Origin of the sequence: Micromonospora zingiberis, from assembly GCF_004331455.1 — a bacterium.
In the GTDB taxonomy this organism is placed as follows: Bacteria; Actinomycetota; Actinomycetes; order Mycobacteriales; family Micromonosporaceae; genus Micromonospora; species Micromonospora zingiberis.
This window is the reverse complement of sequence record NZ_SJJR01000022.1, coordinates 1-55,787: the sequence shown is the minus strand read 5'-3', so window position 1 is coordinate 55,787 and position 55,787 is coordinate 1. Positions and strand designations below refer to the sequence as shown.

General features: G+C 70.3%; 53 protein-coding genes, 1 tRNA gene and 2 pseudogenes (1 of these 56 running past the window's edge). 26 read left to right on the top strand and 30 right to left on the bottom strand.

Going from position 1 to position 55,787, the window contains the following annotated elements:
• On the top strand, positions 1-377 hold the 3' portion of the coding sequence (locus E0H26_RS24510) for a response regulator (RefSeq protein ID WP_131307681.1). The gene continues 262 nt to the left of window position 1, outside the view; only the last 377 of its 639 coding nucleotides appear in the window; the start codon falls outside the window, past its left edge; the stop codon is at positions 375-377.
• A 251-nt stretch (positions 378-628) separates the two neighbouring features.
• On the opposite strand, the gene E0H26_RS24505 is transcribed toward E0H26_RS24510, so the two are convergent.
• Positions 629-2,302, bottom strand: coding sequence for a GAF domain-containing sensor histidine kinase (locus tag E0H26_RS24505; RefSeq protein WP_131307763.1), 1,674 nt, complete (start codon positions 2,300-2,302; stop codon positions 629-631).
• 100 nt (positions 2,303-2,402) lie between these two features.
• The gene (locus tag E0H26_RS24500) at positions 2,403-3,404 is read right to left on the bottom strand and encodes an Acg family FMN-binding oxidoreductase (RefSeq protein WP_131307679.1); all 1,002 of its coding nucleotides are present in this window, start codon (positions 3,402-3,404) and stop codon (positions 2,403-2,405) included.
• Between the two features lie 240 nt (positions 3,405-3,644).
• Here E0H26_RS24500 and E0H26_RS24495 point away from each other — a divergent pair, with 240 nt between their 5' ends.
• Positions 3,645-5,573 carry a heavy metal translocating P-type ATPase gene (locus tag E0H26_RS24495; protein ID WP_131307677.1) on the top strand — a complete coding sequence of 643 codons (1,929 nt, stop codon included), beginning with the start codon at positions 3,645-3,647 and terminating at the stop codon, positions 5,571-5,573.
• Positions 5,574-5,595: 22 nt separating this feature from the next.
• On the opposite strand, the gene E0H26_RS24490 is transcribed toward E0H26_RS24495, so the two are convergent.
• From E0H26_RS24490 to E0H26_RS24480, 3 genes are all read right to left on the bottom strand, one after another.
• Entirely contained in the window at positions 5,596-6,471 is an 876-nt protein-coding gene (locus E0H26_RS24490; RefSeq protein WP_131307675.1) for a universal stress protein, read from the bottom strand.
• A gap of 172 nt (positions 6,472-6,643) precedes the next feature.
• Entirely contained in the window at positions 6,644-9,037 is a 2,394-nt protein-coding gene (locus tag E0H26_RS24485) for a phosphoketolase family protein (RefSeq protein ID WP_131307673.1), read from the bottom strand.
• Between the two features lie 115 nt (positions 9,038-9,152).
• Positions 9,153-9,983: a universal stress protein gene (locus E0H26_RS24480; protein ID WP_131307671.1), complete on the bottom strand. Its 831-nt coding sequence runs from the start codon at positions 9,981-9,983 to the stop codon at positions 9,153-9,155.
• Positions 9,984-10,174: 191 nt separating this feature from the next.
• Between E0H26_RS24480 and E0H26_RS24475 the strand changes: the two genes are divergently transcribed.
• The 5 genes from E0H26_RS24475 to E0H26_RS24455 all read left to right on the top strand — a co-directional run bounded on the left by E0H26_RS24475 (position 10,175) and on the right by E0H26_RS24455 (position 15,663).
• A complete protein-coding gene (locus tag E0H26_RS24475) occupies positions 10,175-11,188 on the top strand; it encodes a diacylglycerol/lipid kinase family protein (protein ID WP_131307761.1) in 1,014 nt (337 codons plus the stop codon).
• A gap of 150 nt (positions 11,189-11,338) precedes the next feature.
• On the top strand, positions 11,339-12,355 hold the full coding sequence (locus E0H26_RS24470; protein WP_131307669.1) for a YihY/virulence factor BrkB family protein: 1,017 nt from the start codon (positions 11,339-11,341) through the stop codon (positions 12,353-12,355).
• Between the two features lie 67 nt (positions 12,356-12,422).
• Positions 12,423-13,913, top strand: coding sequence for a phosphatase PAP2 family protein (locus E0H26_RS24465; RefSeq protein WP_131307667.1), 1,491 nt, complete (start codon positions 12,423-12,425; stop codon positions 13,911-13,913).
• 6 nt (positions 13,914-13,919) lie between these two features.
• Positions 13,920-14,753 carry an endonuclease/exonuclease/phosphatase family protein gene (locus E0H26_RS24460; RefSeq protein WP_131307665.1) on the top strand — a complete coding sequence of 278 codons (834 nt, stop codon included), beginning with the start codon at positions 13,920-13,922 and terminating at the stop codon, positions 14,751-14,753.
• Between the two features lie 109 nt (positions 14,754-14,862).
• Positions 14,863-15,663 carry a hypothetical protein gene (locus E0H26_RS24455; protein ID WP_131307663.1) on the top strand — a complete coding sequence of 267 codons (801 nt, stop codon included), beginning with the start codon at positions 14,863-14,865 and terminating at the stop codon, positions 15,661-15,663.
• 168 nt (positions 15,664-15,831) lie between these two features.
• Here the strand turns inward: E0H26_RS24455 and E0H26_RS24450 are convergent, their stop codons facing one another.
• On the bottom strand, positions 15,832-16,794 hold the full coding sequence (locus tag E0H26_RS24450) for a TIGR03557 family F420-dependent LLM class oxidoreductase (RefSeq protein WP_131307661.1): 963 nt from the start codon (positions 16,792-16,794) through the stop codon (positions 15,832-15,834).
• 369 nt (positions 16,795-17,163) lie between these two features.
• Between E0H26_RS24450 and E0H26_RS24445 the strand changes: the two genes are divergently transcribed.
• The gene (locus tag E0H26_RS24445; protein ID WP_131307659.1) at positions 17,164-18,525 is read left to right on the top strand and encodes a cellulase family glycosylhydrolase; all 1,362 of its coding nucleotides are present in this window, start codon (positions 17,164-17,166) and stop codon (positions 18,523-18,525) included.
• 402 nt (positions 18,526-18,927) lie between these two features.
• Here E0H26_RS24445 and E0H26_RS24440 read toward each other — a convergent pair whose 3' ends face one another.
• The 5 genes and pseudogenes from E0H26_RS24440 to E0H26_RS24420 form a co-directional block, all read right to left on the bottom strand.
• The gene (locus E0H26_RS24440; RefSeq protein WP_131307657.1) at positions 18,928-20,169 is read right to left on the bottom strand and encodes an RNA polymerase sigma factor; all 1,242 of its coding nucleotides are present in this window, start codon (positions 20,167-20,169) and stop codon (positions 18,928-18,930) included.
• Positions 20,166-20,558, bottom strand: a complete 393-nt coding sequence (locus E0H26_RS24435; protein ID WP_240742348.1) for a YciI family protein — start codon at positions 20,556-20,558, stop codon at positions 20,166-20,168. The genes E0H26_RS24440 and E0H26_RS24435 overlap by 4 nt, the downstream gene beginning before the upstream one ends.
• Positions 20,559-20,670: 112 nt before the next feature.
• Positions 20,671-21,093, bottom strand: coding sequence for a type II toxin-antitoxin system VapC family toxin (locus E0H26_RS24430; RefSeq protein WP_131307759.1), 423 nt, complete (start codon positions 21,091-21,093; stop codon positions 20,671-20,673).
• 157 nt (positions 21,094-21,250) lie between these two features.
• Positions 21,251-21,481, bottom strand: a pseudogene (locus E0H26_RS30510) (hypothetical protein); the annotation flags it as partial.
• 11 nt (positions 21,482-21,492) lie between these two features.
• Positions 21,493-21,747, bottom strand: a complete 255-nt coding sequence (locus E0H26_RS24420) for a DivIVA domain-containing protein (protein ID WP_131307653.1) — start codon at positions 21,745-21,747, stop codon at positions 21,493-21,495.
• A 425-nt stretch (positions 21,748-22,172) separates the two neighbouring features.
• On the opposite strand from E0H26_RS24420, the gene E0H26_RS24415 reads away from it, so the two are divergent.
• The 3 genes from E0H26_RS24415 (at position 22,173) to E0H26_RS24405 (ending at position 24,717) form a co-directional block, all read left to right on the top strand.
• The gene (locus E0H26_RS24415) at positions 22,173-23,030 is read left to right on the top strand and encodes a helix-turn-helix domain-containing protein (protein ID WP_131307651.1); all 858 of its coding nucleotides are present in this window, start codon (positions 22,173-22,175) and stop codon (positions 23,028-23,030) included.
• Positions 23,027-23,248 (top strand): DUF397 domain-containing protein, encoded by a 222-nt coding sequence (locus tag E0H26_RS24410; RefSeq protein WP_131307649.1) that lies wholly within the window; start codon positions 23,027-23,029, stop codon positions 23,246-23,248. Before E0H26_RS24415 ends, E0H26_RS24410 begins: the two co-directional genes overlap by 4 nt.
• 233 nt (positions 23,249-23,481) lie before the next feature.
• The gene (locus E0H26_RS24405) at positions 23,482-24,717 is read left to right on the top strand and encodes a sporulation protein (RefSeq protein WP_131307647.1); all 1,236 of its coding nucleotides are present in this window, start codon (positions 23,482-23,484) and stop codon (positions 24,715-24,717) included.
• A gap of 70 nt (positions 24,718-24,787) precedes the next feature.
• On the opposite strand, the gene E0H26_RS24400 is transcribed toward E0H26_RS24405, so the two are convergent.
• Entirely contained in the window at positions 24,788-25,162 is a 375-nt protein-coding gene (locus E0H26_RS24400; protein WP_131307645.1) for a hypothetical protein, read from the bottom strand.
• Between the two features lie 333 nt (positions 25,163-25,495).
• Between E0H26_RS24400 and E0H26_RS24395 the strand changes: the two genes are divergently transcribed.
• Positions 25,496-25,897: a hypothetical protein gene (locus E0H26_RS24395; RefSeq protein WP_131307643.1), complete on the top strand. Its 402-nt coding sequence runs from the start codon at positions 25,496-25,498 to the stop codon at positions 25,895-25,897.
• Positions 25,898-25,947: 50 nt separating this feature from the next.
• Here E0H26_RS24395 and E0H26_RS24390 read toward each other — a convergent pair whose 3' ends face one another.
• From E0H26_RS24390 to E0H26_RS24380, 3 genes are all read right to left on the bottom strand, one after another.
• Positions 25,948-28,170, bottom strand: coding sequence for a HelD family protein (locus E0H26_RS24390; protein ID WP_206025352.1), 2,223 nt, complete (start codon positions 28,168-28,170; stop codon positions 25,948-25,950).
• 220 nt (positions 28,171-28,390) lie between these two features.
• Positions 28,391-30,316 carry a tetratricopeptide repeat protein gene (locus tag E0H26_RS24385; protein WP_131307639.1) on the bottom strand — a complete coding sequence of 642 codons (1,926 nt, stop codon included), beginning with the start codon at positions 30,314-30,316 and terminating at the stop codon, positions 28,391-28,393.
• Between the two features lie 68 nt (positions 30,317-30,384).
• Positions 30,385-30,846, bottom strand: a complete 462-nt coding sequence (locus E0H26_RS24380) for a MarR family winged helix-turn-helix transcriptional regulator (RefSeq protein WP_131307637.1) — start codon at positions 30,844-30,846, stop codon at positions 30,385-30,387.
• Positions 30,847-30,896: 50 nt separating this feature from the next.
• On the opposite strand from E0H26_RS24380, the gene E0H26_RS24375 reads away from it, so the two are divergent.
• Positions 30,897-31,418: a VOC family protein gene (locus E0H26_RS24375; protein ID WP_131307635.1), complete on the top strand. Its 522-nt coding sequence runs from the start codon at positions 30,897-30,899 to the stop codon at positions 31,416-31,418.
• A 156-nt stretch (positions 31,419-31,574) separates the two neighbouring features.
• Positions 31,575-32,438: a hypothetical protein gene (locus E0H26_RS24370; RefSeq protein ID WP_131307633.1), complete on the top strand. Its 864-nt coding sequence runs from the start codon at positions 31,575-31,577 to the stop codon at positions 32,436-32,438.
• Here the strand turns inward: E0H26_RS24370 and E0H26_RS24365 are convergent.
• Complete coding sequence (locus E0H26_RS24365) at positions 32,413-32,916, bottom strand: potassium channel family protein (protein ID WP_131307631.1); 504 nt, start codon at positions 32,914-32,916, stop codon at positions 32,413-32,415. The genes E0H26_RS24370 and E0H26_RS24365 overlap by 26 nt on opposite strands.
• Positions 32,917-33,066: 150 nt before the next feature.
• Complete coding sequence (locus E0H26_RS24360) at positions 33,067-33,246, bottom strand: DUF4236 domain-containing protein (RefSeq protein ID WP_131056659.1); 180 nt, start codon at positions 33,244-33,246, stop codon at positions 33,067-33,069.
• Positions 33,247-33,493: 247 nt separating this feature from the next.
• Between E0H26_RS24360 and E0H26_RS24355 the strand changes: the two genes are divergently transcribed.
• Positions 33,494-34,120 (top strand): flavin reductase family protein, encoded by a 627-nt coding sequence (locus E0H26_RS24355; RefSeq protein WP_131307629.1) that lies wholly within the window; start codon positions 33,494-33,496, stop codon positions 34,118-34,120.
• Positions 34,121-34,147: 27 nt separating this feature from the next.
• Here the strand turns inward: E0H26_RS24355 and E0H26_RS24350 are convergent, their stop codons facing one another.
• Positions 34,148-34,603, bottom strand: coding sequence for an RrF2 family transcriptional regulator (locus E0H26_RS24350; RefSeq protein WP_131307628.1), 456 nt, complete (start codon positions 34,601-34,603; stop codon positions 34,148-34,150).
• A 107-nt stretch (positions 34,604-34,710) separates the two neighbouring features.
• Entirely contained in the window at positions 34,711-35,610 is a 900-nt protein-coding gene (locus E0H26_RS24345) for a helix-turn-helix transcriptional regulator (RefSeq protein ID WP_131307626.1), read from the bottom strand.
• A 217-nt stretch (positions 35,611-35,827) separates the two neighbouring features.
• Between E0H26_RS24345 and E0H26_RS24340 the strand changes: the two genes are divergently transcribed.
• Positions 35,828-36,604, top strand: a complete 777-nt coding sequence (locus E0H26_RS24340; protein WP_131307624.1) for an SDR family oxidoreductase — start codon at positions 35,828-35,830, stop codon at positions 36,602-36,604.
• Positions 36,605-36,716: 112 nt separating this feature from the next.
• Here E0H26_RS24340 and E0H26_RS24335 read toward each other — a convergent pair whose 3' ends face one another.
• The gene (locus tag E0H26_RS24335) at positions 36,717-37,148 is read right to left on the bottom strand and encodes an SsgA family sporulation/cell division regulator (protein ID WP_007457244.1); all 432 of its coding nucleotides are present in this window, start codon (positions 37,146-37,148) and stop codon (positions 36,717-36,719) included.
• Positions 37,149-37,648: 500 nt separating this feature from the next.
• Here E0H26_RS24335 and E0H26_RS24330 point away from each other — a divergent pair, with 500 nt between their 5' ends.
• Positions 37,649-38,125 (top strand): TIGR02611 family protein, encoded by a 477-nt coding sequence (locus tag E0H26_RS24330; RefSeq protein ID WP_240742342.1) that lies wholly within the window; start codon positions 37,649-37,651, stop codon positions 38,123-38,125.
• 50 nt (positions 38,126-38,175) lie between these two features.
• Positions 38,176-38,247 (top strand) — tRNA-Val (locus E0H26_RS24325).
• A 62-nt stretch (positions 38,248-38,309) separates the two neighbouring features.
• On the opposite strand, the gene E0H26_RS24320 is transcribed toward E0H26_RS24325, so the two are convergent.
• From E0H26_RS24320 to E0H26_RS24310, 3 genes are read right to left on the bottom strand one after another with little or no spacing between them, the layout of a single operon-like run.
• On the bottom strand, positions 38,310-39,530 hold the full coding sequence (locus tag E0H26_RS24320) for a tyrosine-type recombinase/integrase (RefSeq protein WP_131307622.1): 1,221 nt from the start codon (positions 39,528-39,530) through the stop codon (positions 38,310-38,312).
• Positions 39,530-39,727, bottom strand: coding sequence for an excisionase family DNA-binding protein (locus E0H26_RS30130; RefSeq protein ID WP_233220221.1), 198 nt, complete (start codon positions 39,725-39,727; stop codon positions 39,530-39,532). Before E0H26_RS30130 ends, E0H26_RS24320 begins: the two co-directional genes overlap by 1 nt.
• Positions 39,724-41,268, bottom strand: coding sequence for a replication initiator (locus E0H26_RS24310; protein ID WP_131307618.1), 1,545 nt, complete (start codon positions 41,266-41,268; stop codon positions 39,724-39,726). Before E0H26_RS24310 ends, E0H26_RS30130 begins: the two co-directional genes overlap by 4 nt.
• A gap of 1,090 nt (positions 41,269-42,358) precedes the next feature.
• Here E0H26_RS24310 and E0H26_RS24305 point away from each other — a divergent pair.
• Entirely contained in the window at positions 42,359-43,015 is a 657-nt protein-coding gene (locus tag E0H26_RS24305) for a hypothetical protein (protein WP_131307616.1), read from the top strand.
• Positions 43,016-43,437: 422 nt separating this feature from the next.
• On the opposite strand, the gene E0H26_RS24300 is transcribed toward E0H26_RS24305, so the two are convergent.
• The gene (locus E0H26_RS24300) at positions 43,438-44,349 is read right to left on the bottom strand and encodes a DUF4231 domain-containing protein (protein ID WP_131307614.1); all 912 of its coding nucleotides are present in this window, start codon (positions 44,347-44,349) and stop codon (positions 43,438-43,440) included.
• Between the two features lie 353 nt (positions 44,350-44,702).
• Positions 44,703-44,942, bottom strand: a complete 240-nt coding sequence (locus tag E0H26_RS24295) for a winged helix-turn-helix domain-containing protein (protein ID WP_131307612.1) — start codon at positions 44,940-44,942, stop codon at positions 44,703-44,705.
• Positions 44,943-45,472: 530 nt separating this feature from the next.
• Here E0H26_RS24295 and E0H26_RS24285 point away from each other — a divergent pair.
• Entirely contained in the window at positions 45,473-45,769 is a 297-nt protein-coding gene (locus tag E0H26_RS24285; RefSeq protein ID WP_131307607.1) for a hypothetical protein, read from the top strand.
• Between the two features lie 139 nt (positions 45,770-45,908).
• On the opposite strand, the gene E0H26_RS24280 is transcribed toward E0H26_RS24285, so the two are convergent.
• A complete protein-coding gene (locus E0H26_RS24280; protein WP_165521972.1) occupies positions 45,909-47,150 on the bottom strand; it encodes a tyrosine-type recombinase/integrase in 1,242 nt (413 codons plus the stop codon).
• Between the two features lie 1,135 nt (positions 47,151-48,285).
• Here E0H26_RS24280 and E0H26_RS24270 point away from each other — a divergent pair.
• Positions 48,286-48,837: a hypothetical protein gene (locus tag E0H26_RS24270; protein ID WP_206025350.1), complete on the top strand. Its 552-nt coding sequence runs from the start codon at positions 48,286-48,288 to the stop codon at positions 48,835-48,837.
• A 259-nt stretch (positions 48,838-49,096) separates the two neighbouring features.
• Here the strand turns inward: E0H26_RS24270 and E0H26_RS24265 are convergent, their stop codons facing one another.
• Positions 49,097-49,525, bottom strand: coding sequence for a hypothetical protein (locus E0H26_RS24265; RefSeq protein WP_131307603.1), 429 nt, complete (start codon positions 49,523-49,525; stop codon positions 49,097-49,099).
• A gap of 604 nt (positions 49,526-50,129) precedes the next feature.
• Here E0H26_RS24265 and E0H26_RS24260 point away from each other — a divergent pair.
• The 4 genes and pseudogenes from E0H26_RS24260 to E0H26_RS24240 all read left to right on the top strand — a co-directional run bounded on the left by E0H26_RS24260 (position 50,130) and on the right by E0H26_RS24240 (position 52,812).
• A complete protein-coding gene (locus tag E0H26_RS24260) occupies positions 50,130-50,390 on the top strand; it encodes a hypothetical protein (protein ID WP_131307601.1) in 261 nt (86 codons plus the stop codon).
• Between the two features lie 402 nt (positions 50,391-50,792).
• Positions 50,793-52,004, top strand: a complete 1,212-nt coding sequence (locus E0H26_RS24255) for a helix-turn-helix domain-containing protein (RefSeq protein ID WP_131307599.1) — start codon at positions 50,793-50,795, stop codon at positions 52,002-52,004.
• Between the two features lie 86 nt (positions 52,005-52,090).
• Positions 52,091-52,519, top strand: a pseudogene (locus E0H26_RS30505) (hypothetical protein).
• Positions 52,516-52,812, top strand: coding sequence for a hypothetical protein (locus E0H26_RS24240; protein WP_131307593.1), 297 nt, complete (start codon positions 52,516-52,518; stop codon positions 52,810-52,812). The pseudogene E0H26_RS30505 and the gene E0H26_RS24240 overlap by 4 nt, the downstream one beginning before the upstream one ends.
• Positions 52,813-53,001: 189 nt before the next feature.
• Here the strand turns inward: E0H26_RS24240 and E0H26_RS24235 are convergent, their stop codons facing one another.
• Positions 53,002-53,598 (bottom strand): GIY-YIG nuclease family protein, encoded by a 597-nt coding sequence (locus tag E0H26_RS24235; protein WP_131307591.1) that lies wholly within the window; start codon positions 53,596-53,598, stop codon positions 53,002-53,004.
• 230 nt (positions 53,599-53,828) lie between these two features.
• Positions 53,829-54,545 (bottom strand): SDR family NAD(P)-dependent oxidoreductase, encoded by a 717-nt coding sequence (locus tag E0H26_RS24230; RefSeq protein WP_131307589.1) that lies wholly within the window; start codon positions 54,543-54,545, stop codon positions 53,829-53,831.
• A gap of 182 nt (positions 54,546-54,727) precedes the next feature.
• On the opposite strand from E0H26_RS24230, the gene E0H26_RS24225 reads away from it, so the two are divergent.
• Positions 54,728-55,399, top strand: coding sequence for a TMEM175 family protein (locus tag E0H26_RS24225; RefSeq protein WP_131307587.1), 672 nt, complete (start codon positions 54,728-54,730; stop codon positions 55,397-55,399).
• Positions 55,400-55,425: 26 nt separating this feature from the next.
• Here the strand turns inward: E0H26_RS24225 and E0H26_RS24220 are convergent, their stop codons facing one another.
• The gene (locus tag E0H26_RS24220) at positions 55,426-55,650 is read right to left on the bottom strand and encodes a hypothetical protein (protein WP_131307585.1); all 225 of its coding nucleotides are present in this window, start codon (positions 55,648-55,650) and stop codon (positions 55,426-55,428) included.
• Between the last annotated feature and the right edge of the window lie 137 nt (positions 55,651-55,787).

Below are 55,787 nucleotides of genomic sequence, written 5' to 3'. Positions count from 1 at the left end.
AGGCGCTGTTCGCCGCGATCATGGCCGGTGCGTCCGGCTACGTGCTCAAGCAGATCCGGGGCACCGACCTGGTCGACGCGGTGCGTCGGGTGGCGGCGGGCCAGTCGCTGCTCGACCCGGCGATCACCACCCGGGTGCTGGAACGCATTCGAAGCGGTGTGGAGCAGCCCCGCGAGTTGCAGGCGCTCACCGAGCAGGAACGGCGGATCCTGGAGTACGTGGCCGAAGGGCTGACCAACCGGGAGATCGCCGGCAAGATGTTCCTGGCGGAGAAGACGGTCAAGAACTACGTCTCCAGTGTGCTGGCCAAGCTCGGCCTGGAGCGGCGTACGCAGGCCGCCGTGCTGGCCACCCGGCTGCTCGGCAAGACCCACTGACCGGACCCGGCGTACCGAGCGCCTCGGGAAAGAGCTAGCCCGGGCCGGACCCGGCGCGACCCGGGGGCATCCCGCAATGATCCAGCCCGGACCGGATCCGGCGCGCAGCCGAGTACACCCCGGACGCTGGGGCCGCCGAGCCCAGTCGAGTACAGCCCGGAACCTGGGGCCGCCGAGCGCAGCCGCAAAGATTCAGTCAGGTTGGCGGTGTGTCGGGTAACGCGACCGAGGATTAACGGGCGCGGGGCCGGTCAGTCGCGCAGCGGGACCGACCAGCGCAGTTCGGTGCCGCTCGGTTGGGCCGGGCGTACCTCGAAGGTGCCGCCGTGGCGTGCGGCGCGTTCGCGTAGGTTCACCAGGCCGCCCCGGGCGGCGGCCGGGTCGCAGCCCACCCCGTCGTCGGTGACGACCAGGGTGACCTGGCTGGCGTCGACGGTCACGGTAACCGACACGGCGGACGCCTCGGCGTGGCGTACGGCGTTGGAGAGGGCCTCGCGCAGCACGGCGGTGAAATCCGGGCGGACCGCGTCGGGTACGGCGCTGTCGATCGGCCCGACCAGTTCCAGCCGGGGCCGGTAGCCCAGCGACTCGGCGGCCACCTCGACCGCCTCGCTGATCTCGGTACGCAGCGCCGCGCTCACCGGGCTGCGCAGTTCGAAGATGGTGCGGCGGATGTCCTTGATCGTGGCGTCCAGGTCGTCGACCGCGGCATTGACCCGCTTGGCGAGTTCGGGGCGGCCGGCCAGCGGCACGGCGCTCTGCAACTGGAGGCCGGTGGCGAACAGCCGCTGGATGACCACGTCGTGCAGGTCCCGGGCGATGCGTTCGCGGTCCTCCAGCACCACCAGTTGTTCCCGTTCCTCCTGCCCCCGGGCCCGTTCCATGGCCAGTGCGGCCTGCCCGGCGAAGCTGCCCAGCAGCACCACGTCGTCGTCGGTGGCGCCGTCGTGGTCGGCGCTGTGTGCGATCACCAGTACGCCGTGCAGGGTGTCGGCGGTGGCCAGGGGGGAGATCACCGCCGGCCCGGTGTGCAGTACCGCCGGCCAGGGCGCGGCGTGTGCGAGGTCGTCCACCGAGGTGTGCCGGCCCTCGGCGACCGGGCCGGCGAAACTGGTGTCGGCGGCCGGCAGCACCGTGCCGACCAGCGCGCGGGCCTGAGCACCGGCGCCGTCGACGACCTCCACGGTGAAGTGGTCGGCCATGTCGTCGTAGAGCAGCACCAGGGCCAACTCGGCCTCGGCGACCTCCCGGGCACGGCGGGCCACCAGGGTCAGCGCGTCGGTGCGTTGCACCTCGCCGAGCAGCAGCGAGGTGATCTCGGCGGTGGCGGCGAGCCAGCGTTCCCGCCGGTGGGCCAGCGCGTACAGCCGGGCGTTCTCGATCGCCACGCCGGCCGCCGCCGCGAGCGCCACGACGATCTCCTCGTCGTCGTCGGTGAACTGGGCGCCGCCCTGCTTCTCGGCCAGGTAGAGGTTGCCGAAGACCTGGTCCCGGATGCGGATCGGCACGCCGAGGAAGGTGTGCATCGGCGGGTGGTGCGGCGGGAAGCCGTACGAGCGGGGATGCTGGGTGATGTCCGGCATCCGCAGCGGCTTCGGGTCGTCGATGAGCAGGCCGAGCACGCCCCGGCCGTGCGGCAGATCGCCGATCTTGGCATGCAGTTCCGGCGAGATGCCGTGGGTGATGAAGTCGTGCAGCGTACGGTCGGTGCCGATCACCCCGAGCGCGCCGTACCGGGCGCCGGCCAGGTCGCAGGCCGACTGCACGATCCGTTGCAGGGTGCTGCGCAGGTCCAGATCGGTGCCGATGCCGACCACCGCGTCGAGCAGGGCCCGCAGTCGTTCCCGGCTGGTCACGACCTCGCCGACCCGGTCCAGCATCTCCTGGAGCAGTTCGTCGAGGTGGACCCGGGACAGCGGACTCAGCCCGAGCGAGGGTGGCTCGTGCCGGGGGTTCGGTGCGCCGACGGTCACCCGGCGATGCTAACCGGCGTACGGCCGGGACCGAACGCCGCGCGGGTGCCGGTCAGCCGCCGTCCACCGCCGAGGTGTCCACCACCTGTTCGCGGGGCAGTCGCGGGGTGTGCGGCGGACCGGCGTGTTCCGGGTCGGCCACCCCCAGGCGCAGCACGAGGTACGGGTGGCCGAGCCCGGCCAGCACCTGCCGCAGGATCTGACGGGTGCCTCCGACCTCCACCACCCCGCTGAGCGGCACCACGGAGACGCCCAGCCGGGTGGCGAGCAGCCAGCCGGCCGAGAGCGCCTCCCCGGCGCGCAGCCAGCTGCGCGGGTCGTCCTCGTCGCCGTACAGCACCCCGTACGATGCCGCCTGGTCGTGGCCCGGTCCGGCCGGGAGGCCGCCGGGGCGACCGAAGTCGCGGCCCGGGACGGTGGTCTGGGCGGGCTGTTCCAGCAGCACCTCCGGGGGCAGCCCGCTGCCACCCGCGCGGCTGGTCCAGTAGTCCAGTTCCGCGCGTAGCTGGGAATCCTCCGACTCGACCGTGCCGGCGTGCGAGGCGGCGGCGGCCAGTTGCAGCACCTGGTCGCGGTCGAGGATCTCCAGCCGGGCGCCCTCCCCGGCGACGGTTGCCGCGATCGCGGCCAGCGTCTCCCCGCTGACCGGTTCGTCGCTGACCGGCCGCCGGTCGGTGTGCCGAACCTGCATGCACTGCACCATCCGCATCGCGTCCGGGTCGACGCCGGAGAACTGCGGCTCGCTCAGCCGGGCGAGCAGCTCCGGCTCGCCCGGCTCGGGCATCCGGTGCACGGTCGCCGTCCAGCCTTCGGCGGCCAGTGCCAGCCGCGCGTGGTGCAGTGCGGCGCCGCAGCTGAGGGTGGCCAACTCGCCCGTCGGGTCGGTGGCCGTCAACTGGCGGTCGTGGAACACCCGCAGCTCCAGCGCCTCGGGAAGGACCCGCCAGCGCCAGGGTTGGGTGTTGTGCACCGAAGGCGCGTGGCCGGCCATCGCGGCGGCCTCCGCGAGGGCGGTGGTCAGCGGGCGGTGGGTAGCCGGCGTCTGGTGGCTCATCGTCACGACCTTTCCGTCTGTCCCCATCGTGCCGCACCTCGGTGCCGCTGTGGGGCGGGTCGAGTTCATCCTGCGGCACCCGTCGGCCACCCGCACGGCCCGCTGGGCCCGCATCCGGGGGCACTACGGCCCGGAATCTGCCCGGACCGCACCACCGGGCTGGGCCCGCGTCCGGTAATTCGGCCCGGAATCTGCCCGGACCGGCCCTCACCCGGGCCCGGAGGTTGACACGATCCGCTGGTGGGGGCGCAGGCGGAGACCGCAGAGCCGGGGCGCGGCGCGGGCGAGTGCCTACCGGAGCAGCCGACGCGACGTGGCCCGCCCGGTCGGCGGGGCCTGCGCTGGGGGCTGTGGGTCCCGCTGACCGGGCTGACCGCGCTGGTGCTGGTCGGGGCGGGGCTGTGGCTGTCCGGGCGGCGCGGCGCGGCCGACCTGGTGTGGGCGGCGGTCACCCTGACCGCGTTGCTGCCGGCCGCCGTCTCCGTGCTGCGCGACCTGTGGCGGCGCCGGTTCGGCGTGGACGTCATCGCGGTCCTGGCGCTGGCCGGTGCGCTCGGCGTCGGGGAGTACCTGGCCGGCGCGGTGATCGCGGTGATGCTGGCCACCGGACGCACGCTGGAGGCGTACGCGCAGCGCCGGGCGACCCGTGACCTGCGGGCCCTGCTGGAGCGGGCGCCCCGGACCGCGCGGCGGCGCACCGCCGACGGTGGGGTCGAGGTGGTGCCGGTGGACCGGGTGGCGGTGGGGGACCGGCTGCTGGTCGGCCCGGGTGACGTGGTCGCCGTCGACGGGGTCACCGAGGCACCCGCGACACTGGACGAGTCGGTGGTGACCGGGGAGTCCCGGCTCGTCGATAAGGGGGCCGGCGCGGCGGTGGCCAGCGGCGTGATCAACGCCGGCGCCGGGTTCGGACTACGGGCCACCGAGAGCGCGCAGCGCAGCACGTACGCGGGCATCGTCCGGCTGGCCGAGGAGGCGACCGCCCGCAAGGCGCCGACCGTACGACTGGCCGACCGGTACGCGGCGGCCTTCGTGCCGTTCACGCTGGTGCTGGCCGGGCTGGGCTGGGTGTTGTCCGGCGACTTCATCCGCGCGGTGGCGGTGCTGGTGGTGGCCACCCCGTGCCCGCTGCTGCTGGCCACCCCGATCGCCATCGTCTCCGGGCTGTCGCGGGTGGCCCGCCGGGGGGTACTGGTGCGCGACGGCGGTTCGCTGGAGGTGCTGGGCCGGGTTCGTACCCTGCTGGTGGACAAGACCGGCACGCTCACCGCCGGTCGTCCCCGGGTGGCCGGGACCGTCGTCGCCCCCGGCGGCGACCCTGACGAGGTGTTGCGGCTGGCCGCGTCGGTGGAGCAACTGTCCCCGCACGTGCTGGCCGCGGCGCTGGTCGGGCAGGCCGGTGACCGGGGACTGCGGCTGACCACGCCGACGGAGGTGACCGAGGAACCGGGCCGGGGGGTGAGCGGCCGGGTCGACGGGCGGCGGATCCGGGTCGGTCAGCTCACCGGTGAGCCGCCGCAGTGGGCCCGCTCCCGCGTCGAACAGCCCGGACACTCCGTGGTCTGGGTGGCCGACGACGCCGGGCCGCTCGGCGCGGTCCTGCTGGAGGATCCGGTACGCCCCGACGCCCGCCGCGCGGTGCAGCGGCTGCGCGCGGCCGGCCTGACCCGGATCGTGATGGTCACCGGCGACCGGCCGGACACCGCCCGGCGGGTGGCCGACGCGGTGGGGGTGGACGACGTGCTGGCCCGGTGCACCCCGCAGGAGAAGGTTTCCCGGGTGCGGGCCGAGGCCGACCGGGCGGTCACGGTGATGGTCGGTGACGGGGTGAACGACGCACCGGCGCTGGCGGAGGCGCATGTCGGGGTGGCGATGGGTGCCACCGGGGCGACCGCCTCCGCCGACGTGGCCGACGCCGTACTCACTGTCGACCGGCTCGATCCGCTCGCCGACGCGGTCGAGGTCGCCCGGTACGCCCGCCGGATCGCCGTGCAGAGCGCCACCGTCGGGATGGGGCTGGCCGTCCTGGCGATGGGGTTCGCGGCGGCCGGCCGGCTGCCCCCGGTGGCCGGCGCCTTCCTCCAGGAGGGCATCGACGTACTGGTGATCCTCAACGCGCTGCGCGCCCTGCACGGCGGCCCGCGCGCCGGCCCCGCCCCGCCGACCTAGAGATCGACGGCGGGGCGGGCGCTCAGCGTTCCCGGACCACGGCCACCGGGCAGTGGGCGTGTTGGATGAGTTGTTGGCTGACCGAGCCGAGCAGCATGCCGCGTAGCCCACCGCGGCCCCGGGTGCCGACCACCATGAGCTGTGCGTCGCGGCTGGCGTCGATCAACAGCCCGGCGGCTGCGGCGGGGGCCGTCTCGACACTTGTCTCGACGTCGGGAAAGGCTTCCTGCCAGCGGCGTAGCGGCTCGTCCAGGTCGGTGCGCTGATCGGCGATCGCCGCGTCGCGGGCCTGTTCGCCGGTGAGGTTCCACTGATCCCGCTGGGGCTGCCAGGCCCGCAGCACGCGCAGCGGCACCTCGCGCAGCGCCGCTTGCTCGACGGCGAAGCCGAGCGCCAGCAGCGACTGCTCCGAGCCGTCCACGCCGACCGCGACAGCTCCGGCCCGGTTACGGCCGGCGGTCTCGCGCCGGACCACCACCACCGGGCAGTGCGCGTGCGCGGAGACGGTGACGGCGGTCGAGCCGGCGAGCAGGCCGGCGAAGCCGCCGTGCCCACGGCTGCCCAGCACCAGCAGGCCGGCCTCGGTGGAGCACTCCTCCAACACCAGGGCGGGTGGGCCGTCGAGTACCTCGCCGCTGACCGTCAGGTCGGGGTGCGCGGCGGCGGCGTCGGCCGCCGCCTTGCGTACCAACTCCTCGACCTGCTGCCGGGCCTGCTCGTCCGGCCACATCCCGGGCGTCATGCCGGGCCCGAGCCAGCCGGCCACCGTGAGCCATTCGAAGATGTACGCCAGCCGCACCGCCCGGCCGTCTCGGTTGGCCTGCGTCAGCGCCCAGTCCAGGGCCGCCGCCGCGTCCGGCGAACCGTCGTAACCCACCAGGATCGGCCCGTCACTCATGACACCGCTCCGCTTCGCTGCGCGCCGCCATGAGGCACGGGCGCACTGAGCTGATGATTCGCTCGCAGACGCTCGCTCATGACGCCGCTCCGCTTCGCTGCGCGCCGCCATGAGGCACGGACGCACTGAGCTGATGATTCGCTCGCAGACGCTCGCTCATGACGCCGCTCCGTTATGGGTTGGTCTGGTCGGTTTCGCGGACCCAGCGCCATTCGGCGACCCGGGGATCGTCCTCGCCGTACCGGCGGGTGTAGTCGCGGCAGGACTGCCGGGCGTCAGTCATCTCCTGCCGCAGGTGCGCCGCGCGGGAGGCCAGCCCGGGCACCCGGTCGATCACGTCGATCACCAGGTGGAAGCGGTCCAGGTCGTTGAGCATCACCATGTCGAAGGGCGTGGTGGTGGTGCCCTCCTCCTTGTATCCGCGTACGTGCAGGTTGCCGTGGTTGGTGCGGCGGTAGGTGAGCCGGTGGATCAGCCACGGGTAGCCGTGATAGGCGAAGATGATCGGCTTGTCGCGGGTGAAGAGGGTGTCGAACTCGTTGTCCGGCAGGCCGTGCGGGTGCTCGCTGGGCGGCTGTAGCCGCATCAGGTCCACCACGTTGATCACTCGTACCTTGAGTTCGGGTAGGTGCTGGCGCAGCAGGTCGGCCGCCGCCAGGGTCTCCAGCGTCGGTACGTCGCCGGCGCAGGCGAGCACCACGTCCGGCTCGTCGCTGTCGTCGGTGCTGGCCCAGTCCCAGATGCCCAGGCCGCGCCGGCAGTGCTGGATGGCCTCCTCCATGGTCAACCAGTTCGGTGCGGCCTGCTTACCGGCCACCACCACGTTGATGTAGTGCCGGCTGCGCAGGCAGTGGTCCATGGTGGAGAGCAGGGTGTTGGCGTCCGGCGGCAGATAGACCCGGACCACCTCGGCCTTCTTGTTCATCACGTGGTCGATGAAGCCCGGGTCCTGGTGCGAGAAGCCGTTGTGGTCCTGCCGCCAGACGTGGCTGGAGAGCAGGTAGTTCAGCGACGCCACCGGCATCCGCCAGGGAATGCCCCGGGTCACCTTCAACCACTTGGCGTGCTGGTTGACCATCGAGTCGACGATGTGGATGAACGCCTCGTAGCTGGTGAAGATGCCGTGCCGGCCGGTCAGCAGGTAGCCCTCCAGCCAGCCCTGGCAGAGGTGTTCGGAGAGGACCTCCATCACCCGCCCGTCGGGGGCGAGGTGGTCGTCGCCGGGTACGGTGCCGGCCATCCAGGCGCGGTCGGTGACCTCGAAGGCGGCCTGGAGCCGGTTGGAGGCGACCTCGTCCGGGCCGAACAGGCGGAAGCTCTGCGGGTTGGCGGCGATCACGTCGCGGACCCACTTGCCCAACTCGCCGGTGGCGCCGGTGACCGTCGCGCCGGGCCGGGGCACCTCGACGGCGTAGTCCCCGAAGTCCGGCAGGACGAGGTCACGCAGCACCTGCCCACCGTTGGCCACCGGGTTGGCGCTCATCCGTCGGTCACCCCGGGGCGGCAGCGCGACCAGTTCGGCGACCGGGGCGCCGGTGGCGTCGAACAGCTCCTCCGGCCGGTAGCTGCGCAGCCAGCGCTCCAGTTCGGCCAGGTGCGCCGGGTTGGTGCGGACCTCCGACAGCGGCACCTGGTGGGCGCGGTAGGTCCCCTCGACCTGCTTGCCGTCGACCACGTCCGGACCGGTCCAGCCCTTCGGCGTACGCAGGATGATCATCGGCCACCGGGGGCGTTCCACGGTCGCGCCGGAACGGGCCCGACGCTGGATCGCCGCGATCTCGTCGAGCGCCCGGTCGAGGGTGGCGGCCAGCAGCTCGTGCACGGCGGCGGGCTCGTCACCGGCCACCACGTACGGCTGGTAGCCGTTGCCGCGCATGAGGTCGAGCAGGTCGGACTCGGGGATCCGGTCCAGTACCGTCGGGTTGGCGATCTTGTAGCCGTTGAGGTGCAGGATGGGCAGCACCGCGCCGTCGCGGGCCGGGTTGAGGAAGACGTTGGACAGCCAACTGCCGGCCAGCGGGCCGGTTTCCGCCTCCCCGTCGCCGATCACGCAGGCGACCAGCAGATCCGGGTTGTCGAAGGCCGCGCCGTAGGCGTGGCTGAGCGCGTACCCCAGCTCGCCGCCCTCGTGGATCGAACCCGGCACCTCCGCCGCCACGTGGCTGGGGATGCCGCCGGGGAAGGAGAACTGGCGGAACAGCCGCGCCATGCCGGCCTCGTCGCGGCCGACGCCGTGGTAGCGCTCGCTCCAGGTGCCCTCCAGCCAGGCGTTCGCGACCAGGGCCGGGCCGCCGTGCCCGGGGCCGGTGAGGTAGATCGCGGACAGGTCGCGGGCGACGATGGCCCGGTTCAGGTGCGCGTAGATCAGGTTCAGGCCGGGGGAGGTGCCCCAGTGGCCGAGCAGCCGGGGCTTGACGTGGTCGGCGGCCAGCGGCTCGCGCAACAGGGGATTGTCGAGCAGGTAGATCTGGCCGACGGTGAGGTAGTTCGCCGCCCGCCAGTAGGCGTCCAGCCGGCGCAACTCGTCATCGGTCAGAGTGCTCTTCAGGTCCAGGGCGGTGTCCATACCGGGTGAGCCTCTCGCGGTTCGGTGGATCCTGCATCCGCAACGCGGTTTCCTCGTTCAGCTTGGCCGCATCGGTGACCGTGGATCAGGGTCATTGGTCCCGCCCGCCCGGGTGTCACGACCCGTCGGCACCCGGTACGTCGGACACGCCACGCACCACGATCACCGGCGAGGGGGAGTGGTAGAGCAGGGACTGACTGACCGCGCCGAGCATGCCGCGCCACGACTCGTCGCCGCGAGCGGCGACCACCGTCAGCTGCGCCGACCGGGACTGGTCGACCAGTACCGCGCCGGGATCGCCGCAGACGACGTGGCATTCGGTGGTGGTGTCGGGGTGACCGGCGCCGTACCGGGCGACCAGTTCGCGGAGCCGGTCGGTGGCTGGCTTGATCGCGGCGTCCGTGTCGACCACCCACACGGCCAGCAGCCGGGAACGGTGTTCGGTCGCGCAGGTGAACGCCCAGGCCAGTGCGATCTCGGCGGGTGTCGAGCCGTCCACCCCGACCAGCACCGGACCCTGCGGCGGTGGTTCCCGGCGGGCGACCAGCACCGGGCACTCGGCCCGGGCGGCCACCTGCACGGCGGGGCTGTCCGCCGGGATGCAGCGGTCGCAGTGGGCCATCCCGCCGTCACCCACGGCCACCAGGAAGGCCGACTCGGACCTGCGTACGAGGTTCGCCACCGCCGGGCCCTCGACGATCTCGGTGGTCAGGGGGACGTCCGGCTCGCTCAGGCGGGCCGCCTCGGTGGCCTCGGCGATGAGCCGCTCGGCGTCGGCCCGGGACCCGGAGACCGCCGGGGCGTCCATCGCCGCCCAGTTGAACGCGTGCAGCAGGTGCAGTCCGCGCCGGTGCGCGGCGGCCACCCGCGCGGCGGTCCGGACCACCGGCAGGGCGTCCTCCGGACCGATGCCGGCCAGCACCGGCGCGTCGCTGGCTGCGGCCATCCGACCTCACCCCCGCAGCTGTCGCGCCTGACCTGCGTCTGAGGCTAGTCGCGGCGGTGCCACCCGGGGGCGCGATCGGAGCAACGGCACTCCAGGCACCTGCGCACCCCGCCGGAACTGCCCGCCGCGATTTCAAACGCCGTCGGCGGGTGAACCTGCCCACCCGACGCCGGGTCGCCGAACCCCGCACCATGGCGCACACTGGCGCCGTGGAAGCTGGACGGCAGGCGGGATCGCTACGCAGCGCGGTGGTGGTCAACCCGGTCAAGGTGGCCGATCCCGAGACGTTGCGGCGCACCGTCGGCGACACGCTCGCCGCCGCCGGCTGGGCCGAGCCGCTGTGGTACGAGACCACCGTCGACGACCCCGGCCGGGGCCAGACCGAGCAGGCGATCGCGGCCGGCGCCGAGGTGGTCTTCGCCTGCGGCGGCGACGGCACCGTGCGGGCCTGTGTCAGCGCGCTGGTCGGCACCGAAGCCACGCTCGCCGTGCTGCCGCAGGGCACCGGCAACCTGCTCGCGGCCAACCTGGGACTCTCCACCGACCTGGCGGCCGGGCTGGCGGTGGCCGTCGAGCGTGGGCGGCGACTGCTCGACGTCGGCGAGGTGGACGGGCAGCACTTCGCGGTGATGGCCGGCATGGGTTTCGACGCGCAGATGCTCGCCGCCACCAGCGAGACCACCAAGCGGCGGATCGGCTGGCCGGCGTACGTGGTGGGCGCGGTCCGACACCTGCGGGACCGGCCGATGCGGGTGGAGATCCGGTTGGACGACCAGCCGCCGTTGCGCCGTCGGGTCCGGTCGGTGCTGGTCGCCAACGTCGGCCGGCTCCAGGGCGGGGTCACCCTGCTCACCGACGCCGAACCCGACGACGGCTACTTCGACGTCGCGGTGCTCAGCCCACGTACGCTGCGGCACTGGCTCGCCCTCGGGTGGGGGGTGTTGCGCCGCCGCGACCGGGTGCCCCGGATGGAGGAGTTCCGGGCCCGGCGCATCGAGGTCACCAGCAACCGGGCCCAGCCCCGCGAGCTGGACGGTGACCTGATCGAGCCCGGGCGCACCCTGCGGGCGCAGATCCACCGGCGGGCGCTGTGGTTGTGCGTACCCCGACCGGAGCAGGCGCCCGACCTCACCGAGGACGCGGCCGCTGCCGCCGAGCGAGGCGAGCACCTGGTCGAGGAGGCCCGCGGTGAGCGCGAGGAGTGAGCTTGCGAGCCCCGCAGTCGCGAACGAAAGGCCAGCTCGGTGAGCGCGAGGAGTGAGCTTGCGAGCCCCGCAGTCGTGAACGAAAGGCCAGCTCGGTGAGCGCGAGGAGTGAGCTTGCGAGCCCCGCAGTCGTGAACGAAAGCGACTCCGGTGAGTAGCACCAAGCTGGTGCCGGAGACCCGGCTGATGTCGGAGGAGCAGCTCTGCGCCGACCACGCCTGGCAGACGCTGCGCCGGGAGGGCGGCTGGCAGTTGCTGCGCGACGCCTTCACCCGGTTCCGCTACGGCGACGGGTTCAGTCATTCCCGGGCCTTCGCGTTCCAGCTCTGTTTGGCGGTGGTCCCGTTCCTGATCGCGTTGACCGGGCTGATCGCCGAGCTGGGCGCGGCGGAGGGCGGCGAGGTGGTCGCCGACACCGTACTGGCGTTGACTCCCGGCGCCAGCGAGCAGGTGGTCGCCGAACTGCTCGGTGACGGCGACGGTGCCGGCGCCGAACGGGCCGAGGACATCGGCGAGGTGGCGCTCACCCTGGGTCTGGTCACCGGGCTGACGGCGTTGACCAGCACCATGGCCCAGATCGAACGCGGCGCGAACCGGATCTACGGCGTCGAACGGGACCGGCCGGCGCTACGGAAGTACCTGCGGGCGGCGGTGCTGGCCGTCATCGCCGGCCTACCGGCACTGGCCGGCTTCCTGATCCTGGTCGGCGGTGGGCCGATGGGTGACTCGGTGCAGCGGCACTACGACTGGGGCGGGGCCGCCAGTGTGGGCTGGGACCTGGTCCGCTGGCCGCTCAGTTTCGGGCTGACCGTGCTCGCCGTCGCGGTGCTGTTCCGGCACGCACCCCGACGCCACCAGCCCGGCCTGTCCTGGCTGTTCTTCGGGGCGGGCATCGCCACCGTGTTGTGGTGGCTGACCAGCCTGCTGCTGGCCGGGTACGTCCGGTTCAGTGAGGATTTCGGGCAGACCTACGGCGCGTTGACCGGGATGATGGCGTTGCTGCTGTGGGCCAACCTCACCGGGATGGCGCTGTTCGGTGGGCTCGCCTTCGCGGCCCAACTGGAGGCGGTGCGCATCGGCGTGCAGGAGCCCGCCCAGCCGGACCGCTGGCAGCCGGAGGCGCCGCGCGACGGTCTGCTCGACACCGGCGAGATGACCGCTCGGTAGCCGGCCGCCGGGTGTACGGGAGACATCGACCGGGTACAGCGGCACGCCAGAGGCGAAGGAGGCTGCCGTGGGCGCGGTCAGGGACGTACTGCGTCGACCCCTCGGTCACTTCACCGAACGTACGCTCGCCGGCTTGGCGCTCGTACTCGGTGCCGGGGTCGGCTTCGGGCTGGTGCTGGTGCTGGTACGTGTGCGGTGGTCCCCGCTCTACGCCGTCGACCACGGGGTGGCGCAGTGGCTCAACGCCCAGGTGGCGCCGATCGGTCCGCTGGTCACCGTGCTCAACGCGATCACCGACCTGGGCGGCCGGCCGGTCATCGTCTGGCTGATCACCGTCGCCGTGGTGGGGTTGCTGATCCGGCGGCAGGGCCGGCTCGCCGTGTTCCTGATCGTCACCGGGGCCGGCGCGTTGATCCTCGACCCGTCCCTCAAGACCCTGGTCGACCGGCTGCGGCCGGAGGTGACGGTGCCGATCGGCACGTACGCCGGCCAGAGCTTTCCCAGCGGCCACGCGCTCGGGTCGATGGTCGCCTACGGTGCCCTGCTGCTGGTGTTCCTGCCGGCGATGGCGGCACGCTGGCGCCGGCCGGCGATGGTCCTGGTCGGCGTCGTGGTCTTCCTGATCGGCTTCACCCGGGTCGCGCTCGGCGTGCACTTCCTCTCCGACGTGATCGGTGCCTGGCTGCTCGGCGCGGCCTGGCTCGGGGTCACCGCGTACGCCTTCCAGTTGTGGCGGGTGGAGCGGGGCCGGCCCACCACGGCGCTGACCGACGGGCTGGAACCGGAGGCGGCGCACGAGGTGGCGCCCGCGCCGGACGAGAAGAAGCTGCTGCCGCACGCCCGAGCCGGCGTCGCCGAGATCATCGTCGGTTGGGTGCTGGTCTTCGGCGCGCTGTACGCCTTCGGCATGTTCGTCAGCTACCACGCCCAGGGCACCTTCCTCGCCACCCTGGACGAGACGGTGCCGGCCTGGTTCGCGCAGCGGGGCACCCCGCTGCTCGACGAGGTGAGTTGGTGGTGGAGCAAGGCCGGCGACACCCACGCCATCCTGCTCGTCTCGATGGTCTTCTGCCCGCTGGTGCTGGCCGTCTGGCGGCGCTGGCGGCCGGTGCTGTTCGTGGCGCTGACCATGTTCGGGGAGCTGACCCTCTTCCTCGCCGCCGCCGCCGCGGTGGACCGCCCGCGCCCGCCGGTGGAGAACCTGGACGGCCCGATGCCGACCTCGTCCTTCCCGTCCGGCCACATCGCGGCCACGCTCTGCCTCTGGGTCGCCATCGCCGTCATCGTCTTCCCCTGTACCGACCGCTGGTGGCGGTGGATCTTCGTGGCGCTCGCGGTGGTGATGCCGGTCGGGGTGGCCGTCTCGCGGATGTACCGGGGCATGCACCACCCGACCGACTTCATGGGCGCGATCCTGCTCACCACGCTCTGGATCGGGCTGCTCTACTGGGTGCTGCGCCCCAACGAGGACGTCCACGAGGGCAACCAGCCGGCCATCGAGTCGGAGGAGGTCGACACCCTCGACGACGAGTTGGCCAAGGCGAGCCGGCCGGGCTGAGTCGCCGTGCTGCGCATCGTCACCTGGAACATCCGCAACGGCGGCCAGGACCGGGGTGGCCCCGATCGGCGTGACCTGCTGGCCCGGGTGGTCGCCGAACAGCGTCCCGACGTGCTCGCCGTGCAGGAACTGCGCGGGCTGGACGTGACCGGCTTCGCCGCCCGGGTGGGCCTGCGGGCGTACCGGGCCGGCACCTGGTTCGGGCAGTCGGTCGCGGTGCTGGTCCGGCCATCCTGGCCGGTGCTGGCCGCCGCACCGGTGCGCCGCCCGTTCCACCATGCCGCCCAACTGGTGACGATCGGCACCGCCGCCGGTCCGTTGACCGTGCTCAGCACCCACTTCCACCCGTACTCCGGCCGACGCCGTCTGGTCGAGGCCGGGTGGGCGGGCGCCGCGCTGCGCCGGGCCGGCGACGGCCTGGCACTGCTCGCCGGTGACCTGAACACCCTCGACCCGTACGCCGAGCACGCCGACCGGATCGCCCGGCTACCCGCCGCGTACCGTCGCCGGCACCTGCGCCGCGACGGCCGGACAGTGGACACCCGAGCGGTGGCCCGGCTGCTCGCCGCCGGCCTGGTCGACCTCGGCGCGACGGCCGGTCCCACCGTGCCCACCGGGTACGGCGGGGCCGAGTTCTCCGACATGCGCCTGGACTACCTGCTCGCCACCCCCACCCTCGCCACCCACCACCTCACCACCCAGGTCATCCGCACCCCCCACACCCACCAAGCCTCCGACCACCACCCCCTCCAAACCACCCTCTCCCTAACCCCACCCCCGCTCCCGCCACCCCCGCTCCCGCCGCGCCCGCTCCCGCCGCGCCCGCTCCCGCCGCGTTGATCAAGAGGTTTTGGTCGCGGTAGGCGGGTCTGGTACGCCAAAACCTCTTGGTCAACTCCACCGGGATGGCGGTGTGGGCGGTGGTGGGAGGGGGTTAGCGTGGCTGGCTGTGATCGAATCGTCGTCGCGGGCGGGGCAGGGCGGGGCTGGTGGCGGCAGGTCGTCGGCGGTGGGGCTCATCGCGCGGGGCATCGCGCTGGTGGTGGTGCTGCCGGTACGGCTGGCCTGGGAGCTGGTGGCGGCCACCGGCAGGGGACTGTACCGCTGGGTGCTCGCCCCGACGGCGCGGTTCGTGGACCGCTGGCTGCTGCGTCCCCTCGGGTGGCTGCTGCGGCACCTGATCTGGATACCGCTGCTCTGGCTGGCCCGCGCCGCGCTGTGGTTGTGGCAGACGCTGATCTGGCTGCCGCTGACCTGGCTGTGGAACGGACTGCGCTGGCTGTGGGACAGCGCCCTGTGGCCGCCGCTGCGCTGGTGCGGCCGGGGTCTGATGTGGCTACTGCGCTGGTGCGGGCGGGGACTGGCCTGGGTCGTGCGGACCCTGGTCCTGATACCGCTGTACTTCCTCGTCTGGGTGCCGCTGACCTGGCTGGTCCGGATGCTCACCCCGCCCGTCCGGCAACTCGGTCGGTGGCTCGCCGCCCTGGCCGAACGGGTGCTCTCCGCGCTGCCCTGGGCCTGGCGGGTGGCCGGCCGGATCCTGTGGTGGTGCTGGGCGCTCACCCTGCGGCCGGTGTGGCTGGCCGGCCGCTGGGTGTGGCGGCACGCGGTCGTGCCGGTGGGCCGGGCGGTACGCGCCGCCTGGCGGGCCACCGTCGTACCGGCGGGTCGCTGGCTGCGGCGCAGCGTCCTGGACCCGGTCCGGCAGGCCACCCGCGAGGTCCTGGTCGCCTTCGGCCTACGCCGTTGACCCCCGCCTGACGGCTTGGGGGCCTGGGCGTGCCAGGGTCACACGAGCAGGTTGAGCAGGACGGTCAGCACGATCGAGAAGAGGATCATCAGGAGGCAGCCGAGGCCACCACCGGCGGGACGGATCTCCGTGTTGCCGATACGCATGGCGCGATCACACCCTCGCCGCTCACAGCTCGCGCAGGCGGGGCAGCAGTTGCTCCTGCGCCCAGTCCAGGAACATCGGTTGGGTGTCGCCGCCGACCTGGATCAGCGCGACGTGGGTGAACCCGGCGTCGACGAACTTCTTGAACGCCTCCACGTGCGCGTCCACGTCCGGCCCGCAGGAGACGCCGGCCGCCACGTCCTCCTCGCGGACGCTCTGGGTGGCCGCCTCGAAGGCGTCGTTGTCGGGCAGGTCGGTGTTGACCTTCCAGCCCAGCCCGAACCAGCGGAACTGGTCATGGGCGATCTTCCGGCACTCCGCCTCGTCCGGGCCGTAGCAGATGGCCACCTGACCGTATCGGGGTCGCCCCGCACCGCCGGCCCGCTCGTACATGTCCACCAGACGCGCCTCGGGATCGGTGGCGATCATGCCGTCGCCGTACTCGGCGGCGAGGGTGGCCGACTGCCGGCCGGAGGCGGCCACCGCCATCGGCACCGGCACGTCGGGCCGGTCCCAGACGTACGCGTCGGGCACGTCGTAGTGGTTGCCGGAGAAGGTCAGCGTCTCGCCGTTGAGCAGCGGCCGGATGATCTGCAACGCCTCCTCGAACATCTCGTGCCGCTGCTGCACGTGCGGCCAGGCACCGACCACGTGCTCGTTGAGGTTCTCCCCGGCGCCCAGGCCGAGGGTGAACCGCCCGTCGGAGAGCACCCCGATGGTGGACGCCTTCTGTGCCACCACCGCCGGGTGGTAGCGGCGGATCGGGCAGGTCACGAAGGACATCAGCTGCGCGCGGGAGGTGGCGTGGGCGACCGCGCCGAGCACCGACCAGGCGTACGGGGAGTGACCCTGTGACTCCAGCCAGGGGTAGTAGTGGTCGGAGATGACGAGGTGGTCGAAACCGGCCGCCTCCGCCCGTACCGCGTAGTCCACGAGTTCCTTCGGACCTGCCTGCTCGCACATCAGGGTGTAGCCGATGTTGACCATGGTGTCTCCTTCCGGACCGGGCGGCCCGTTCCGGATACCCCGGTCCGGTTCGGTCAACCCTCGCCGATGCTTGACGCTTGGCCGAACCCCTGCCTACCGTTGTCCTGAACCGGTTCAGACACCGGCGCGGTGCGCATCCTGTGGTGGGGATGTCCGCCCCCGTGGCGGCCCCGGTCCCGTATGGGCCGTCACGGGGTGCACCGGTCTGCCTGGCGTACTGAACCGGTTGCTTTTACGCCTTTCATCGGCCTACGCTGATGCCTGCCTCGCCGGGCCTTGCTCCGCGGCTGTTTCGGGCTACAGCCGCCACACCCGCCACCCATCGCACCCCCCTGGGCACGGGGGAGAAATCTCCTGCGAGGAAAAGCCATGAGAAAACTATTCGCGGGCGCCGGTGCCATCCTGTTGGCCACCGTCGCCGCCGTGTTCGCCTTCGGCCCGTCGGCGCAGGCCGCCTCCGGCTTCACGGTCAGCGGCGGCAAGCTCTACGACGCCAACGGCAACGAGTTCATCATGCGCGGGGTCAACCACGCGCACACTTGGTACACGCAGCAGACCAGCTCGTTCGCCAACGTCAAGGCGCTGGGCGCGAACACCGTCCGGGTCGTGCTGTCCAGCGGCGACCGGTGGACCCGCAACAGCGCCGCCGACGTGTCCAACGTGATCCAGCTCTGCAAGACCAACCGGCTGATCTGCGTCCTTGAGGTGCACGACACCACCGGCTACGGCGAGCAGAGCGGGGCGATCACGCTGGACCGCGCGGTCGACTACTGGCTCAGCATCGCCAGCGCGCTGAACGGCCAGGAAGCGTACGCGATCGTCAACATCGGCAACGAGCCGTACGGCAACCAGAACTACTCCTCCTGGGCGACCGACACCGCCAACGCGATCCGCCGGCTGCGTAGCGGCGGCATCGCGCACACCATCATGGTGGACGCCCCGAACTGGGGTCAGGACTGGTCGTTCACGATGCGTGACAACGCCCCGACGGTGTTCAACGCCGACCCGGCCCGTAACACCGTCTTCTCGATCCACATGTACGGCGTCTTCGACACCGCCGCCGAGATCAGCGACTACCTGGGCCGCTTCCGTAGCCGACAACTGCCGATCGTGGTCGGCGAGTTCGGCCACTACCACTCCGACGGCGACCCCGACGAGGACTCGATCCTGTCGTACACCCAGGCCAACGGGATCGGCTGGCTGGGCTGGTCGTGGAGCGGCAACAGCGGCGGCGTCGAGTACCTGGACATGGCCACCAACTTCAACCCCAACCAGCTGACCAGCTGGGGTCAGCGACTGTTCAACGGCACCAACGGCATCCGGCAGACCGCGCGGGAAGCCAGCGTCTACGGCGGCACTCCGCCACCGACGACTCCGCCGCCCACCACGCCCCCGCCCACCACCGCACCGCCGACGACCCCGCCGCCGGCCGCCGGCTGCACGGCGACGTACACGATCGGCAGTCAGTGGCAGGGTGGCTTCCAGGGTGACGTACGGGTGACCGCCGGCTCGCGTGCCATCACCGGCTGGACGGTGCGCTGGAACTTCGCCAACGGCCAGACCGTGACGCAGTCCTGGAACGCCACGGTGACCAGCAGCGGCTCGACGGTGACCGCCCGCAACGTCGACTACAACGGCCGCCTCGGCGCCGGCGCCAGCACCAGCTTCGGCTTCCTCGGCAGCTGGACCGGCACCAACTCCACCCCCACGGTGACCTGCACCGCCAGCTGAACGACCCACCAGTGGCCGGGCCCGTCTGGACCCGGCCACTGGTGTGTCCGGCACGCTTCCGGTCACCGCACCCTTCGGGCCGCGACCCCGGGCGCCGGCACCTCACCGGGCAGCAGCGAGCCGGCACGCTTCCGGTCACCGCACCCTTTGGGCCGCGACCCCATATCCCACCCGGCGCCTTTGCTCTGCTTCAACCCACGCACCGGTTTCCGGGCAGCAGCGATGCGTCCGGTGAAGCAGAGCAAAGGGACCGCAGGAGGGTGTCACCGCCGACGGACGCGGGCCGCAACGGCAGCGGCCACCCGAGGGACGCGGGCCGCAATGGCAGCGGCCACCCGACGGACGCAGAGCGCAATGGCAGCGGCTATCCGACGGACGCAGGCCGCAGGGGCCGCGGGTTGGTCAGGGCAGGCGGGCGGCGCGCATCAGCAGGTAGCGCTGTTCGGGCAGGCTCGCGGTCAGGGCGGCGGCCGTGCGGTAGAGCGCCGCCGCGCGGGCGTGGTCGCCGGCCATCTCCGAGAGGTGGGCGCGGGCGGCGGGCAGGCGGTGGTGACCGATCAACCGGGCGTCGTCGTCCAGCGCGTCGAGCACGGCCAGGCCGGCGGCCGGTCCGTGGGTCATGGCGAGCGCCACCGCCCGGTTGAGGGTCACCACCGGGCTGGCCGACAGGCCCTCCAGCACCTCGTAGAGGGCGAGGATCTGCGGCCAGTCGGTCTGCTCGGCGGTCGGTGCCTCGTCGTGCAGCGCGGCGATGGCGGCCTGCACCTGGTAGGGGCCGAGCGGCCCACGGGGCAGCGCCCAGGTGACCAGTGCGACGCCCTCGGCGATGGCGCCCGCGTCCCACCGGCTCCGGTCCTGTTCGGCGAGCGGGATCAGCTCCCCGGACGCACCGGTGCGCGCCGCGCTGCGGGCCTCGGTGAGCAGCATCAGGGCCAGCAGCCCGGCGGACTCGGTGTCGTCCGGCAGCCGGGCGTGCAGCGCCCGGGCCAGCCGGATCGCCTCCCGGGCCAGGTCGACCCGGCGCAGCCGGTCTCCGGCGCTGGCCACGTACCCCTCGGTGAAAATCAGGTAGAGCACGTGTCGGACGGCGGCGAGCCGGGCCGGAAGGTCGGCCGCCTCGGGCATCCGCAGCGGCGTACCGGAATCGCGGATGCGCTGCTTGGCCCGGCTGATCCGCTGCGCCATCGTCGCCTCCGGCACCAGGAACGCCCGCGCGATCTCCGCCGTGCTCAGGCCGCCCACCGCCCGCAGGGTGAGCGCGATCGCCGATCCCGGCGACAACGCCGGGTGGCAGCAGAGCAGCAGCACCACCAGGGTGTCGTCGCGGTCCGCGGTCAGTTGGTCGTCGAGCGCCGGTACGCGCTGCCGGTCCGCCGGCTCCCGCCGGGCGGCCAGATCCTCACGAGCCCGCCGGGCCTGCTCGCTGCGGACCATCTCGATCATCCGCCGGTACGCGACCTGGATCAGCCAACCCCGGGGATTGTCCGGTACGCCGTCGGTCGGCCACTGGGTGGCGGCGGCCAGCAGGGCCTCCTGCACGGCGTCCTCGGCGGTGGCGAAGTCACCGAACCGGCGGGCGAGTACGCCGAGGACCTGCGGCGCGAGATCACGCAGCAGGTCCCCGGTCAGTTCGTCGTCGGTCACACGTCCTGCGGCGGCGCGGACATCACCGGGTGCACCTCGACCGGCATGTTCAGCGGCTCGCCACCCGGGCCGGGCGCGGTGGAGATCCAGGCCGCCAACGCCACCGCCCGCTCCGGGCTCTCCACGTCGACGATCCAGTAGCCGGCGAGGAACTCCTTCGTCTCGGCGAACGGCCCCTCGGTCACCACCGGCGTACCACCGGCACCCGCGCGTACGATCTTCGCCTGCGCCGGCCCGGCGAGCCCCTGCGCGTCGACCAGCTCGCCGTCGGCAACCAGCTTCGCGTTCACCTCGCCCATGAACCCGATGTGCGCGCTGATCTCCTCCGGCGTCCAGGTGTGGATCGCGGGAAAGTCGGCCCCGGCGGCGCTGAACTGCATCAGCAGCATGTACTTCACGGTCGTCTCCTCACGGCTGCGCACCCATCATCGGTGCTTGCACCCGGAGGTAGAAGCAGACACCACCGTTCTCGACATCCCGACCGAAAAACTTTTGAAGGTGCTATTCGAAGGGATTCACCAGGGCCGCCCCGGTGGCCACGACGTCGGCCACGTTGCGGGTCACCAAGGTGAGACGGTGGACGATCGCGGTGGCCGCCAGAAGCCCATCGACCACCGGCGGCCGATGTGGCGGAACATTGAGCCTTCCCCACTGTTGGGCGACTTCCACGGAGACGGGCAGGACGCGATCGCCGTAGCTGGCGACGAGCGTGTCTAGCCATCGCTCCAACGCTGAGGCTCGGTCGACGTCCTTGGGTCGCAACCGTTCGATGCGCGCCCGGATCTCGCCAATGGTCAAGGTACTGAGGTAGGCCGGCGCGTGCCGGTGGGCTTCATACCAAGCCAGCACGGCCTGGTTTGGGCTGATCTTGCGCAACTCGGAGACGACATTGGTGTCGAGCAGGTAGCCCCTCTCAGCCGGCAAGGTCAACCTCGCGCGGGTGATCGGTGGCTCGCTCGATGTCGAGGTCCGTGTCGAGTAGCGGGCCTGAGCGAAGGTAGTCCATCAGGCCGACCTGCTCACCCCGTAGCCGCCGGTACTCGTCAATGTCGATCACCACGGCGACCTCCTGGCCGTGTCTGGGGCCGACCGGGTCACAGGGCCCGTCGTGGTCGGCCCGGCGGGTGCACCGACGCCGGTCGGGCAGGAAGCGGTCGCAGAAGACCCAGTGGCGTACGTGCTGGGCGTCCTCGGCCGAGACGTTCGCGCTGGCCACCTCGATCGCCGGTATCAGGGCCAGCGACCGGGTCAGGGTGTACGCGAAGCGAAGCGCGTCGGCCAACTCCGGCACGTTCACCGGTAGGTGGATCACATGCCGCTGGCTCATGGTGTCCTCCGCCTCGCCTGCGCGGTCTGCCAGTCCCGCAGGGCCCGTTTGAGGCGTACGTTCTCGTCGTCGAGCCGGGCCAGGTCCTGATAGAGGATGGCCAGCTCCCGCGCCACCCGATACAGGAACTGTCGTACCTCCTCCTGGTCGAGGCCGCGACGGCCGAAACCGACGACCGGGAACTGCCGGTCCCGAACGTCGCTCGGGTGGAGCCGGGGTGGCCGGCTGCCGTAGACGTTTCCGCGAGTCATTGGAGGCTCCTCCAGTGTGGATGGAGCGGCCCTGCCGCGAAGGGGGAATTCCGGGCAGGGCCGCCCCGCCCGGCCACCGCAGCCTCATTCGGCGGTACGGCCACCGGGCTGCCAGTGGATGGTGCGGATTTCCGGCCAGGCGGGCTCGCGACGACCTGCCTGGCCGTGATAGGTATTCATCAAGTCGGTCGGAGCCGGAATGCGGCTCCATGTTGAGACCCGACGAGAAACGGTAGGCGTCTGCCACACGCGAAGCCGTCTCTCGTCACCTTCTCGGCTGTTGGCCCAGCCGCGGTCATCGTGCTTGCACCGGGCGTCCCCGGGGGCCGGTGGTCACCCTCACCCGAAGACCACGTTTCCAGTGGCTCTGAACTGGAGCAATGGTTCCTTCGCGGGCTCCGTCGACTTTTTTCGAGAGGTGGATCATGCCGCACAAGCCGTTCATCCGGACGCTGCGGGCGCAGTGGTTGGGCCAGCAGTTACGCGCGTTACGAGAGGAACGCGGGATGACGCTGAAACTCGTCGCGGAGCACCTGCAACGCGACATGTCGGCGCTCGGTCGCTATGAGCGCGCGGACTGGCCCATCCGCAAGGGCGACGTCATCGCCTTACTGGACCTGTACGGCTTTCACCATGCCGCCGAGCGGGCCCGGCTGCTGGCCCTGGCCGAGGAGGTGTGGCGCACCGACCGCTGGGACGAGGACTACGGCGACGTCGTCGACTCCTCGTTCATCGAATACCCCTGGTTGGAGGGGAGGGCCGAACGTATCGGTTCATTCAACACAGTCTTGCTGCCTGGTCTCATGCAAACACGCGACTACGCCGAGGCGGTAATTCGCAATGCAGAGGAAGCCGAGGTGCCCGATGCGACTGTGGCTCGCTGGGTTGAGTTGCGCATCGAGCGGCAAAAGGTGCTCGATGGGCCCACCAAGGTAGCGGCCGTCCTCGACGAGAACGTCCTGCGCCGGCTGGTGGGTGGGCGGCGAACGATGTGTGGACAGCTTCGACATCTTCACGAGTTGGCCTCGCGACGGAACGTGGAGATCCAGGTGCTGCCATCTACGACCGCTCTGCACGCTGGTATGGATGGCGCCTTCACCTTGTTCACCCTGCCGAAGCCGTACCCGGCGGTTGCCTATCTGGAAAACCTTGCCGGTCGGCTCTACGTCGAAGCGCCAAGATCAATGAGGTTTGTTCATGCGTACCATCGACTCAGGGAGGCTGCGCTGAGCACGAGTGTCTCCGCGCAGTTGATCGCGAGTATCGCGAAGGAGTTGTCATGAGCGAGGGTATGCCGGCGGTGGCTTGGCACATCAGTACCAAGAGCAACGACAACGGCGGTAGCTGCGTCGAGGCGGGGCCGGTGCTCGACGGTTCTGGACGGGTTGCTGTCCGGCACAGCAAGGCACCCGATGCCGCGACGATCGTCTACCCGGCCGACGAGTGGATGGCCTTCATCAGTGGCGTGAAGGCGGGCGAGTTCGACTTGGTCGCCCCCTGACCTCGCCTGCCGAGTGGTGCGACCACTCGGTCAGCACGCCAAGCATCCGGGATCTTGGTACGAGTGCGCCCTTCAAGGGGCACATTCGTACCAAGATCTCCCTCTTGCCGCCGGAACCACCTCGGCTCGCCCACTGAGGGCTTTCAGCGACCTCACAGGGCCGCTCGATACGGTGCGTCGGCAAGCGTCCGCTCCTAAGGGGAGTCCGGGCACCAGACCCAGCGGGAGTACCGATGGTCTTCAAGAAGATGTTGAGCGCGTTGGGGGTGGGCGGTCCCAGTGTGGACACCGTCCTTGCCAACCCGAACACCCGGCCCGGGCAGGCCCTCGATGGCCAGGTCAACCTGATCGGCGGGGAGGCCCAGGCTGACATCGAGCAGATCGTCATCGGGCTGGTCACCCGGGTCGAGATCGAGAGCGGCGGCGGCGAGCACGCCGGGGTGATGGAGTTCCACCGGCAGGCGGTCAGCGGCGCCTTCCAACTCGCCCCGAAGCAGCAGCTGTCGATTCCGTTCCAGCTAGTGGTGCCGTGGGAAACCCCGATCACCGATGTGTACGGCCAGCGCCTGCGCGGCATGACGATGGGGCTGCGTACCGAGCTGTCCATCGCCCGCGCGGTCGACAAGGGCGACCTGGACCAGGTCAACGTGCACCCGCTGCCGGTGCAGGAGCGGATCCTGGAGGCGTTCCTCCAGCTCGGCTTCCGGTTCAAGTCGGCCGACCTGGAACGCGGCCGGATCCACGGCGTACAGCAGATGCTGCCGTTCTACCAGGAGATCGAGTTCTTCGCCGCTCCGCAGTACGCGCAGACCATCAACGAGCTTGAGCTGACCTTCGTCACCAACCCGCAGGGCGTGGACGTGGTGTTGGAGTGCGACAAGCGCGGCGGGTTCCTCACCCCGGGCCACGACGTCTTCGGGCGGTATCAGGTCTCGCACGCCGAGGCCGAGCGCTCGGACTGGATGCAGGTGGTCGACGGCTGGCTGGCCGAGACGGTCGGACGGTACGGCAGCATGCGGGCCCAGGCGTTCGGTGCACCGCCCGGGTACGGCGCCCCGCAGGGCTTCGGTCCGCAGCCGGGCTACGGTGCCCCGCCCGGGTACCCGCCGCAGGCCGTGCCGCCGGGCTACCCGCCGCAGGGGATGCCGCCGCAGGGTTACCCGCAGCAGGGCTACCCGGTCCCGCACGCCGCCCAGGGTTACCCGCAGCAGGGCTACCCCCAGCAGGGTTACGGTGCTCCGCCCGGGTACGGCCCGCCGAACAAGTACGGCCACCCGCAGCAGCGCAGCGGCCCCGGCATGGGCGGGATCGTGGCGGGCGCGGCGCTCGGCGCCATGGGTGGCATGGTGGCCGGCCACATGATCGGCAACGCCTTCGAGGGCGCCGAGGAAGAGGTCACCGAGGCCGCCGGTGACTTCGGCGGCGAAGACTTCGGGGGCGGCGACTTCGGCGGTTTCGAGGAGTTCTAGTCCGTCGAGAGCAGACGATGGCCCTCCGGGGAAGGATCCCCAGAGGGCCATCGTGCGTCACACCCGAGGGTCAACGCCCCCGTCGACGCTCCATGGCCGAGCGCTTGGGGCTACCGGCCTTGGCCAGACCACGGCTACCCAGGTAACCCAGGGTCAGCAGGGTGATGAAGAACCACGCCTGGCCGGGGTTGTTCAGGTTCAGACCGTTGGTGGTCGGACCCCGCCAGAAGGCGGCGATCACGACGGCCGCCACCGCAGCCGCGTAGATCCAGAATTCCGTCGTCAGGAACGACTGCTTGGTTTCCGTACCCGGCGCCTGCATCGGCTCCCGGTGTCCGTCGTACGCCGGCATCGGCCGGGTGGGCGCCTCCTGCATGGCCTGACGGTTCTGCACGTCCTGCGCCGGACGGTTCATCGGCCTGGTGGATGCAGCCTGCGTGCTCATCTGTCCTCCTCAGGATGTGATGAGTCCTGCCAACCCTCGCCCCGCTACCGTGTTTCGGTCACGGCACGGTTCGCGTACTGGCGGGGGCACGACGCGTCTACCCGGTGGCTCGGCAGCAGTAACCCCGGATTCCCTGCCGGACCCGATCCGCGCTCACCTTCGCCCCGACCCGCTCCGGCTCGGCCGAATGTCCGGGTTGCGCCGTGACCTCTCCGTCCCCACCACCCGGTATGACCGCTTCCGCCGGCAGCTTTCACGCGGGTGCGGTCCGGGTTTGTCCGGCCGGTCATCGGGCACGCTGATTGGACCGACGCTTCTGCGAGGTGATGGATCATGCGTGAGGACGACCTGCGACAGGATGCCGCCCGCCGGGCCGAGGAGCGGATCGCCGGCGGTGTGTACGGCGAAGGTGCCGTGGACGAGGTGACCGTGCCGCGTACCGATGTGGAGAGTGCCATCCAGCGCGACGACCCGGACGATCCGGCGAAGGTGCCGATCGACCCGAACGTGCTGCGTGACGGTGGCCCGACCCGTGGACAGGGCGCGATCACCACGACCGGCGGTACGGCCGGCCCGGCGAGCGTGCGACGGCTGGCCCGCCAGCCGGAGCGGCACCGGGGCAAGGTGGCCCCGACCACGACGGGGGACGCCACCACCGGTGGTCTGAGCACCCCGTCCGGCGGTTCCACAAGTGACCAGTCCACCCCGGCAACCCACGTGGGCAGCTTCGACTGACCTGACCACCGGCCCGGCCCGGTCCTTCCGGGCCGGGCCAGCCGTACGGGTCAGGGGGTCGGGGTGAGGGTGGTCAGGCGTTGGGTGGCGCGGGTCAGGGCCACGTAGAGGTCGCTGCGGCCCCGGGGGGATTCGGCGACGATGTGATCGGGGTCCACCACGATCACCGAGTCGAATTCGAGGCCCTTGGCTTCGGCGACGGTGAGGATCACGACCCGGCTCTCCAGGTCGGGTTGTTCGCCGATGGCGGCTTCGGGGAGCGCGCCGGTCACTGCGGCGGCGAGGCCGTCGACCCGGGCGGCCGGCACGATCACGCCCAGCCGGCCGTCGGTGAGTCCGGCCGCCTCTGCGGTGACGACCTCGACCAGCTCCGGCGCGAGGCGGTCCACCGGCACGGTGCGCGAGACCGGCGGAAAGCCGCTGGAGCGTACGGCGCGGGGTGGTTGCAGCGCCGGGTCGATCTCGGCCAGGACGTCTGCGGCGACCGCCATGATCTCGGCGGGGGTGCGGTAGCTGACGGTCAGCTCGGTCAGCCGCCACCGGTCCGCCACGTACGGCGCCAGGGCCTGCGCCCAGGACGGGGTGCCGGCCAGCGCGCCGGTCTGCGCCACGTCGCCGACGATGGTCATCGACCGACTCGGGCAGCGGCGCATGAGCAGCCGCCAGGCCATCGGCGACAACTCCTGCGCCTCGTCGACGATCACGTGGCCGAACGCCCAGGACCGATCGGCCGCGGCGCGTTGCGCGGTGGTCAGCCGGTCGGCTTCCTCCTGGCGTTCGAGCAGCTGGTCGGCGTCGAGCAGGTCGGTCACGCCGAGGATCTCACCGCCGTCGGCCTCGTCCTCCACGTCGATCGACCGGGAGCCGCGGGCGATTTCGAGGACACCCTCGGCGTACTCGCGTTGCAGGGCGCGCAGGCGTTGCTGGCGGGCGGCGGCGGCCCGGTCGTCCTCGCCGAGCAGCTCCGCCGCCTCGTCGAGCAGCGGCACGTCGGCGGGGGTCCAGCCGCCCGGCTCGCGGTGCAGGGCCGCCCGCTCGTCGGCGGTGAGCATCGGCGCGGCGGTGGCGAGCCGGTCGGTCGAGGCGTACAGGTCGGCGAGCAGGCGTTGCGGGGTGAGCACCGGCCACAACTCGTCCAGCGTGGCGCGTACCTCCGGTTCCTCGCGCAGCTCGCGGCGGATCTCGGCGAGGTCCGCCTCGTCCAGCAGGTTCTCCCCGCCCAGCGGGTCGGCGCCGATGCGCTCGGCCACCTGGTGGGCGAGCGCGTGGATGATCTCGATGTCGAACACCGCGCGGGCCAGGTTGTGTGGCCGACCGCTGCGCCGGGCCTGGTCCCGGGCCGCGTGCACGGTCGCCGGGTCGAGCAGCAGGATCTCCCGCTGCGGCAGTTCGATCTCCAGCGGTTCGTCGGGCACCCGCTGCCGGTCGCGTACCGCGTTGGTCAGGACCTCGACCATCACCGGCTGGCCCTTGACGGCGGCGGTGGTGGCGGGCTCGGTGCGCCGGGCGTTCACCCCGGGAAACAGATCGCCCTGGGTACGCAGCAGCACGCCCGTCTCGGCCAGCGCCGGCAACACCTGGGAGATGTAGCGCAGGAAGGTGACGTTCGGGCCGACCAGCAGTACGCCCCGGGTCGACAGCTCCCGCCGGTGGGTGTAGAGCAGGTACGCCGCCCGGTGCAGCGCCACCGCCGTCTTGCCGGTGCCGGGGCCACCCTGCACCACCAGCATGCCGGAGAGGTCGGCGCGGATGATGCGGTCCTGTTCGGCCTGAATGGTCTCGACGATGTCGCGCATCCGCCCGGTGCGGCCGGCGTTCAACGCGGCCAGCAGCGACGCCTCGCCGGTCAGTTCCTCGTGGGCGGTGGGGGAGGCGGTGGCCAGGTCCAGCACCTCGTCGTTGATGCCGGTGACCTTGCGCTGCCGGGTACGCAGGTGCCGGCGTCGCCGGATGCCCTGCGGGTTGGCGGCGGTGGCGAGGTAGAAGGCACGGGCGGCCGGGGCACGCCAGTCCATCAGCAGCGGATCGTAATCACCGTCGGTGTCGAAGATGCCGATTCGGCCGATGTACCGGCGCTCGCCTTCGTCGGTGTCCAGCCGTCCGAAGCACAGACCGTTCTCCACCGCCGAGAACTGCTCGACCTGGTCGGCGTACATCTGTACTGCGCTGTCCCGTTGGGAACGGGCCTGCAATGTGCCACCGGTCACCCGCAGTTCCTCGGTCAGCCGCCGTGACGCCTGCTCCCGCAGGTCGTCCAGGCGCTGGTAGAGCATCGAGACGTACTCCTGCTCGCGGCCGATCTCGTCGTCGGACGGCGAACCGTCGGAGTGCCTTGACAATCCGTCTCCCAATTGGCTAGTATTCGGAGTAGGAACGGCTTTTTGAGCCGTTCTTTTTTGTTGCCTGAACGGATAAAGATACCCCGCGACGTACGACGGAACCAACCGTCAGGCGGCCCGCCACACCAACGCGTGCCGGGCCGGACGGTGACCCTCAGCGACGGTCGGTGCAGACCTGTTCCGAGCGCGCCACCACGTCGGTGGACCAGGCGACGGCCACGGTGAAGCAGTAGTCGAGGCTACGGTTCAGCCCGTAGACGACGAAGCTGTCGGTGCCGGCGGGCAGATCGGCGAACGGGCTGGCCGGCTGCCCGGCCCGGCCACCGGAAATGATCACAGGTCCCTCGCTTCCGGCCGGATACTCCCAGTTCAGCGTCACGCTGTCCCGGTTGTCGCGCAGCGCGAGCCCGGTGGGTGGGGCGCCGGGCGAGACGGAGGTGTCCGGGTTCGTCGTGGCCGGCGCACTGCCCGGCGCGTTGCTCGTGGCGGGGGCGCCGGGGCTGCCGCCGCCGTCGAGCCGGGACATCCCGGCGATGACCGCGGCGGTACCGAGCAGCACCACGACCACCCCGGCCGCGATGATCGGCACCATCCGGTTCGGCTGCCGGGGCGCCGGGGCGGTCCGCCGCACCGGTACCGGGAGCAGCCGCGACGGCGTGGACTGTTCCGGTTCGTCCACCCGGCGCAGCCGGTAGACCCCGGGCGCCTGCGGCGCCGGTCCGGTCAGGCCCACGACGCTCGGCGGCACCGCCGTGGCCCGGTCGGCGTACGGGTCCGGGGTGTTCGCTGTCGTGGTGCCGTAGTCGGGGTAGGGGGCCGGTTCCTCGGTGGCGGGTGCCGTCCACCAGTCGTCCGGTGGTCCGGCCGGGCCCTCGGCCGGTTGGCGCGGGGTGGGGACCGGCGATGCCGCGCCGGCCGCTGGCTGCCCGGCCGGGTGGTAGCCGTGGCTGGGGTGGTAACCCTCCACGGGGTGTTCCTCGGCGGCCGGCCACTCCGGCTCCGGCCAGCTGCCCTGGGGCCGGACGGCACCGGCCGCCTCGCCCTCCGCCGGCCAGTCGGCCCGGGCTGCCGGGGAGTCTGCCGGCCAGTCGGCCTGGGCCGCCGGGGAGTCTGCCGGCCAGTCGTGGTGGGCTGCCGGTGCGTCGGTCGGCCAGTCGGCCTGGGTGCTTGGGGAGTCGGTCGGCCAGGTCGCGGCGGAGTCGGTCGGCCAGGTCGGGGCGGAGTCGGTCGGCCAGGTCGGGGCGGAGTCGGTCGGTTGGGTGGGGATCGCGGCGGGGCTGGCCGGGGCGTCGGTCGGCCACTGTGGTGCGGGTGGGGCGTCGCCGGGCGGCGGGATGCGGGCGGCCGGTACGACCGGGTCCTGGCTGCTCACCGGTGGGGTGTCGGCGCAGGCGTGGTCCGGGTTGGCGGCGGCTCGGGCGAGCGCCGCCACCTGCGCGGTCAGCGGGTCGTCCGGGGCCAGGTGCTGGCGGCTCAGTTCGCGGGCGAGGGCGAGGTTGTCGTGGGCCTCGCTGAACTGTCCGCAGTCGCGTTGCATCGAGCCGAGTCGGGCCAGCATCTTGATGCCGCTCGGGTGGCCGTCGCCGTACACCTCGCGGTGTAGCTCCCAGGCGTCCTGGAGGCGGTCGCGGGCGACCTGGCACTGGCCTCGGGCGTACTCCACGGTGGCCAGGTCGGCGTGCGCGGCGAGCACCCGGAGCGATTCGGGCCCGTCGGTCGCGGTGAGTTCGATGATGACTTCCTGGTACAGCCGGGCGGCCCGGGACCAGCTGCCGACCCGGTGCAGCACCGCCGCCAGGGTGGCGGCGGCGGCCACCGTACGCGGGTCGGCGCGGCCGTGCAGTCGGGTGGTGGCGGCGTACGCGAAGGCGGCCCAGCCCCGTGCCGAGTGCGGCTCGCCGAGCGCGACCAGCACGCGGGCGTGCAGGCTGGCCGCCTCGGCCAGCTCGGGTGTCGCGTTGGCCGGACGCGGGTCGGCGCCGGTCAGCGCGTCGGCGAGCAGCCGTTGCGCGCCGGCGAGATCGCCAGCGGAAACCAGGTCGTGCGCCTGATCAGTCAGTTCACCGAAGCCGGAAGGCACGCCCCATCGTGCTCATCCGACGACGTTATGTACAAGTCCCGCGCCGGAGCGGTTCGGTCAGGATCTGGTCAGGCCCGGCTCAGGTGATCGGTCAATGCTTCGCTGATTCGGCGTAGTTGATCCACCTGAGCTGGGCTGAGGGCGTCGAACAGGTGTCGGCGTACGCCCTCGACGTGGCCGGGTGCCGCGGCGGCCAGGGTGGCGAAGCCGTCGTCGGTGAGCCGGGCGAGCTGTCCGCGCCGGTCGGTCGGGCAGTCCTCGCGGCGGACCCAGCCGGCGGCTTCGAGCCGGGCCACGGCGTGTGACAGCCGGCTGCGGGAGGATCCGGTGGCGTCGGCCAACTCGCTCATCCGTAGTCGGCGCTCGGGCGCTTCGGAGAGCCGTACCAGGATCTCGTAGTAGGCGTGGGGCATTCCGGCGTCGCGTTGCAGCTCCCGGTCGAGGGTGTCCATCAACGCCCGGGAGGCGGCCAGGAAGGCCCGCCAGGTGCGTTGCTCGTCCGGATCCAGCCAGCGGGTCATGACCGCCATCATAGCGGCAGTAGTTGAATGCTCAACTAAATCGCGCTAGCGTCGGTGGCATGGGAATCCACCGTCTCAACCACGCCGTGCTCTACGTCAGCGACCTCGACCGCGCCGTCGCGTTCTACCGCGACGTGCTGGGCTTCCGCCTGGTCCCGATGACCCCGGAAGGTTTCCGTGGCGCCGCCTTCCTCCAGGCGCCCGGCTCCACCAACGACCACGACCTCGGCCTGTTCGCCATCGGCACGCACGCCGGCCGGTCGCCGGCCGGCCGCACCACCGTCGGCCTCTACCACCTGGCCTGGGAGGTGGACACCCTGGACGAGCTGGCCGCCGTCGCCCGCCGGCTGACCGAGGCGGACGCCCTGGTCGGCGCCTCCGACCACGGCACCACCAAGAGCCTCTACGGCCGGGATCCCGACGGGCTGGAGTTCGAGGTGGTCTGGCTGGTGCCGGCCGACCGGCTGGACGACGCCGCGCTCGCCGCCCGTACCCGCATCGGCCGGCTCGACCTGCCCGCCGAGATCGCCCGCTACGGCGGCACCACCCGGGGCGGCGTCGGCATCTCCGTCCCCGCCTGAGGGCGCGGCGCCATTTCCGCCCGAGGGGCGTGGCTCCGTGTCCGCCTCAGGGGCGTGGCTCCGTGTCCGCCTGGGGGCGTGGCCGAGCACGCCCCGGGGTGCGGCAACCGGGTGGGTGCGGCCCACCGCCGACGGGGGATGGGGTAGAACGGCAGGATGTCAGTGGACACGGTGGGGTACCAGCTGCTCGGCGAGCACCTGCGCGGGTGGCTGCCGGCGGCGCTTCGGCGTACCCGGCGGGCCACCATCGCGCTCGCGTACGCCGGCGACGACCCCCGGCCGGCCGAGACCGCGTTACAGCTGGTCGGTGAGTACGCCGACCGGTTGCGGGACTGCCGGGTCACCGTGCTGGTGCTCGCCGACGGCACCGAGGACCTGCCGGCCCGTCTCGGCGCGGCCGAGTCGCAGCTCCCGCCACAGGTCACGGTGCACCTGATGCCCGGTGCGCCGGGCGCGCTGCCGGTGGCGTTGCGGGCGGCCGGTGCGGCCGGCGCCCCGACCCTGTGCTACCTGGAGGCCGCCGACCGGATCGACCCGGTCGCGTTGTCCGCTGCCGCGATCGGCCGGCCCGCCGAGGTGCTGGTGCTCGCCGGCGCGCACACCCCGCTGCGGCCGGAGCTGGCCGACGCCGGCTTCGCGCTGGTCACCGAGGTGGAACTGACCGACACCGGACGCCGGATCGGGTTCGGCACCGGCTCGGACCGCAGCCTGGAGGCGCTGAAGGAGAGCCTGTGGACGGTCGGTGTCCGGCTCCGCGACCCGGAGGGCGGGCCGCTGGCGGCCCCGCCGGAGACCAGCACCGAGCCGCTGGCCCGCGCGCTGCTGGCCGAGTTGACCCGGCACGGCCCGCGGACCGTCACCGAGCTGCGCCGGTACGCCGTCACCACCACCGCCTACCGGGCGGTGGACGCGCTGCGGGCGCTGACCGGACTGCTCGACGCGGGACAGGTCAGCCGCGAGCCGGCGGACGGCCGGCTCGGCGGTGACGTGCTGGTCACGGCCGCCCGGTCAGCTGCTTGACCACCAGGGACACCCCGGTGGCGAGCACCCCGATGCTGAACACCATCTGCACGATCACCAGGCCCCGGGCCAACTGGCCCTGGGCGTGTACGTCGCCGTAGCCCACGGTGGTCAACGTGGTCAGCGCGAAGTAGAGCGCGTCGACCCGGGTTTCCAGGTCGACGAACTGCGCCGGGGCGACCCGCGCGACGACGAAGTCGGCCAGGGCGAAGGCGAGCAGCCCGGCGACCAGGGCCACTGCCAGGTGCGTCAGCGACCGGGCCTCGCGCGCCGGTCCGGCGACAAGCTGGCGCCGCACCTGACCGGTCACCAGCCAGGCGACCACGGCCGCCATCGCCAGGGTGAGGCCGAGGCGTACGCCCATCCGGGCGGTGTTGGGGTCAGGCTCCACCGGGATGACGAAGTAGGTCACCAGCAGCAACGCACAGGCCAGCCCGGCCCGACGGATCTCCTTCGAGTGACCCGGTTTCTGTTCCATGTCTAGATTGTCCGGTCCGGTACGCCGATCGTCGGTCCGATCGGGCATTTGCCGTGCCGTCTGACCCGGTGCGGAAACCGTCCACGGACAACGGTCGGGACGCCGAGCGGGGCGCCGGTGAACTCCGGCGCCCCGCTCGACCTCGGAACCTCACGCCCGGGACTTGTCCTGCTTCCAGGACAGGGGACCGGGCAGGTCCACCCGGTGCGCCTTGGCTCGCGAGTTCCAGGACCACCGACCGATCTTGATGCTCCAGGACGAGAAGCCGTTCTCGGTGAAGTTCAGGATCAGCGGCCCGTACTTCTTGCGCTTGCGGAACATCAGACCCATCGCGGGCCTCCCTTCGTCGTGTCCCTGCGGGCTCGAAGATGCCCGTAACGCCGACGCGGCAAACTCCGCTGCTCCGCAGTGGAGGCCCGGTCCCTCCGCCGCAACCCGAATATCCTATTTATCAGATGGGTTTTGCGAACCTGAAGATACTGCTTGGATCGACGTTGTGCGGAGCTGACGGCGCCCGTCCCAACCTGTGAAGGGTGCCGGCTGCTCGCTCGACCTCGCGCACCGGAGAGGACATCTCATGCATCACCCCGCACCCCTGCGCGCCGGCCACCCCACCCTGCCGATCCGCGACAACCACGCTGGTGCCGGCGTGACCACCGCCGGGCGCGACCGGGTCGACCAGCTACGGCCGGTCGACCCGGACCTGTTCGACACGCTGCGGCAGCGGCAGGCCAGCACGGTCACCGTGGTCACCGCGGTGGCCCGCAACACCCGACCCGCCTGCCTGGGTGACCTCGGCACCCCCCTGCGGGCCGGATTCACCGCGACCACCTTCACCACCGTGTCGCTGCACCCACCACTGGTGTCCTTCTGCCACGACCCGGCCGCGCCGAGCGCGCCGGTGCTGGACCGGGCCGAGCACGTCGCCGTGCACCTGCTCGCCGCCAACCAGACCGAAGCCGCGACCATCTTCGCCACCCGTGGCGTCGACCCGTTCGCCGGCTACCCCTACTGGGAGCCCGGACCGTTCGGGCTGCCGCTGTTGACCGGCGTGCTGGGCCGGCTGCTCTGCCGGGTGGTGCACCGGATTCCCGCCGGCGACCACGCCGTGGTCATCGCCGAGCCGCTGGCGCTCTCCACCGGCATCGACGGCGACCCGCTGCTGCACCACCACGGCAGCTACACCACGGCCGCGTCAGCCTGACCGTCGGTTGGGTCGACGGGACGCGGATCAGCGAGGTTCCCAGGCGTCGGGTTGGGTGGTCAGCCGCCGTACGTGGGCCGGCAGTCGCCCGCCGAGCACGTCCGCCAGGCTCACCTCGTCGACCACCCGCCGCAGCGAGGCGCGGACCGCGACCCAGAAGCCGGGCAGGTGCTGGGCCACGCCCTCGTAGCTGGTTTCCTCAGGACGCAGACCCCGTACGCCGGCCAACGGTCCCTCCACCGCCCGCAGCACCGCGCCGACGGTCACCTCCCGTGGCGGCCGGGCTAGGGCGTAACCGCCCTCCGCCCCGCGCTGGGCCCGGACGATCCCGGCCCGACGCAGGTCGGCCAGGACCGCTTCCAGGAACTTGCGCGGCATGTCCTGCTCCGCGGAGATGGTCTGGGTGGACAGCAGTGCCGGGTACGCGGCTGCCAGGCTCAGCGCCGCCCGTACCGCGTAGTCGCCACGCGCGGAGATCTGCACCCTGCCATCATGCCCAACCTGTGCCGGCCCAGGCGCCGCCGGGCTGCCCAAATCGCCGAGCCGCCGCAGGAGAGGCCGTCCGGGCGCCGGGGCGAGCGTGCCAGCGGTCACGCGTGGTGGGCGGCGGTCCTCGCGTCCACGGGGGACCGGGGGCGGACGACGGGAGCCCGCCCGCGTTGGTCGCGGGCGGCCCGGAAGGCGCCGGGGCTGACACCGACCTCGCGGGTGAAGAACCGCCCGAAGTTGGTCGGCTCGGTGAAACCGAGCTGCCGGCCGATCCGGGCGACCGGCTCGTCGGTGGCGGCGAGCAGCCGGCTGGCCTGGAGGGCGACCCGCTCGTCGAGCACCTGTTTGGCGCTGCGCCCGGTCACCGCCAGGCAGGCCCGGGTCAGCGTACGCACCGAGCAGCCGAGCCGGTCGGCGTAGTCCTCGACCCGCCGGCTCTGCTGGTAGCCGAGTTCGACCTCGCGGCAGAACCGGCGGAAGGCGACCTCCTCCGGACGCGACGCCCGCCAGTTGCCCGACCGCAGCATGCTCAGCCGCAGCAGCAGCACGGTCAGTTGATGACGCAGCAGGCTACGGCCGCTCGGCGTGCCCCGGTGCCGACGGGAATCCACCGTCAACTGGCTGACCTCGTTGATGACCGCGTCCTCGTCCTCACCGGCGAGCTGGACCCAGGCCGGTACGTCGTCGGCGTCCACGTCCAGCCCGTGCAGCGCCTCCGGATGCCAGCGGACCACCGTGGCGTCCAGTTGGGGCAGGGCGCAGCGCAGCACCTGCCCCGGACGGATCCGGAGCAACGTGCCGGGCCGGCACGGCAGGGCACGGAAGTCCACCTCCGCGTAGCCGTGCCCGCCGGTGGTGAGCACGATCAGCTCGCGGTCCAGGAGCACCGGCCGTCGCCACGTCGCGTCAGGGGACAGCTCACACAGGGTGATCGTGCTGATCTCTCTGGAGCCGGCGGGGGCGGCGGGCGGGGCCGTGGCGAGGTGACCGGAAGGGACCATCACCTGCGACGTTAGCCAAGGAGGCGGCCGGGCGCATCCTCTGCGGCCGCGCGTTGAAACATCGTTGCCGAGCGGCAACGATCGCCGCCGCCGCCGGTTCGGGGTTGTCGGCGCCCGGTGGGGCGATTAGGTTACCGATCGGTAGCGACGGTGGTCGCCGCGACGCCCGGGGCCGGCGGCCTCCGGCCGGATGCACCGGCGTACGAGAGGATGGCGCATGACCGACCTGTTCTCGGTCTACGGCAAGAAGGTCCTGGTCACCGGCGGATCGCGGGGGATCGGGCTGATGATCGCCCGAGGCTTCGTCGCGGCCGGCGCACACGTGATCATCTCGTCCCGCCGGGCCGACGTCTGCGCGGCGGTGGTCGAGGAACTCTCCGCGCAGGGCAGCTGCGAGGCGATCCCCGCCGACCTGAGCCGGGACGAGGGGGCGCAGGCGCTCGCCGACGCCGTGCGGGATCGGGTCGACAAGCTCGACGTCCTGGTCAACAACGCCGGCGCGACCTGGGGTGCGCCGCTGGAGGAGTACCCGGAGAGCGCGTTCGACAAGCTCTGGGCGATCAACGTCAAGGCGGTGTTCCGGCTGACCACCGCGCTGCTGCCGGCCCTGCGCGCCGCCGCCACCGACGACGACCCGGCGCGGGTGATCAACATCGGCTCGATCGACGGCCTGCGGGTGCCGTTCATGGAGGTCTACGCCTACTCGGCGACGAAAGCGGCAGTCCACATGCTGACCCGCAGCCTGGCCCACCAACTGGCCGGCGAGCGGATCACCGTCAACGCGATCGCGCCCGGCCCGTTCGAGAGCAAGATGATGGCGTTCGCGCTGGACGACCCGGCCTCCCGAGCCGCCATCGAGGCGCAGGTGCCACTGGGACGAATCGGCCGACCGGAGGACATGGCGGGCACCGCGATCTACCTGTCGTCGCGGGCCGGTGCCTACCTCACGGGTGCGGTGATCCCGGTCGACGGCGGCATCAGCACCCATGGCTGAGTGGGGCGACCCGGGTCGCGTGGCCGACGGCGGGAGGCTGCCCGCGTACCGCCGGACATGCTGGGGCCGCGCGGCCCCGGCAGGATCCGCGCGGCCCCGGCTTGCGTCGTGGTCAGCGGCCGGCGAGCAGCCGGTTGACCGCCGTGTCGACGTCCAGGTGCTCGGCCTCGCGACCGCGCGGAACGACGACGTAGGTGCGCCGCAGGAACCGCACCAGCACGCTGCGCGGTACCTCGAACAGGGCGTTGCCGTCCGGCGACGACAGCGCCAGCGCGACGAAGTCGCCGCGCGGGGTGGCCCACGGCCAGACCCGGACATCGCCGATGCCGGCCGGCTCGTCGAGCCCGGTGACCAGCAACTCGCGGGCGAACGACCAGCTCACCGCCTCGCCACCGGCCGATTCGGCGTGGAACAGGACATGGACCGCATACGGGTCAGCAGGGTCGTAGCGCAGACTGGCACGCACCGGCAAGGCGGTGGCGTCAGGCGCGACTAGCCTTAGCGACGTCTCGACCTCAACGGTCGTCGGTCGGATGACACTCATGGACGTTCTCCCCCCGGCACCGCGTGCGGAACGCGCGTGTCCCGCTTTTCCCATACTCAGCCGCTACTCCTGGCTACGCTCCGCCATACGCTGACTTCACCCAGTGGTGGGAAGGGGGTCGGAAATGCCGCATGAACGTGAAAATTCATCTAGGATTTCCGGTTCTGCCCAGTGCGTAGATCCCGCCCGGCATCGGGTGGTTCAGTCGTCGACTTACTCCGGTAACGTCCAGTCGGCCGTTGCAGTGACGGGCCCGCGCAACACTGGGGGATGAGAAATGGTCGCTGAGCGATCCTCAGTGGATCCCATCGCGCCGCAGGGCCGTCGATCGTCGCGGTCCGCGTGACCGAACAGCGGGGGTACGGGTGCCAAAGAAACAAGGGGACCGGCGTGGCCGGTCGGTGGTCGAACGCGGCTCGACGGACAACGAGCGGATCGGCCGCAACGGACGCAGCTACGCCAACGGGCATGGTCCCGCCCGACGGGGTAACTCTCACCTCATGCAGGGTGACCGACCGGAGCCGGACCAGGCCGCGAAGAGCGACGGGGGTGGTCGCACCGTGTCCGGACGACGCCAACCACCCCGCTGGCGGCGGCGGATATCCACCACCCTCGCGCTGATCCGCGCCAACCCCACCGGTCGCCTCGCCCTCAAGGTCATCATCGGGGTGCTCGGCGCCATCGTCGTCTCCGTCGGCATCGTGCTCATCCCGCTACCCGGCCCCGGCTGGCTCATCGTGATCGCCGGCCTCGGCATCTGGGCCGTCGAATTCCACTGGGCCAAACGACTACTCGGCTTCACCCGCCGCCACGTCCAAGGCTGGGCCAACTGGGTGAAACGACAGTCACTCGCCGTACGCTTCGTGATCGGCGCCGTCGGCATCGTCTTCGTCGGCGCCGTGGCCCTACTCTCGATCAAGTACAGCCTCGGCATCGACGTGATCGCCCAGGTCCTGCACTACCTCGCGACCCACTGACCCCGGGTTCGCGGTCCGGTCCCACGATCGGGTAGAGTCATCCGCGCTGAGGGCGATTAGCTCAGCGGGAGAGCGCTTCGTTCACACCGAAGAGGTCACTGGTTCGATCCCAGTATCGCCCACGCAGCTCAGGCCACTTCCCGGCTTCGGGAGGTGGCCTTTCTGCTGCCCGTACAGCAGTTCGTCATCGCGTCAGGGATTCGCCGAGGCGCTTGAGCGCGTCCCGGGTCGCCTGCGAGGACACCTGCGTGTAGACCTCCATCGTCACGGAGAAGCGGGCGTGCCGGAGGATCTGCATGGCGACTCGCGGGTGCACGTCGAGGTCGGCCAGGAGGGTGGCGCAGGTCCGCCGCGCGTCGTGGACCGTGATCGGCTTCGTTGCCGCCTTGTCGCAGCGGGTCTGCCAGGAGCGCTGGAAGTTGCGCGGCTCGATGGGCGTGCCGTAGCGGGTGGTGAACACCAGGTCGTTGTCGTGCCACGCCTTACCGGCGGCTGCCCGTGCCTCGTCGCGCTGCTCGTTCCTCAGCTTGAGTGCGGCCAGGCAGACGTCGGGCAGCGGGAGGGTGGCGTCGGACGCCGGGGTCTTGGTGTCGCGGTGCAGGAGCTTTCCGCGTGCGCGTTGCAGTTGTCGCCCGATGGTCAGCTCCCCGGCGTCGAGGTCGACGTCTGCCCAGGTGAGGCCGAGGGCTTCGCCTTTGCGTAGGCCGGTGACGAGGACCAGGGCGTACGCGGCGTAGATCGGATCGGCGTCGGCACGGGCGGATTCGAGGAACCTCCGTGCCTCTTCGCTGGACCAGGACTTGCCGCGTCGACGGCGGACGGTGGCGAGGGTGACCGGCACGGCCGGGTTGCGGGTGATGAGGTCTTCGGCCTGGGCGTGGGTGAGGGCGGCGCGCAGTGCGGCCCGGATGTCGCTGACCGTGCGCGTCGACGGGACCGCCTGGCAGCACCGGCCGACCGCGCAGCAGCGCCGCTTCTCCTGACGGCGGGCGGCGTCCTTGCCCTGGGCGCAGCACTGACAGGTGCGGGCCACCTGGTTCAGCCAGGTCTGCACGTCCCGCGCCTGGAGCCGGTCGAGTCGCTTGGACCCGAGGCCGGGGGAGAGGTAACGCCGGACGAACGTCTCGTAGGTGGCGAAGGTGAGCGGTGCCCGGTTCGGCTCGATGATCTCGGTCAGCCAGTAGGCGAGGAAGCTGCCCACGGTCGGCACACTGGTCGCCACCGGTCCGGCCTTGGCCTGCTGGTGCAGTTTGATCCACTTGTCGTGGACGGCGTCGCGGGTCTTGCCGTAGACGTACTTGCGGGTGCGTTTCCCGTCCGGCTTGGTGACCCAGACGTACGCGGCGAAGCCGTTGCGGTAGGGGAAGATCGAGCCTTCGCCGTTGGCGCGGGCACGGGCGGGCATCAGGCGGCCTCCTGCCGGTCGATCTGGTCGCGGATGTAGTCGTCGACCCATTCGGGGAGGATGCGGCGGTACTTGCCGTCCTTGATGGAGCGCAGTTCGCCGGTGGCGATCTTCATCTTGACCTTGGAGATGCCGAAGCCGAGCAGCACGGCGACCTCGGCAGGGGAGTACCACCGTGGGGTGAGGGGTCGGGTCACGCCGCCACCCCCGACCACATCTCGTGGGCGAGTTCTTCCCGGCCGACGCGGCTGCGCTCGCGGTGCTGGGCGGCGGCGGTGTTGGCGAGCAGCGCGTCCCCGTCGGTGAGCCATCCGGAGCCGACGAAGGCCAGGGTGCCGACGCTGACGGAGCCGTCGTCGGCGCGGCGGTAGGTGGCGCGGGTGTCGCGGAGCAGCCCGAAGGTGACCGAGTATCGGCGGGCCTTGGTGAGGAAGTGCCCGCCGTAGCCGAGCATGTGCGCCCACCGTCGCAGCCCGGCGTAGACGTCGGGTGTGGTGTCAAGGTCGCCTTGACGGTCGTCGGCCTGGGCGGCGGTGTCGCTGGTGCGGTGCCGGGTGGGGCGGCCGAGTCGCCAGCAGGCGTCGATGAGCCGGGCCAGGTGGTCGCCCTCCGGGTCAGCGTAGGCGTCGACGGTGCCCGACGTGAGTCGGGTGGAGCAGTGGCCGGTGACCTCGGTGGCCTTGGTGGCGTACTTGGCCAGGTAGGCGGCCACCCTGGCGTCGGTCACGTCCCCGTCGCCGGTGCCGATGCGGCGAACGTCGACCTGCTCACCCCAGACGATCGACCAACCCTGCGGCCGGTCCGGATGCGGCGGAGTGGCGAAGACGATCTGTCGGGCGGCGGCGTGCACGGCGGCGTCGAGGTCGTCCACGGTGATCCCGACCGGTGGCGGGACCAGGGCGTGCCGGTCACCGGGCTCGACCCCGTCGAGACGCAGCAGGACGTGAAAGTGCACCGCGCCCCGGCGCTGCATCTCGGCGACCTTCCCGTGTGACACCCGCACCGGCGGCACCCGCCGAACCCGGCCCGAGTCGGTGACGACCTCAACCCTCGGGATGCCGCGCCGGCGGCAGAGGGCGGCAAGGTACCGCTCGACGGCCTGCTTGGTGCGCCGCCACAGCTCACCGGCGAAGACGTTCCAGACGACCTGGTGATCGTGGTCGTAGCAGTCCAGGCAGAGCGGCCGACCGAGCTGCGGATCGGCACCGTCGTGACGAGCGAAGCAGGCCCCGGGCCGCCCGTGCGGGCAGGTGACGGCGTCACGGCGGGCGTGGCAGGGGGCCGGTCGGCAGTCGCAGCGCCGCCGGTCGGTGCAGGTGTGTCGGGGTACGTGCCGGTGGTGGACCGGGCCGAACGACGGCGCGGTGAAGGTGGCGAACACGACCGGATGCCGAGCCACCGTGGCGGGGACGGTCTTGCCGCCGGTCAGGCCACAGCGGACGACCTGGAAGGCGTCACCGGCGTAGACCCAGGAGCAGTCCGGGCACTGGGCGGCTCGCCGGTTGCCGCACGCCTTGTAGAGCACCCGATCGGGCAACTCGTCGGTGTGCTGCTCGCCCAGGACCCGCCCGGTGTCCCGGTCGACGGCGGTCATGATGCCGGTCAGCCGGACAGGACGGGCACAACCCCCGGCGGTCCGGGTGTGCTCCAACCAGCCGAAGTAGTCGGGGGTGGCGGCCCGGTGCAGGGCCTGGGCGGTACGACCGGCGGCGACGCCGGGACGGTGCAGGGTGGACACGGTCTCTCCTCAGGGCGGGTGGCAGGGACGGGCGACGAACTGCCACCGGTCGCGAACGCTGTCCGTCGGTGGTGTTCGTGGTGTCTTCTGGCACCGCCGTGGAGGGCGGCTGACGCCGGAGGGCGGGTCTGGCTGACCGCCGTTGAGGTGTGGTCCTTCCGGTTGCCGTGCTGGGTGGGGCCGGGACGGGTGGGGTGCCTGGAGGTCGGCATCCGGCGGGTTGCCGCAGGCGAGCCCCACCCGTCGAGGAGAGCGAATCCGGGCCATCGTGACGGCGTAAAGACCGTGCTGGGCCACTCAGCGGATTCCGGGCCGACATCGCGGCCAAGGTGATCGAGAACCGGCGGGATCTGGCCCGCATCAGCGGCAGGAAGGCCGCTCAGCATCTCCGTGGTCGAGCCCAGCGATCCGGCAGGAAGGGCGCACTGGCGTGCTCGACGACCGCCAGAGTAGCACCGGGTACCGACTCGTCAACCCGTCGTGAACCTCGGTGCCGAGCGGGGCCGGACCGGCTACCGGCCAATGTGGGAGAACTTTCTGTACGTCTATCAAGGCGGCCCTTGACGGGCCGCACGCGCCGCCGCCTGGGCGCGCGTCCGTCGCTCCGCTGGCGCTCCGACTCCGGCCACGCAACACGCCCGGCGGCTGGCGCGGAGAGCGGGAAGCCCGGTGGGCCGCCGCATGACGACAGGCCGTGGTACGTGGGGCTGGTGGGCCGGCAGCCGGCCGGGCCGCGCGGACGAGCCGCGCGGCGTAGGGGAGCGCACGCCGGCCGCATCGGCGAGCTGGCGGCGGTCGCGCGGTTGCGGCTACTGCGCCTCCGGCGGGGGCGCTCCGGCTCCAGGATGGCCGGGGCTCCGTCGTCGGGTCACGGTACGTAGGTGGTTGCGGTAGGCCATCCCGGCAGCCGACGACCCGGGCGAGCCGAGCAGACCACCGCCCGACCCGCCAGCGTCCGAACCTGCGTCAAGGCCGTCTTGACGTGGCGTGCCGGGCGGCGGCCCGCTCCCCAGGAGGGCGGGTCGACGGCAGACGGGATGGCAGATTTTGGGCGCAGGTGAAGATGCGTGCTGCGGCTAAGTTGTCGGGCATGGATGGCAACATCGGGCCTGTCGTGCTCGGGGCGGCCCTAACGCTCCTTGGGACTCTCGCAGTACAGGCTGTAATCGTTCCTTGGGCGCAGGCTAGAACCAGGCGTAGGGAGCGTTGGGAGGAAGATATTCGAGAATTTGCCGACACCTTGGAGGTTAATCTTCCTCGTCTGATGCTCGATTACCGCACTGAGGCTCGGGGGCGTCTGACAATGAGAGCATGGCAAAGGGACCCCACTTTCCGGGCAGATGACGGCTTCGACAAAATGTTGAAGCTGACGCGAGAAGACGTGTGGAAGGCGGAGGACCTGCTGCAAATTGAGATGCACCGCATTTCACTCCTGCCTACTCGGCTCCGTCGCCTGAACAGAAATTCACCCTACTGGGATGCTGTGGCGAAGGCTGAGCAGGATTTTTCGGTTGCCTACGTGCTTGCAAATGTGCCGGTATCGATAGACGAGGACATGGAGCCGGATGACTGGGATAAGTTGTGGGACGCAACTGAAAAAGCTCACGAAAAGTTGACATCGCTCATTTCGCCGATGGCGACCGCGATGAAGCCTCCGAAGCGTTCCTTGTTTAGGAGAGTGATGCGCAGGATCTCGAAAAAAGCAGCAGCTAAGGAGAGGTCGCTCATCCGCGTCCAAACCGAGTAGGTTACGTGATGTAAGTACCGTCCGGACCAAACGAGGAGTCCGAGCGCTCTCGGGCCGGGCCAGGCCGTCGTCAGCCCGTAGAACGTCGACCAGCAGTACCCAACGGTAACGGTCGATGCTTGGTGTTCGCGTCGCTCAACAGGGAATGGGTGTCCTTTGCCCGATTGGCCTGGCACCCGGCGACAGTTCAACGCCAAGTGACGACCAAGGCTCGGGTGCCCGTCGGTGGATGACGAACTGGGTGACGACGGATGCGAGCAGAGGCGGACGTCCGTGGACCCTGGCGGACTGTTCGGTCAGCTCGGCCCTGCTAGCCGTGCAGGTTATCGACGGATGGTGGTTCCTTCGGGACGAATAAGTCAGCTCGCCGGACACCAGGTGAGGCCATCATTGATAGGGTCATCCGGATGAATTTGTGGACCTCAGCTTCGTTTCGGGATCTGATCGGTCGCGGGAGTCGATATATGAGCGCCAAAAGACTGCTGCACAACGTCAAGTCGCTCGTTATCGTTCTTCTCCCTGATTTCCTCTATGCGCTGCACCAGAAGAGTATAATTGTTCCCACTTGCATAGTCCCCGACGCTCGTCCTGTACATGCGGAATTCGCGGCTCAGGCTCGATACCCGCCGAGTGTCTAGGACTGCACGCTCGTTTAGCCGCGTTAGTTGAATAGCTCCCTCTGACAGGAAGGCGACAGTTCCCACGCCGGCTGTTATCCACGTCGCAGCGTTGAGCAGGGCTACTGCGGGCGTTACAGCGGATGCGGCAAGCGCCGCGAAGCGTAAGGTGCGGTAGATGACAAGCCGCCTGCGCGCCGCCTTGGCTACAGCGGTGATTTCGTTTTCAAGCTCCGACAGGTATTCGCTGATCTCATCCGGAGTTCCGCTCTGTTCGGCAGATGCGGCGGCCGAGGTGGCCCGCGTCGCCCCTACGACCACCTGGCCGCCTGCAATGTACGTGTAGTCCCGGCCGCTCTGAAAGATGTTGGTTTGAATCGGTATGTTTTTTTCGTCCCGAGTAGCCTCGGCAAATCGCTCGTAGGCCTCCCGCCACTCTTCAAGATCCAGGCTTCCTTGCGTAGCGGGGTCGACTTTGTGTATTTCCTCAAGAATGAACTGCATAAGCTCCCAGGGGACTGTTTTTCTGGCAGCAAGGATGTCGGAGACCTGGCTTTTCAGAACAGTTATCCCGTTTTCCCTAGCTGCTGAAGTAAGGTATTCGACTGTTGCATTGCCGTGCTTGCGCCTAAAATCCGCTATTTTCGACGCGAAAGCGTGACGCGCTTGGTTGCGGCTGGCTTGAAGTTCTGCCAGATGGCGGGCTTCTCCTGACATGGCCCCGAGATTAGCGTTCAAGGACGATTAGAGATAGATGCGTGACGGCATTCAACACTCGCCTGGGACGAGCAGAGGCGGACCTCTGGCACCGCCTCTGGGCCATCTGGCCGTCAGCATGCACTTAAGGACTGCGGCGGCCGGGAGCGAGACGGCACGCTCACGTATCCGGGTTGTGGCGAGAGGTGGCTGTTGACAGCAACGGTGACAGCAACGAGCAGGGACACGGACAGCCGCAGGCAGCCGGGCAGGGACAGGCGGCCGAGGTCCGGAACGGGCATGGATCCAGCCAGACAAAGCGCCTAGAACTTACAAGCGAGGGATCCATGCCGAGCAGGTTGGGTGTAGGAGCCTCACTCGGCGACGAAGACGCCGACCCCTGGCAGCGTCTCGGTCATTCCCTTGATCCGTAGTACCTGCATGGCGCGATCGATCACCGGCTCGGTGACCTCGTAGTGCTCGATCAGCTCTCGCCGGCTGGGCAGCTTGGAGCCCGGTGGGAACTCGCCGGATGCGATGCGTCCAGCGAGGTCGTCGGCGATCTGCTCGTAGCGGTAACGCGGTGGCACGTGGTTCTCCTCGGTTGGCAACACGAGTAGACCACCTACGTCAGCCCTTGACTACCCAACGCTACCCGTGGGAGGTTGGCGGGGAAGTCGATTCCCTCGGTTGGCGCTGTTGGGCCGTCCTCGCCGACGTGGATGTCCGGCGCATTCCCCCGCGCTTGGGCATCCACGTCTTCAAGTAGCTGCGGCACAAGGAGGCGGCAGTGCTCCCTTCGACATGGCCGGAGGAACGCTTGTGGACCGGGCGCGCAACGAGCCAGTCAATCGGGTCTCCTACGACGAGTACGTCCTAGCCGTTGCGCTGACCCTCGCCCGCCGACATCGGCCAGTGTGGTCCTGGCAGCACTGGCGGCGCATCTGTCAGTGCGGAGCCGACCTGCCGTGCCGTGCCCGGCACCGAATACCGATCAATCGTGGGCACTGGCCGCAGGCGGGTGAGCAATGAGCGGCGGATCGGAGTGGGTGATCCTCGCGGCGCATGTTCAAGGGCTCGCCGGCTTGTGTGTCGGTTGCCGGGTGGCTCACGCGAGCGTTGTCCGATTTCTGGGCGGTGCGCGATGACCACCCACGGCCCGGTCATGCCGATCTGGAGCTGCGGGGGCTGTGACCTGCCGTGGCCGTGTCCGACGCGGCGGCGGGAGCTGCGTGCGGAGTACGCGGACGCGCCGGTGTCGCTGGCTCTCTACCTCGGGGCCTACCTCATTCAGGCTGCCGAGGACATGCCCTGGGCACCAGCCGGCACCCTGCACCGCCGCTTCATCGGCTGGACCCGGCAGCCGTCAGAAGTACAGCAGCGAAGTACAGCAACCGTGCCATCCGCACCCGACCGGGACGAGCGCCACCAGGCCGGATGACCTCGCACGACACCTGTTCCGACCGGCCTGCCGTGAGTTCACACCGAAGAGGTCACTGGTTCGATCCCAGTATCGCCCACCATCGAAACAGCAAAGAAGAGGCACCCTCAAGCGAGGGTGCCTCTTGCTGATTGCATCGCTAGTCGTCGTTGGAAGTCAGCGGATCGTCAGCGAACGCGTCGCGGATGCGTTGATCTCGCCCGTCCGACCGGTGGGTGTAGAGGTTGAGCGTGGTCGACGGCTTCTCATGGCCCATCACCGCCTGGACGTCGTTGACCGGGACGCCACGCGACACCAGCTCGGTCGCGTACGAGTGCCGTAGGTCATGGAAACGCAGCCCGCCCGGCGCCATCTTCGCGATGTGCGCGACCGCCTCCCGTTCCGTGGTGAACTCGGCGGACCACGTGACGCCTTCCAGGTCGACCCAGGCAGCCCGCCACTTGAAGTGGCCCAGCCGGCTAACGTCCCCGAGTAGCCCGGCGCGCACCAGCGAGGGCCGCCAGACGCGAGCGCGGAACAGCGTCCGGCGCAGTGGGCCGGCGGACGAGTTGGTGAACACGTCCCCGCGTGGGCCAGCCGGGAACGCCTCGTGATGGGCCGCCAGCAGTTCGACCGCGAAGTCGGGAACCGGAACGATGCGCCGGCCCGCCCGTGACTTCGGATAGGGCTTGATCGTGACCGTGCCCGCAACCTCGATGGCGACCCGGACCACTTGAACCGTCTTCGCGTCCAAGTCGAGCGCTTCCCAGCGGAGCCCGGTGCACTCGCCCCACCGCAGACCAGTGCCGCCCGCGAGCGCGACCAGGGCGCGGTATCGATCCGGAACTGCGGGCAGGAGCCTGCCGACCAGATCAGCGCGGGTCAGGACGTGCCCATCGGTGGCCTTCTTCCGCCGTGAGGGAACCTTCACGCCCTCGCACGGGTTGGCGCCGATCAGCCGATCACGGACGGCAGCGCGAAGGACCGAGGAGAGCAAGCGGAAGCACTCCGCAACAGTGGCGGGCGACCGTCGGCCGCTCAGTTCGGTCACCCAGGATTGAACCGCCAGATGATCGATCCGGAACAGCGGCACATCCGACCAGCGCGGAAGCACGTGCGTCCGAAGGATCGAGGCGTCCCGTGCCCTCGTGGTCAGTTCGTCGTTGCGCGACTCCCTCCACCGCTCGGCGTACTTCCCGAACAGCAGCCGACCGGCGTGCGGGTCAACGTATCCACCACGACTGATAGCGGATTCCGTCTCGGCCAGGAAAGAGGCCGCACGGGTGACACGACCGCACGTCTGCGGGCATGGGACGACACCGAACCACTGGCCCAGCGTGATCTCTTTCTGAACACCGCCGAGATATCCCCGCCCGCAGCGGCTGAGGTGATTCACCGCCACGTCTTGGGCGATGCACGTCCGGTGGCGTCCACGAGTTGACGCCGGTTGCGGTGACGGGTATCGAGTGGTGGAAGAGGCGGTAGGCGGGCCGGCAGGTAGCTGGCGGCAGAGCACTCGGACTCAGCGGAAGACGACCCCAGGGAACGACAGCGCGCGGGTCCGGGCAGGCAGCTCGTATCCGACGACGCCGCTACGGGTCGCGGATTGCTCGGTCCGTTGGGATGCACGGGCGCCGGTTTGTCAGGTGGTGTCGTGATTGGCCTTGGTCGGCTCGTAGCTTCCTGTGATCTGTTGCCGAATTGGCCTGTACTAGATCAAGCGCGCTCCGCGCGGCGCGGGCCGGGCGCGGTAACCGGCTCCTGACGGAGCCGCCGCCCCGCCCGCCTTCGGCGGCGGGGCGGAAAGTCAGCCGGCCCGAAAGCCACGCCCGCCCCGCGCGTCACTCCCTGGGTCAGCAAGGTGACCCGGTGACGAGTGCCGGAGGTCGACCGGGACCAGGACGACAACGTCCTCTCTCCCGTCACGCATTCAGTCTCAGAACGGGAACCGCATAGACCGGTCGACGGCGAGGGCCGAGCGAGTTGCCGAACGGAATCACGCCGACCGCCCACAGAATCCGAGGTTGGGAAGAGGTAGAGGTGAGAGAGGGCGGAGGACGAGGCGTGGGTTGGGGTGATCCGGCGAGAGCCAGACGACTCAGGACGCAGTTGCCGAACGGTTGCGGAAGGGTTGACCGGCAAGCCCCGAGCATGGGGGCGATGGCCGTCGAACGTGCGCGTGTCGCCCAGGAGCCGGCGCCGGAGCCGTGCGGGTCAGTTCAACTGCTCGCCTGGGAGGGGGAGGGGTGACCGTTGGTGGCCGCCTTCGCCGCCAGGGGCCGGGTTGGTGTCGGGCGAGGTTGGGTCAACTGCGCCGCTGTGGCGGTGTCCGCCGGGGCGAGGTCCGCAACACGAAAGCCGACTAGTCGATCTGTCCGAGTTGCCGAACGGTTGCGGTCGTGGGGGGTGATGGTTGCCGGATTTCATCCCGTCCACCGCCGACCCAGGCAAGCCGAGCAGGCCAGGGCCAGGGTTTGTCGGTCGACGGCACGCGGAGGGGCAGTTGATCGTTGCAGTGAGCTGCAACCATGCAGGACATGGCGTGGGAATGGGCGGTTTCGGTGATTGGAACGGTGATGACCGGAGCTGTAGGGATCGTCGGTACGGTAAGCGCCACTAGAGCGGGGCAGCGGCAAGAACGAGCCGCAGAAAGGCAAGCCAGTATCCACCGCTCTGACAGTGTACGGGACAGGATACGAGAAGAACGCAAGGCGCTCTATGTTCGCTTCCTGGACGTCACGGCCCGAGCATCCGACGCTGCTCAGCGACTTATCGCCGCACCTGATCCGCAAAGCCGATTGAAAGCTGAAGAGGAGGCCGATCTATTCCTGCACGAGTCCGAAGTGGTCGGTCACGAGATGAGTATAACTGCAAGCGAAGAAGTCATCACAGAGTGTGCAATATTTGAAAGTGTGCTGTTACGTTTTCGGATTGCGATGGCCTCGATTAAGTCGCAGGGTGAATTACGGCAGCGCGACGTCGAGGAAGTCATGGAGGTCACCGCCAACTTGGCTCATTCCCGGCTGCGTCTACTGAAGGCGATGCGGGCGGACCTTCAGTTCATGCCAGAACGCGATCATGACAGGTGATGGATGGCTGTACAGCCATCCATCGCAGCCAAGCCAATCGACGGACCCGGTCCGAGAACGACGACGGGCGACACGGCGAGCAGGTCAGCTCCGGGTCAGGAGGTGGCTGTCCAGCCCTTCGCGCAGCAGACGCTGCCGCGATGGACGCGGCCACTTGTCTACGGTGGGCGAGGCAGCGAGCATCGAAAATGGCCGACGTGGGAAGGTGGCGTGCAGAATGAGTCCACTCTCAACCCAATAAAGGAAGCTGCGGAGCGAGTCAGCTCTCAGCCTGGAGTAAGTTCCTCTGGGCATTTCTCCATTCTCTCAGCTTATTATCATCTGTCGATCGGTGGCGCACCACCAGGCGCCAGGCAGTGTCGACAAGGTCTTGGGTAAAGGACGATCCCATGTAGCTCTTCTCCGCGCCGGTCGCGAATAGCTCACGGCCAACTTCCTCATTGACCGAGTCCCGGTTTCCTCCGAAGAAAATCATGAGGTACTTGCAGAGGTAGGAGATGCTGTAGCCACCAGGGCCGTCAGGGGTGACACTGCTCCGGAATCTGGCGATGTGGCCCATTTTCTCATAAACATACTGAAGTGAAGCGTCGTTGCAATTGGCAATGCCCTGCCAGAAGAGCCTATTTTCCGGCCCAGGTAGCATTGCTAGGAGACGGTAGAGATGAGCGTGGTCAGCATCCTGGGGCATGAAGTCAAGATTAGGGCATGAAGCAACGACCGTCAGGTCGCAACGCGGATGGCCCGCCGCTGGACCTAGCCGGCTGGATCGGACGAGGCCAGGACGGTACGTCAGCAAGAAATCAGCAGCAGGTTCGAACTCCTTCAGCTAGGAGCGGTCCCTGTTGGTAGCCAGTCCTCACGCAACGACGTCAGACAGCACTGATTGAAGCTAGGCAGTCGGCGAGTTCAACATTCACACCGAAGAGGTCACTGGTTCGATCCCAGTATCGCCCACGCAGCTCAGGCCACTTCCCGGCTTCGGGAGGTGGCCTTTCTGCTGCCCGTACAGCAGCGAAGTACAGCAGTTCGTCATCGCGTCAGGGATTCGCCGAGGCGCTTGAGCGCGTCTCTCGTCGCCCGACACGTGCCCGAGCTAGCGGTCAACACCGGCCAACAGCGGCATCCGGCCCGTCACAAATCTCACCGCTCTGCCTGCCGCGATCAGTCTCACGGCTGCTCACCGGGTAGCCGAGCTGGTGGCCTCAGACCGACGCCAGGCACCTTCCAAACTGACGGTCCCACCTGCGGAGAGCGGATACCGGCCCACGTCCTACGCCGCTACCGTCTATGGCGTGGAGGAGGACACCACAGGCATAGCCTGGCGGGCTCGCATACGAGCGGGGGGCTCGATCGAGCGCGACCGCGAAGCGCTCGCGCGCCTGGTCGACGAGGACCAGGACCCGGCCGAGGTTTCCTACTACGAGGCGGCCAGCGATCCAGACGCGCGGGCGATGAATCGGGCGCAGCGTTCCTACGCCGGCCAGTACGAGCGCAGGCTTCGGCGGCTCTCCCGCCGGCGTGGGCACTCGACAAGACAGGACCTGGGTGACTAACCGAGCGACGACCGGCAAGCACACCGACGGACAACTACGGACACCCGTGGACCGTCTCCGCACCTCATGGCCCACGTCGATGCTGGTCCAGCGAACCCGGAAGTTCTTTCACACCGAAGCAGTCAGCCCTCTTGCTGTCGACAGCAACGGAGACAGCAACAGGGCTGGACAGTGAGAGCCGAACCCAGCCGGCGACAGACTAACGCCCGACGTCAGCGACGTGCGCGGACCACCCCAGACGAAGCGCCCAGAACTTACAAGCGAGTGGTCGAGGTGCCTGCCAGGACGCAGGGAGTCGCCGGCGTGTGAGGGGTTATGAGGCGGCCTGCGGGTCGGTAGCGTTGGGCGTGATTGCGGCTGTTGGGTCGGTGGTGCATCCCGCGCTACGCGAGGAGGTTCCGGGTGGATTCCTTGCCGGAGTTGACGTTCGGGCAGCGGTTGAAGGTCTACCGGGAGCGGTCCGGGAAGACCCGTGCGGTGCTCGGTGGGTTGGTGGGTCGTAGCGCCGAGTGGGTTAAGGCGGTGGAGACCGATCGGATACTGCCGCCGCGCATTCACATGCTGGATCGGATCGCGCGTGCCCTCAAGATCGATGTGTCGGCGTTGGCCGTGCAGCTGGGTGACCGGTCTGCTGTGGTCAACGGGCCGGAGCATCCGGCGCTGGCGTCGGTCCGGAATGCCGTGAACCGCGTCGCGCTTCCTGGTGACACCCCGGCGGAGTCGTTGCCCAGTCTGAGGGAGCGGCTTGCGGTGGCGTGGCGAGCGCGTCATCAGGCGTCTGATCACCGTACGGTGCTGGGCGGGTTGTTGCCGGGGTTGCTGCGTGACGGGCAGCGTGCCGTGTTGGCGTACGAGGGTGGCGAGCGGCGGCAGGCGCAGGCCCTGCTGGCGGAGATGCTCGGGCTGGCGCAGATGTTCATTGCCTACCAGCCCGCTGCCGAGTTGTTGTGGCGGGTGGCGGATCGGGCGATGGTGGCGGCGCAGGAGTCCGGTGATCCAGAGGCGATTGCCGGTGCGGGGTGGTTCCTGTGCCAGGTGCATCGGGACGCCGGGGACTGGGACACCGCGATGCTGGTGACGCTGGACGTGCTGTCCACTTTGGAGTCGCAGGCGGTCGACGGGAGTGCGAATCTGTTGGCGCTGTGGGGGGCGCTGAACTTCGAAGCCGCGTACACGGCTGCTCGTGCCGGTGAGGAGGGTCGGGCGTGGCGGTACTGGGATCGTGCGGACCGGGTCGCGCAGCGCCTGCCGCAGGGCTTCTACCAGCCGCAGACGTCGTTTTCCCGGGTCATCATGGGCGCTCATGCGGTGACCGTGGCGGTGGAGTTGCAGAAATCCGGCGAGGCGGTGCGGCAGGCCCGTCGCCATGGTGCGGCGGCGATCCCGTCGAGGCCACGTCGGGCACGCCACCTCATCGAGGTCGCTCGCGCGCACTACGGCAAGGACGACAAGGAAGCGGCCGTGGCGACGCTGCGGCAGGCGTACGAGTCGGCTCCGGAGACGATCCGATTCAACGGGTACGCCCGTCAGATCACCTTGGACCTGCTCGACGGGCCGCGTTCCACCCGAGATGACGCCCGTGACCTCGCGGCCAGGGTCGGACTCGTCTCATGATCGAGGGGTAGGAACCTTACCTGTTCCGCCTCGCAACTGACCGTAGCTTCTCGCTTACGAGATGCGGCGGGCGGTGCGAGTCACGCCTGGTCGCCGCGTCTCCCTCAACCAGAGGGCGAAGAGGCCGCCCTCGTGAGCGACGAGGGAGGGTAGGTGCGGCGCGTCTCGTACGACGAGTACCTCTCAGCCACCGCGTTGACCTTCGCCCGGCGGCATCGGCCGGTGTGGTCCTGGCAGCACTGGCGGCGTATCTGCGGCTGCGGAGCCGACCTGCCCTGCCAGGCCAGGCACCGCATTCCGATCAGCCGTGGTCACTGGCCCCAGGAGGGTGAGCAGTGACCGGCGGCCCGGAGCGGGTGATCCTCGCGGTTCATGTGCCAGGGCTCGACGGCTTGTGTGTCGGCTGCCGGGCGTGGTGGTCGCGGCTGGCTCCGTACCCGTGCTGGCAGGTGGAGTGGGCGACCAGCCGGCAGGCCCGCGCGAGCGTCGCCCGGTTCCTTGGCGGTGTGCGGTGACCAGCCATGGCCCGGTGCTGCCGATCTGGAGCTGCGGGGGCTGCGACCTGCCCTGGCCCTGCCAGACGCGGCGGCGGGAACTGCGCGCGGAGTACGCCGACGCGCCGGTGTCGCTGGCCCTCTACCTCGGCGCCTACCTCGTTGAGGCCGCCGAGGACATGCCCTGGGCGCCAGCCGGCGCACTGCACCGACGCTTTATCGGCTGGACGAGGGAGCCGCCGGAAGTACAGCAGCGGAGTACGGCAACCGTGCCACCCGCACCGGACCGGAACGAGCGCCACCAGCCCGGATGACCTCGTACGACCCCTGATCCGACCGGCCTGCCGAGAGTTCACACCGAAGAGGCCACTGGTTCGATCTCAGTATCGCCCACCGAGCGTCCCTGACCTGGGGAGACGTGAGCCCTTGGTTGGCAGTGCACGAACCGCCTCGCGCGCCCGCTGGGCCATAAGCACGCACCGGCACGTGTGTCGAGCAGACGGTTACGGCGTTTGCGTGGGCTCGTCCGGGCGGCTGCTGGCGTTGTATGAGTTCTTCGCGGCGACCACGGCCGCCTGGAGGTGCTCGGGGTCGACGCCGTGTACGTTGAGCGGCGGGTGCAAACGCCGGACAAGTTCGGCCTCGATGGTCGCCGGCTCCGCGTCCTCCGCCCACGTCAAACGCAGGTGCGCGGACATCCACGCGGTCAGCCGCGACTCGTCCTCAGGGACCAGGACGACACGATCGGTCCAGGTCGTCCGGTATCCCTCGGACACCAGAAGCCCGGCCAAGGTACGGCGCAGAGTCGAGCTGCCCGAACGCCTCAGATGGTTGCGCAGGATCCGGCCCCGCAGGCTGGTTGCCCGGCCGAGATACAGCAGCCGCAGCGATGGGACGCTTTCATTCGCTGGCCCGGGAAGGTCGGGAAGGATCGAAGGAGCAGCCCACCAGGCGTAGACACCGCTGCCACGGCTGAGCCGCTTGACGGCGACATCGACTTCGACCGGCGCGCCGCAGAGCAGTCGCAGGGCCTCTTCGATCCGGGCTCCGTCGGTGGGGGCGCCGTCGGGTCGGGTTTCGGGAATGGTCATCGAGATCATCCTAGGCGTCCCGACGGATCGTGGCCGGGGCTGCAAGGACGCGGATGCTCCACGCAAGGTTCGGCAGCGCCGCGATCAGCGGCTACGGATACTGACGGGCCGATCAGCAGACCGCGCACTGTCGGCGGCAGGTCCGCGTACCTGCTCTTCGTTCCGGTGCTGCCGGACCCAGCGCCTGTACCTGCGCCGGGGATCCTCGGTCGGCCCAGCCTGCTTGGCGCGGCAGGCTCTCAGGAGCGTGGATTCCGTACCTGCTCGAAGTGGAACTCGCGGATGAAGCAGTCTCGTGGCTGACCAACCGCAAAGAGCACGCAGTCGAGGACCGACTGCGCAGTGAGGTCACTGTCCGCCCGCCGCGGCCCGTTCTGTACGAAGTCCGGTGGAAACAGGGAGATCACTCGGATCCCCTCTGGCCGGAGCCGGTGCGACAGGATCTCCGCGAAACCGGCGTGAGCGTGCTTGGCCGCGTAGAACGCGGGATGCGCGCCCGAACGACGGTGCCCCACCTCGCCGCAGGCGGAGATCATGTTGACGACGTCGGGCCGCGACGATGCGCGCAGCAGCGGCAACAGATGTTTGGTCAGCAGCACGGTGCCGAGTCCGCTCGCAGCCATCACGCTTTCGATCGTGTCGTCCGAGGCGTCTGCCAGGTTGTCACCTTCGATGTATGTGGCGCCATTGTTGATCAGCACATCGAGGTGACTCGTCCGGTCGGCCACGGCCGCGGCGAACCCGCGCACCGAATCCGGTGCGGCGAGGTCGCAGCGAAACGCCTCAGCCCGACCCAACCCCCGCTGGCTGATCGCATCCGCAACCCGCCGGGCCGCCACCGGGTCGCGGGCCGCGAGGAAGATCTGTGCACCGCGTCGGGCGAACGCCTCGGCCAGAAGCCGGCCCGTGTCCCGGGCGGCGCCGGTAATGGCGACGCGCAAGCCGTCAAGATCCATGGCCGGCAGTCAAGCACCTGAACTTTGGTTGAGGTCAACAGGAATCTGGCAGGGTCGCGCATCCGCTCATCGGCCACCTGTTTCCTTGACCTCCCGCACACCCCACGCGTGTCCGCGATCCCGCCACCGCCAAGGCGAGGAAACGCGGAGCCGGAGGGTGTCCGATTCGCCACAATCAAGGCATGAACGAGGACGCTGGCTGCGCCGACCCACGGCAGGCTCCCGACCTCCGGCAACGGCGTCAGCGCAGCCTCCAACGGACCGCCGCGTTCACCGACGGAGGCGTGGCGATCGCGCTGACCCTGCTGGCGCTTCCCCTGGTCAACTTCGCCGACGCGAGCACGGCTCGGCAGTCCGTGGCCCAACTGTTCGCCGCGCACCTCGGAGACATCCTCTCCTTCGTGGTGTCATTCCTGGTCATCGCACTGTTCTGGCGGACCCACCGGCACCTCTACGAACAACTCGTCGACTACGACGAGACGCTCCTCCTGCTCAACACCGCATGGCTGATGGCGGTGGTCTTCCTGCCGTTTCCCACCGCGCGACTCTTCGTCGAGACACACCTGCGCACCGACTCGACGGTCCTCTACCTCAGCAACATGCTGCTCATCAGTCTTCTCGCGCTCACCCAGGCATGGTGGGTCGACCGCCACCCCGGCCTGCGCGCCCCGTCGAGTCAGACAGGCGCCCGGACGCTGGCTTCTCCGGTCGCGCTCTGCGTGACCTTCGCCGCCGCGACCCTGGCCGCGCTCGTCTCGCCGGCTGCCGGCCTCCTGGTGCTCATCGGCCTGCCGCTGGCGCAGGCCATCGCCGCCCGACTCACCAGAACGCCCTCGACCCGAGGCCGTGGGTAGGTCGACGCTAGCGATGCAGGGCGTACCTAAGTTTCGCTTCGACGGCTGGCACCGTCGCGCGGGCGCTTCGGCCAGATGCCCTGTACGCGGAAGACGTGGAAAGTCGCGGCCAGTGCGAGGTTGCAGGCGGCCGCGAGCGCAAAGAGCAGGGGAGGTGGCTCCCCGCCGAGGTGGATCCAGAGGCCAACGACGAGCCAGGCTGACGCGAAGGCGGCGAACAAGGCCCACCAGAGCACGTCCCGTCGCCGCATGGCAGCAGTGTAAGAGCGACCGGCAATAGGTGGGGCGTCTGGGCGGGTGGGACCCCGGGGTAGCAAGCAGGCACGGGTCCATTGATCATCGGAGTTCTCTACGCTTCGTGACCGATGGAGTCCCGTGCCTGCGCTGC

Bases quoted from the DNA above. Each gene is read 5' to 3' on its own strand.
- E0H26_RS24500 (WP_131307679.1), bottom strand. From the start codon at position 3,404: ATGAGCCACCAGACGCCGGCTACCCACCGCCCGCTGACCACCGCCCTC.
- E0H26_RS24490 (WP_131307675.1), bottom strand. From the start codon at position 6,471: ATGAGTGACGGGCCGATCCTGGTGGGTTACGACGGTTCGCCGGACGCG.
- E0H26_RS24485 (WP_131307673.1), bottom strand. From the start codon at position 9,037: ATGGACACCGCCCTGGACCTGAAGAGCACTCTGACCGATGACGAGTTG.
- E0H26_RS24480 (WP_131307671.1), bottom strand. From the start codon at position 9,983: ATGGCCGCAGCCAGCGACGCGCCGGTGCTGGCCGGCATCGGTCCGGAG.
- E0H26_RS24475 (WP_131307761.1), top strand. From the start codon at position 10,175: ATGGCGCACACTGGCGCCGTGGAAGCTGGACGGCAGGCGGGATCGCTA.
- E0H26_RS24450 (WP_131307661.1), bottom strand. From the start codon at position 16,794: ATGGTCAACATCGGCTACACCCTGATGTGCGAGCAGGCAGGTCCGAAG.
- E0H26_RS24445 (WP_131307659.1), top strand. From the start codon at position 17,164: ATGAGAAAACTATTCGCGGGCGCCGGTGCCATCCTGTTGGCCACCGTC.
- E0H26_RS24435 (WP_240742348.1), bottom strand. From the start codon at position 20,558: ATGCTGCTGATGCAGTTCAGCGCCGCCGGGGCCGACTTTCCCGCGATC.
- E0H26_RS24420 (WP_131307653.1), bottom strand. From the start codon at position 21,747: ATGACTCGCGGAAACGTCTACGGCAGCCGGCCACCCCGGCTCCACCCG.
- E0H26_RS24415 (WP_131307651.1), top strand. From the start codon at position 22,173: ATGCCGCACAAGCCGTTCATCCGGACGCTGCGGGCGCAGTGGTTGGGC.
- E0H26_RS24410 (WP_131307649.1), top strand. From the start codon at position 23,027: ATGAGCGAGGGTATGCCGGCGGTGGCTTGGCACATCAGTACCAAGAGC.
- E0H26_RS24405 (WP_131307647.1), top strand. From the start codon at position 23,482: ATGGTCTTCAAGAAGATGTTGAGCGCGTTGGGGGTGGGCGGTCCCAGT.
- E0H26_RS24400 (WP_131307645.1), bottom strand. From the start codon at position 25,162: ATGAGCACGCAGGCTGCATCCACCAGGCCGATGAACCGTCCGGCGCAG.
- E0H26_RS24395 (WP_131307643.1), top strand. From the start codon at position 25,496: ATGCGTGAGGACGACCTGCGACAGGATGCCGCCCGCCGGGCCGAGGAG.
- E0H26_RS24390 (WP_206025352.1), bottom strand. From the start codon at position 28,170: ATGCTCTACCAGCGCCTGGACGACCTGCGGGAGCAGGCGTCACGGCGG.
- E0H26_RS24380 (WP_131307637.1), bottom strand. From the start codon at position 30,846: ATGGCGGTCATGACCCGCTGGCTGGATCCGGACGAGCAACGCACCTGG.
- E0H26_RS24375 (WP_131307635.1), top strand. From the start codon at position 30,897: ATGGGAATCCACCGTCTCAACCACGCCGTGCTCTACGTCAGCGACCTC.
- E0H26_RS24370 (WP_131307633.1), top strand. From the start codon at position 31,575: ATGTCAGTGGACACGGTGGGGTACCAGCTGCTCGGCGAGCACCTGCGC.
- E0H26_RS24365 (WP_131307631.1), bottom strand. From the start codon at position 32,916: ATGGAACAGAAACCGGGTCACTCGAAGGAGATCCGTCGGGCCGGGCTG.
- E0H26_RS24360 (WP_131056659.1), bottom strand. From the start codon at position 33,246: ATGGGTCTGATGTTCCGCAAGCGCAAGAAGTACGGGCCGCTGATCCTG.
- E0H26_RS24355 (WP_131307629.1), top strand. From the start codon at position 33,494: ATGCATCACCCCGCACCCCTGCGCGCCGGCCACCCCACCCTGCCGATC.
- E0H26_RS24345 (WP_131307626.1), bottom strand. From the start codon at position 35,610: ATGGTCCCTTCCGGTCACCTCGCCACGGCCCCGCCCGCCGCCCCCGCC.
- E0H26_RS24340 (WP_131307624.1), top strand. From the start codon at position 35,828: ATGACCGACCTGTTCTCGGTCTACGGCAAGAAGGTCCTGGTCACCGGC.
- E0H26_RS24335 (WP_007457244.1), bottom strand. From the start codon at position 37,148: ATGAGTGTCATCCGACCGACGACCGTTGAGGTCGAGACGTCGCTAAGG.
- E0H26_RS24330 (WP_240742342.1), top strand. From the start codon at position 37,649: ATGCAGGGTGACCGACCGGAGCCGGACCAGGCCGCGAAGAGCGACGGG.
- E0H26_RS24320 (WP_131307622.1), bottom strand. From the start codon at position 39,530: ATGCCCGCCCGTGCCCGCGCCAACGGCGAAGGCTCGATCTTCCCCTAC.
- E0H26_RS24305 (WP_131307616.1), top strand. From the start codon at position 42,359: ATGGATGGCAACATCGGGCCTGTCGTGCTCGGGGCGGCCCTAACGCTC.
- E0H26_RS24300 (WP_131307614.1), bottom strand. From the start codon at position 44,349: ATGTCAGGAGAAGCCCGCCATCTGGCAGAACTTCAAGCCAGCCGCAAC.
- E0H26_RS24285 (WP_131307607.1), top strand. From the start codon at position 45,473: ATGACCACCCACGGCCCGGTCATGCCGATCTGGAGCTGCGGGGGCTGT.
- E0H26_RS24270 (WP_206025350.1), top strand. From the start codon at position 48,286: ATGGCGTGGGAATGGGCGGTTTCGGTGATTGGAACGGTGATGACCGGA.
- E0H26_RS24265 (WP_131307603.1), bottom strand. From the start codon at position 49,525: ATGCCCCAGGATGCTGACCACGCTCATCTCTACCGTCTCCTAGCAATG.
- E0H26_RS24235 (WP_131307591.1), bottom strand. From the start codon at position 53,598: ATGATCTCGATGACCATTCCCGAAACCCGACCCGACGGCGCCCCCACC.
- E0H26_RS24230 (WP_131307589.1), bottom strand. From the start codon at position 54,545: ATGGATCTTGACGGCTTGCGCGTCGCCATTACCGGCGCCGCCCGGGAC.
- E0H26_RS24225 (WP_131307587.1), top strand. From the start codon at position 54,728: ATGAACGAGGACGCTGGCTGCGCCGACCCACGGCAGGCTCCCGACCTC.
- E0H26_RS24220 (WP_131307585.1), bottom strand. From the start codon at position 55,650: ATGCGGCGACGGGACGTGCTCTGGTGGGCCTTGTTCGCCGCCTTCGCG.